We start from the raw sequence: 55,131 nt of genomic DNA, 5'->3' as shown, positions 1-55,131 counted from the left end.
CTGTACAAGTTGATCAAGCTGTGTGATTTGTGCTTTAGCCTGCTCAGGGTTGATTTGCCCTTCTTCAAGCACTTGTGGCGGCATTAATTTCTTCACGCGCTCCGCAATTTGCTTAGCATTTAAGAGTGGTGAATCTTTAATTACCAAGTCGCCAGCTGCTTGCATGATATTCGGAGCAAACTGTGCCAGCTGCATCATTAACTGGAATGACTGCTCGCGTTGAGTGTTGAAAGATGGGCCTGTGTCCATGCGAACGTCATAGCGACCAATTGACATGTCATTTAAGACACCATCAATTGCCTTAGCCATTTCATCTTCATTCTGAGGTTTAGCATTAAGCCTTGCCATCTCAGACTCGCCATCAGCCCCGATAATTCGGCGTACCATAGGTGTGTCGTAGTAAACAGGAAATAACCCCAACAGAATGCGCCCACACTGACGAATAGACTTATTGTCATTGTCTTGGAAATGGAACTGTGAAGTTTCACCTTGACGTTGTAGCAAACCAATTGCACGACCTGATTGTTGATTAACATCTTGCCCCATCTGCGGAGCGTGCATATTCAACGTATCAGCAATCAAAGCCTTTGCAGATTCAGAAGCATTTAAAATGCCTACAGGTACTTGCGCTGATCCGATTTTTGCAGGGCCTGGTCGTTGTTGGCCATTTTCATCTAAATATTTATAACGAAGGTGCTTATATCTTGATGGATTATCCCACTCTTCAATCCCTTGTACTGCCTGCTCATCTACAACAGTCAACTCATCTTGGTTCTTCTGAAGAATGTTGGCTTCAGTAGACTTCCAATAATTGAACAGACGTTGTGGATCTTTGGCAAAATGTACAAGTGAGAAGATATGACGCTTGTCGCCAATCCAGATTACTTCTCCATACACAGGCACAATCGGAATGTATTTGCCGGGGAATACGCCAGTTTCAAGAACTCTGCAGCCTGATAATTTAGCCCACTTGATTTCGGTGCGAGTGGTGTCACGCTCATTGACTGTGAATGCTTTTAAATCTTCTTCATTGAAGCTTTGAAGCAAGACCGATTTAAAATCTGCAGTGCCATCTTCAAGCATAATCAGCTTGTCTTTGACTTCATCTTTGTAGAAGTATTCAGCAATCAGAACTGTATTTTCAGTTTCATTGAACCAGTTCTCAATACCATCCATTTCAAAATCAAATACAGCATCTTTACCATACTGTTTTTCAATGGTGTCTTTACATACCCATTCACACACAAGCGCTTTGCTCATGTCTGAACCGTCCATTTCACGCGATAGCGGATCTATTAGGACTGCTTCAGGGTTATGTACTGCTTTGAACTTTGGCTCCTGATTAAAGCTCTTTTCGTGGATGTAATCAGCAGTGATGCGAATGAATCCAACTGCACTATAAACAGCATTTTCTACTGCAATATCGTTTACATCTTCAAAGTTGCTTGATTCTTCAGTGTCTTTGATGAGACCGCCAAGAACCTTAGCCATGTCTTCATCAGCGCCATCATCTACCGGCACAACTTGAATCTGTGGTCTGTTTTGCTTGTGAGTGTTCACCTGTTGGCGGCAATACGTATGCACAAGGTTAAACTCTAAGGTTGGCTTACCTTCTTGCTTGCGCTTTTCAATTGCACCAGGTTCCCACTGAGCACCTTTAACTGTCACAAATTCTTTATCTTCTCGACCTTGGCAATAAATCTCATTCCAATAGTCTTGAGCATCGTCACGAAACTTCTTTGCTTGAGCGAGAATATCACTATTGTCTTTATCGACTTTTTCGTCTTTATCCATTTTATCCCATCCAAGATGAAGCGGCTTTAGGTGGAGGTGGTGCTGATTGCTCTTGCTTTGGTAAGTCATCAATTGCAAAGCTCATCGCAAGCGAATCAGCCATGTTTGGTGAAGGAATGCCTTGTTTCTTCATTTCAGCTTTACTAACCAATTGTATTAACCTTGAGCCTGATGTTCTCTTACGTTGCTGTCTAACCAGCTCGGATTTTAATTGCTCAAAGTCCTTGATTTCTGATGAGATGCTTATCATTGTTCTTGGGTCAAAATATTCACCCTTCTCGACTGCTCTATAGGTGTTTTCCAAGCGATCTCGAAGCAACCACCAGTATTGAGCACGCTTATTTAAGAAGACATCTTCATTCTTCTTGTCATCCTTATACTTGCCTTTGGTTGGCGCATCTGCCCCACCAAATCCATGCACAATAATTGGCTTGTTTAATATGCGTTCCTTAAGTCCAACTTTTACGCCAGCACCAACACCAACAGAGTCATAAACTAAAATTTCTGAGCGCTTTTCAAAGGCTTCATCAAATGCCCAAGCAATTGCATCATCCAAATCACCGTCTTTTTTCTGCAAAACTTGCAAGATAATAGGCCCATGTCGATGAGTTAAGCCTTTTGCATCCTTGCCTGTGTCAGCAGGGTCAAAACTTGTAACGAGTTCGCCAATCGCCTTCAGATGAGGTAGTTTCTTATGAGCATCTTTTGCAGCATCCACCCATTCAGACATGATAATTGAATCATCATATTCAGCCTTAGGCTCACCACACCAGATATGAAGATATTCTTTGAAGTTAGACGCCTTACAGCGCTCCATTTCGGTTTTTAGCGGCTCCCCAAAGTAGGGGTTATGCCAATAGTTAACTTTTGCGGTGTAGATGTAATCATCTTCATAGAATCCATTCTTATTAATTTCTTCTATGTAAGGTGCGGCAAGTAATTTGTATGTTGGACTTGTAGTATCGCCTGTGTTCCAAGAAACAATAATCTCAGACCCTTCTTCACGAATTGTAGGTTTTAAGATATCCCAGCTTTTTTGAGAAACTGTTTCTGCCTCTTCAATCCACATGCCGTTGTAGCCGAACTTGGACTTGAAAGACATAATGTTGCGAGATAAACCAACGAAATCGATTTTCCCGCCATTAGTTTTGTGGATTATTTTTGTTGCCTGAATATCAAACTCATCTTGCAAGCCAGCATTGTAGATTTTTTCAACCAGCAACGAATAGCTAGAATCCTCAATTGAGTTTTGGAATTCACGAGCACAAACCCATTTATCCCCAAAAGCATTTACACGGTAAACAATGTATTGAGCAAACTCTTGTGATTTAGCACCACCACGACCACCAAAGAACGATTTGAAGCGCTTTGGGTAGTACAATGGAACAAAGGCTTCAATCACATCAAGTTTTATCTCCATTAGGCTTCACCACATTGATTGTAAGAGTTGCGTTTGTTGCAACCTTGATTTCACCACCATCACCACCAACATGTTTATGCTCGACTTTATCGCCAAACATATTCATATGCTTGCCTAGAAGTTCATTGGCTTTGTTGGCAGCAGAAAATTCACCCTCTGCCATAGCTTGTTCAGCGATGTCTCTAAGGTTTTTAATAACCAAGTACTGATCAACACGCAAGTCGGCCATTCGCTCAAGATTTAGATATGCAATCCGATCTTGAACATCCTGACGTTTATACACAGTCCACGCATTTTGACGATGCTCATAGCCAGCTGCTTCGCCTGCCTCAGAAATTCTTAACTTAGGATTTGCTATATATTCTTGGCAGAACTTCTCATGGCGTTCATCTTCAAGGGGTTCTGCGCCTTTGATTTGTTCTTCCATTTAACACCTACTCACATTTACCACTAACTACACCAATTCCATTAAAGAAATCATTTTGGTCTTGGATTGTTTTATTAATATATTCTTGTGAAGCATTTCCTTTGACATCTTCTTGAAGGACAAATGGAATGCCATTAATACTAATCTGAGTGCCTTTGGGGATAATTCCACACTCAAGTTGAGAATGTTTTGTAGTCTTCATGCGTTTTTTTCCTTTACTATTTTGGCGACCATCTCCAAAGAGACCCAATCAAACATAATTTTCACTCCAACACGTACTTAAGATCATCAGGCGTTTCCAAATAACACCCTTGTTTGTTGCAGAATGCGTGAATGTCGGTTAGGTATTCAGTGAATTGAGCTGTACTTGCATCTGTAGTGCTCATTAGCTCGCATAGGCCGTTTGCCACATCTTGGTAAAGTGGATGCTTAGAATCCTTCAGATCTCTAACAGCCTTGAATGTTTTCTTGTATTGGCCAACGTCATCACGATCATAGATTTTGGCTAGGAAGTTCTTCTTAAAGAACAGATGTTCGTAGTCTTTATCCGTTCCCTGCTTCTTAGACCATTGGTTAAGCCACATCCAGTACAAACGGTTTTGAGCCTTTGAACGATCTTTCTCTTGAGGTGCAATCAATACAACCAACGGCTTCCCTTCACTCGCTGCCTTTGCATGATTCACATTAAGAAAGTTAGTTACTGGTGCAATGTCGCAATGGTTCTTAACAACTTGTCGGAATTCCATTTTGACCTCACTCAGCACATTAGATTTGAATCTTCCTTTTCAATCTCAACGCGCAATGTATAGTTACTGCTACCATCAGGAACAAACGACCACTCTTTAATTTTGCAGTCATTTTCTAATTGGAATTGATTTAGAAAAGCCAAGAGCTCATCTTCAAATTTATCTTCTAGTATTTCTACAATAGGCTTTACCATTTCACTTTCCCGCATAACTCTGGCCAATCAGAAGGCGTACTAATTTCAATAGTGAAACCGCGATCTTTTAATTCTTGGAGATACGCATCTGTTAATTCTTTATCTTCTTTAAGGTGGTAAGGAAGATCCATTGCACAAAAGTTTTCGCCTTTCTTAGTTTGACGTTTAATTGCACCTTCAATTTGTTTCTTACACTTGGTAAATGTTCCTGGTTGAGCCATTTTAATTCTCACAAAAAAAGAGCCTATTGGCTCAGTTAAAATATTTCGTCATCTTTAAGATTAAGCATCCGCTCTGTTTTAAATCTTAGCAAACTTAAAATCACTTCTTGATGTATAAACCTTTGCTATGTGTCTCAAAGCTTCTTCTTCAGTATCAAACATCATTGAGAAGGTTTTAAATTGAATCTTCTTGCCATTAGATAAAACATGATATTGAAATTTATATTCACTAAATTTATATCCAGTTCTATCTTCAAATTGCTGTAGAAAGTAGCTTAGCTTCTCACCAAAATGCCAGATTAGATTTTCAGGAATAAATCCCAATCTATCTCTTATCAACTCTCTACAAAATGGATGTCGAACATGTTGATGGTTGGAGTTAATAATCCACTCAATATCATCAAGGCGTTGCAGATATTCAATTAAACGACCAATTTCTTTAACTTCTTGTATGTCACTAAACTCACCAATTGGCGTTCTATATAGTGTTGGAGTATCAATCCAATCAAACTCTGGCACATCAATTTCTAGGCTAATTTTCATTAGAATTTACCATTGATTTATAGAGTTAAATTATACCATAACCACATGATTTAATTAGAAAACATCGTCTGAATTTGTATCTATTTTTAACATTAATTCGGTCTTTTCTAACCAACCATCAAATAGAGCTTCCGATTCTTGTCTTGTGCCTAATTCAAACTTATCAAATGCAGCATGGCAGATATAACATAGTGGAACTGTGTATAAATCGCTTGCCTTGATACCACGACCCTTTCCGTGTTTTGAGCTATTAGAATGAGCCGCTTGTGAGTGAGGATAGCCGCATCTAACGCATGGTAGCGCTCTTATTTCGTTTAGCCTCTTTTGCGAGCGCATTTTCTAAGTTCTCTATTCTAGTTCTGAGAGTATTTACTTCACGCTGACATTCAGTCTTAAACGTATGGCTGCTGAATAAGTGGTTATAGTTTTCTAACCGGCTAAGATTACGCTTATAGATCTCTAAATTCTTCTTCGCTTCGATTGTGTCCATGTTCACCCCAAAAAAGAAAACCCCGCACTTGGCGGGGCTTTTAATTACACTTCTACAACTTCAATCTTTTTAACACCAGGTATTAGTGTTGGTCCAGATATGCCTATAATTTTGAATCGCTCAGTAAACCCATCTGAATAAGTTCTAATGAGCATGTTGCCAATATGTATGCCTTCTAGATCACCTTGAGTGTAGACTGCCTCATTTGAATCGATTCTACACTTCTCTAATTGAGACTTATCACCATTAGAGTCAATCACGTCTAAAGTTTCAATATAGCCAAACACAAGCATTTTCTCTCAAAGATTAAGACATGCTCAGTAGACTACAAAACATACATAATTGCAAATAAGTTATTGAATTCTCAATAGTAAATTAAATTACTTTAATCTTTCCACACTTTCTGCATTCTTTGATTGGGTCGTCGTTGTAATCCAACCCATATTCCCAAACATGTATGCAAAAGACCTGCTTAATTCTTCGGAGCATGTGAACCTCCAAAAAAATAGCCCTACGTTTAAGCATCGACTAGAAATCCAGTCCAGCACATCGGAATCCAATGTTCTAAGCTTGTAGGGCATAAAAGCAAAAAAGCCCACGATTAAGTGAGCTTTTGAAATAACGCTAGTGAACCTGACTACTCAAGCGCACTATACCAGAAATGTTATACCGCGCGTTTAAACGAGTCAACACCAAATGCATCAAAAATATTAAATTTCTGCCTAATTAGATCAATATTGCTGAAACACTCAGTTCGACCACAAAAGTCTTTCTTAGGTGTATATCTGTATTTTTCCAAAAGTCTTAATAGCAAAGTCTCAAATTTATAGAGCTTCTTTCTATCTCCATTTTGCAAACTTAATACATCAAACTGGTATGGAAGCCTACTATTATCAGGGAATCTAGCCTCTAGGGATTTGGTAGTAATTCCAATTTTATAGAACTCTTCTTGCTCATCATAACAGCGAATTAGATAAATCATTGCTCCTTGGTCCATTAAGCTTTCTTCATTGCAGGCTACACATCCTCTACCTGCTAATAGCTTCTTTGCCCTAGTTCTTATCCAACCATGTTTCGGGCATTTGATCTCAACTGTTGATTCAACATCCTTATCAAAGACTACTCTAGAGAAATCATAATCAAAGTCCTCATAGGTTAATTCTAAGAGTTTCATAAAATTTTGGTGACGACGTTGCATAGCTGTGGCTACGCAAGTATTATTGCGCACAGTCATTTTGGAGCCTCAATTTCAATTTGATTAGAGCCATATAGGTGTTGGTAGCACCTGTATGGCTTGCTTAAATATTATACCATAAAAACAATTAAACTCATGATATTCTTAATCTTTTATCATGTGCGTGAAGAAAAAATCTTGCACATCCAACCATGATATTTACCTGAGCTTTAGACTGGTTTGTAATGCCAGCCACCGCACTTAAAGATCGATTTTCGACCTTATGCTTAATCAAACACATCACTGCATACTTAGCTTGATAATCAACCTTCTCGGACCGCAGAATGCTTCGCAATAGTGTCTGCACTTGATCCGCTTCAAAATCATTGATCTCACAACGAATGTAAGCCTTACCCTTTGGAACCTCTTTGCCTGCTTCACGCATTAGCCAATAGATCTGATTGATATGCAATCCATCTGGTAAATCCCCTCCTTTCATGCGCACAGTTTCACACCAAGCGCCGAACTGCTCTAGCCATCCATCTATCGTGTATTTATTCCAATCCATTACTGGTGTTACTACTGCCGCATTCATACCGTCACCTAACCCTATTTAAATATTGAACAACTGTATTGAGTGCCTCTAATCCAGAACACTTCTTGTTTTTGACAAACCATTTTTGCGTTAATTAAAGTGCCCCCGATTCCAACTACAAGCAGAAGCACACCAAATAAAATCCATAGCAATCCATAATCAGTTCTTCTTCTCATCACACCACCTTCTTCCCGCTCATTCCCCAAATCAACATGCCTGCGTCACGCTGCTCTTGATTCGTACGCCCTTGCCAACCTGTAATCTTGTTAAACTGCTCTGCATTGAGCTTTGATTTAGTAGGCTTCACCAGTAAAACTGCTAAGCCTAAAGCCTGTGCTATTTCTGCTAACAAGATGCCTGTTGCATGGTTCATCCCAACGCGTCTAGCAATCTGCTCATTCACTTGTCTTGAGTGACCACCACCTACTCTGAAGTTAGCCTTCTTATTTTCCCAGCCTGCCTCAATGACAACCTTTTTGATGCTGTCCTGTTCATTTCTGAATAGCTCAACAGTTTCAGGAAACGTCATATTTTTTAGTTGAAGATCACTGCCAAGAATGGCAACTCCCGACTTTTCTAAGTCAGGATCGATGCCGATGATGATTTGAGCCTCTTTGAATGTGGTCATAGCTCAATCCTATGGTTGGTTAGGCTTGCACCTTTTGAGATGGCCTCTTCTGCTTTCTTGCGATGTTCATCGTATTGATCCCCCTTGAGCGTTTTTACTGCCAAGTCTATGTTGGGCTCTGATTGATATAACTCAGCTTCAACAAGCAACCTAATTGCCGTGTCCACCCGCTTTTGCATCTTCAACATGTTTATTCCTTGTTGGGTATATAGGGTTTGCAGCTCCTCCACTTTCGCTTGCTGTTCTTGGAATGACCACCATGCGGCTGTTAATAACTCTGCATCTCGCACTCTTAAACTGTTATTAGATGAGTAACAATTCAACTCCTCATCAAAATGCATAAGCACCGAATAGAAATATTTAAATGTTTTTGAACGCTCAAACTCTTCTCTACACTTATCCATCACACATCCCCCACTTTGCAGTTTGGCGAAATGTGGTTTTCGATTGGGAAGTCGTCGCCTAGGTCGTTTAAAAGTTCAATTGCTTTGACTTCTTCCGCTTCGCTGCGTCCGTACCAATAATCATCAAAAGCCTTGCATCCCTTGCGGAAACCCGCTTGTACTTCAGCAGGCTCCGCCAATCTCCATGAATGCATGTACCACTGACCAACATCCTCAGCTTTTACTGTTTGGATGAAATGATCATCTGGAAAGAAAGGCGCATTCTTAACAACAACCTTATCCCCGACTTTAAACTCACTCATGGCTGGCTCCTTAAGACATTTCATTAAGCGCATCGACAGCAAAGCGATGCGGATTATTGAGAGTAAGCAAGCCAACAAAGAACATAAGGATGTACATTACTGGCGCAAACAAAAACCAAATTAGAAAAGCCATCCAGATCAGTTTTAATCTTCTTTCTGGGTATTCTCTCCACTGGTGCTTAAATGACTTAAGTTGTTTTCTTATATATTTTTTCATTCGCCACCTCCGTATATTGATTCGTGGTCGCGGATGGCTTGCTTCAAACGATCTGATTTGTAACCATCTGGAACATATGCTTTTGCACCTTGTAAGCCACCAAGCTTCTTGACCAAATCCAAAGACTCTATGAGGCGATTGACCACATCACGCTCAAATACACGATCGCCATGATGAGGCTTGATTTCATCTGTAAAATCAATTTCACCTTCATGAACCACCAGATACTTAGCAGTGTTGACAAATGACATTGATATCCTAAAAGTGTTAGGCCCAAACTCACGAATAAACTGTTCTGGTTTCATACCGCCTCCTTGTAACGTTTAGTAATGGCTTGACGTTCCTTCAAACGCTTCAACCAGCCGCGTCTTTGCAGTCTCTTGTATAAGGAATGAGCTAAGCGGGTTTCTTCGTCTCGCACTCCTAATTCGTAAGCCGATCTAAGTTGCATGATCTGTGAAAAGGTCATTGCGCCGAATAAGACTGGTTCATTCTGGTTATTTACACGCATGCCATACGCTCCTTGTAACGACGGTTAGACTCATTCATACATGGAACGCACTTGTTCGAAGAAACATAGCGCTTAGTTGATTTGCACTTAATACACGCCTTCCCATCAAAATAGAGTTGGCCTTCTTGTTTTGCTTTCATACGTACTTGGAAATACGGGTCTTTAGCTTTCATCGTCTGAGCTACTGAGTTAGACATCATACGTCTCATGACATCCTGCGCAGTCTTCTTAGTCGCATTGTTGAATGCTTTGTTATGCGTACTCTCACCACGACCTAGCACAGTAATTTGATTACCTTGAGCAACCCATGCAGCAATCTCTGCGCTAAAGTCTTGCTTGATGTACATACTTGGAGTCATTGATTCGATCATATCGCCACCCAAAATAGTTGTTTTGCTTTGTCTGTAGGTTTGAGTCCCATTGGTCGAGCATTATCAGATTGCAAGTAACCGGCTTCTTTTAACTGGAAGGCGAAGCGTTTTGATTTTGAATAATTACAGCCGATCCATTCTTGAATATCCGCGATAGACGTCTTGCCACGTTTTTCAATTGAGTTCTTTAAAACCAAAGCCATTTTTTCGAATTGTTCTACTGTGCTGTGTTGTTTCACGCTGCACCTTCCTTCTTAACTTCAACCGTGCAGATCGTATCGTTATGGTTTCCACCATGAGCCACAGTCAAAATCTCTATGATTTGAAAACCTTTTGTTTTCCCTATGCCGTTTGTATTCCAGCCAAATGAAATAACTTTCCCGTTCAACCTAGTAATACGTGCAATCTCTTTCTTCAAATCACCCCAAAACTTTGATTGTGTATCCTGTGTCGATACAGTTAGACCTAATGCCTTGTAGCACTCGGATACTTGGCGAGGGCTATAAGGTGGGTCAAACAAAACAAGGTCTACCGACTCATCAGCAAAAGTCTTCAAGAAGCTCAAAGCATCAAGTGTGAAGTCAGTACCCATTGTCCAATCGATATCATTTGTGACTTTCGCTAGACGAGATGTGTTAGCAAATGGATCAATACTTAATAGTTCAGGTTGGTTATGCTTCGAGATCAGAGAAGCAATCGCTTTGATTGAAAACGTATTCTTGTTAGGCATTGCCCAAACACGATTGAATTCGATGTTCACGCTGCACCTCTCTCTTCTTCTCGAATAGTCACAAAACGGCAAATATCTAAGCGGTCCATAACTCGAACCACGCCTTTCTTGCCATGACGATTTTTAGCAACGATTAATTCAGTGACACCTGATGGCAGGTCGTCTTCACCTATGATTGGATTCGCTAGGATGATTTGGTCTGCATCCTGTTCGATCTGGCCTGATTCCTTTAGATCCGATGCTTTAGGACGCTTCCCTTTCTCAGACTCGCGGTTAAGCTGTGCTAAAGCGATAACTGGACAATCAAACTCTTTAGCCAATGCTTTTAAATCACGGCTAATTGAACTTACTTCCTGGTAACGGTCTTTCTTGCTTGGATCACGAACCAATTGAAGGTAATCAATTACGATGCAGCCAAGCTTTTTGTATTTGCGCTTAGCTTTACGTGCCCATGAATGTATTTCTGCGATAGTCGGTTTTTGCTTGTCTTCTGTATGAATTGGCAAAGTACAGAACCGTCTTTTAGCATCTGCAAATTGAGCCAACATCCCATCAAATAATTCAGCATTGTGAATATTGTCGTAAGGGATTTGAGTTAAAGCTGAGATACAACGGTTTGCGAATGTCTCTACATCCATTTCCGCAGATACAACCAATACAGGCTCGTTGTATTGCACAGCCGTTTGAATCACTAACATTTGAGCAAGAGTTGATTTACCCGAACCAGGACGACCACCCACGATGCAGAAGTGTCCTTTTTGAATTAATCCAACAAGGTTATCCAGGTGAGTTAAGTTAAACTTTACGCCTGTGTACTGCTTGTTAGCTTTAGCCTCAGCCTTTTGGATTAAACGATCTGTAGCACGATTCAAAGCCTCTTCAAATGTGAAGCTAGTCTTCTCGACATCGTTTGACGTTTTCTTCCCATCCAGGATGCTTTCTGCTGCAATGTGGACATCAGGGATTGTTAAGTCTTTTGCAATCTCTGCAATGCTTTGCCCTATATGCTCAACTTCCCGGTGTGCCTTGAACTTGTTTAGTTCTGCAACATAAGACTCCAGGTTGTAAAAGCTTGAAGGCGCTTCACTGCTCATTTGAAGTAGGTATTCAGAACCACCCATCAAATGAATTACGTTTTTCTGTTTAAGCTGTTGCTCAACCATAACGATGTCATAAGGCTTGTTTTCATTCGCAAGGTCAGCAATTGCCTGGAAGATTTGCTTATGGCGCTCTGGAAAGAAACACTCAACATCAAGATCGTTACTTACAACGTCAAATGATTTGTCCACAGTCATCAATGCTGTAAGAACCGCTTGTTCCATAGGGATGTTATGAATATTCGACATTACCAATCCCCCATGTCTGCTTTGAGTTCAGAAGGATTGATGTTTTGTGCAATACCACTTGCTTGTTGGAATAAACGCTCTACGAGCTTGTAGTCACGCTTAACCCACTTCACAAAGTTTGAATACATCTGAGTGCTTGTAACTGCACCAGTGTGTATTTTGTTTTCATAGTGAGGATTGATTTCAAGAAGGAGTTGGTCAACCTGATCTTGAGATACTTTTGGCAATCCAGATCTTTGCATCCAAGAATTCAATTGTTGTAAATCTGGTTTCCAGATATTCAGAACTTCATCAACTGGATTTTCTTGTGTGCTCTCCTCTCTATAAATATTTTTATATAATTCTATTGTGTCTTTAGTTTCTAAAGTGCTGGCGCTTTCGTTAGTAAAGTGCTCGCGCTTTACTTTCTGCAGTGCTTTACTTTCTAAAGTGGTATTGCAGTTTTTAAAGTGCTCGACTAATGACACCTCATTAATTCTGTATTCATTACCCTTTCTTGAATCAGAACTAACAACAGTTACAACGCCTAAATCGGTTAATTCTTTTAGGCCTTTACGAACTGTAGTAGTGCTTAGTTTTTTAGAACCTTCAAGCTTGCCGCCCTGCAATTGAGAGTAACTTACAAAATCAGTAGTTTTGTCTTTAAAACCATTGATGCGGTCTTCCAGTTCAGCATACACATTACGTGCTGCATCACTAAGAAATGGACGCACATCACTACGATAAAGACGACTAGACATCACATAGCCCTTTTCGAACTTGTCTGTCATCTTGTCCCTACCTTTTGAAATTGGAATAATTTCAGCCTGCTTCAATGCACCCATCAAACACCTCGCAATACAAATGCGGCTAAATCAGCTTTCGCTTTAGCCAATGTCATAGAGTTTTCGAGAGTTCGATTAAGCACATAAGCCTCAACCGCTTTTTGAAACAAACTAATCTTCCGATTTAGTTCAATGTCTGCTAATATTTGATAGTTCATTTGGTCCTTCTCCGATTGAACGTGACCGCTAACCTGTTCGCGCAGGAAGCGGTTTTTTAATATCCAAGCTCTGATAAACGCTTAGATAAATCTGTGTGTTGGTAATCGTTGATGTCCGAAGCACGCGCCATAGAAAGACGTGCTAAAAAGAAAATTGACTCAACAAACTGACGGTCATAACACTCGTAATTTTCTGGGATAACTTTTAATCCAAGTGCATCCAATAATGCACAAGCGTTCTCAATCTCACTCAAGCCATTGGATTTCTTATCATTTTTCATTCTTGATAAGGTGCTTGCATCCACTCCAAGCTTGTCGGCGATTTCGCCATTATTTTTTGATGCAAGAGCTTGCATAACGAGCGCTCTCGTGTTTCTGGCTCTTGCGGTTAAGTCATTAGATAATTTGCTCATGGTGATTCCTATGCAGCGTTATGACTTTGAATATTTGGGTTTAAAAAAATGTGTGGGTACTGCAATTTAATCCTTGCCGGTATTCCACGTTTCATCCAATTCTGGACACGTTGCTTATCTTTGAAGCCAAGCAGCTCTGCCACTTTTGTAGAGCCACCAAGCTTCAAGAGAATTTCTTTGTCAGCTTCAATTGACATGGTCGCCTCAAGTAAACATTTGTTTAGTACATAGTAAACATCATGTTTCCTATTGTCAAATCATTTGTTTAACACAAAGTGTTTACTTTTTTGGATAATGTGTTTAATGGAAACCCTGGATACTGTGATGAAACAAGAGAAGCCTACCCACCCATCGGTGGAACGACTTTTACAAGCAAGCGGAATGACTCAAGAAGAGACTGCTAAAGCTATTGATGAGTTCCCACAGACAATTACTAACTGGAAGAAACGTGGTGTATCAAAAGCAGGTGCTTTGAAGGCCGCGGCACGGTTTGGGGTTGCTGCAAACTGGATACTTACAGGCGAAGGAAAAAAAGAAGAAAGCAATATAACCAAAGTAGTAGAGTGGGATTCAGACACTCCAGTAGATAATGACGAAGTAGAAATACCTTTTTATAAAGAAGTTTTAGTATCGTGCGGTTCGGGGTCTTTAGCTGAAATGGTCGGCAATGAAACAAGAAAATTAAGATTAAGCAAAGCGACTTTAAGGCAATACGGGGTTGACGCATCTAATGCATATGCACTTACAGCATTTGGTAATTCGATGTCACCAGTAATTAACAATGGCGCAACTGTTTATGTTGATGTAGGTAGAACCAATATTGTTGATGGTAAGATTTATGCTATTAACCATGGTGGTTTATTTAAATTTAAGTATCTGTACAGAATGCCAAAAGGTGGTGTTCGTATAGTTAGCGAAAACAAGGATGAATATCCAGAAGAAATACTCACAGCTGAAGATATTTTTGAACAAGAGTTCTGTGTAGTTGCTTACGCATTTAACGTACAAAACTCACTTCCATAAACAAATAAACATAGTGTTTCAAAGAGGCCGCTTTATGTGGTCTTTTTTTATGTCTATGTTTAGAAACAAGAAAACAAAATAATAAACATTTGTTTGCTTTTCTTCTTGACTACAGTAAACACCACGTTTACTATTATCTCACCAACCAATAAAAAAGCCCCGAACAATCTTGGCGGATGCGGGGCTACTCAATGAGTGAGATAAGTATGAATCATAGAACCAGAAAGTACAAGTTTATCCAGGCTACGGTTGATAGCTTCTCAGCCTACTTAATCGGATCAGCACTATCAGTAATTCTCGGGTTATTAATCGTAGTCCCTTTCCTTCGTTCATGTGCCGACGAACAACACGTCAACGAACTCAAAGCAAAACAGAACATGTATGTGCGTGTTCAGGTTGAGGGGGTGAAGTGATGGGTATTAAAAAATTAGTAACAATCACTGTTGAAGCTCAATTTGAAATTGAACTTCCAGAGGAATTCCAAGAATTGTCTGCTGAAGATATTGAAGGAATCAATGCTTGTGGTTACGACATTACCAACACTGATGATCTTTATAAATATGCAGCCGAACTTGTCTTAAACGGTGGGCAGGATGGTACTTGGGATGTTTTTGGTCATGTAGTTCCTTGGTGGAAAAAAGGAATGACAGGAATTTCTGATAACAGCACTTTTTTTAGTAGACGTGAATTGCATATTGAAGATTGTGAAGTTGAGGGCCTCTCTCATGGATAACTACAAAATCAAAGTTAAAGATGAAGCTGAGAGCAAAGAGGCTCAGGAGTTGTTTTTTGAGCTTGGGTATGAGTGGAGAGCTGGTGGTAAACACTATTTCAAAGTTGGCAGTGGTCAAATACTTGCCTACTCAACTGGTTTTCTTTTCCAAATTGGAGATGAGTCAGGGCAAGAACTAACTCTATCTGAATTACGTGTACTTGCCTTAGCCAATCAACCAAAAGACCCAGCCTTGATTAGCGGTGCGGAGGCAGAACTTGTTGCGCAAGCTAAGAAGTTCATCACATCAGACCATTTAAATCGCTTTGAAGCAGCGGAGGCGCATTTAGAAGGTCATCCTGTGCAGTTTATGTTGGCTAACGGTGATTTCATCGATATTACATCAGATACCACTTTGGGAATCTTTGAAAAGGATGGCGGCTATTCATTTCGCCTCAAACCCCAAACCATCAAGGTTGAACTTGAGCTACCGAAGCCTTTTGAGCCGAAAGAAGATTGTCACGTTTACATCTTAGATGACGGAAAAACAGATGGCTATCGTCGTTATTCCTACGAAGTTCATGGTGATAAAGGAAATACATTTATTGGTATTTGGCGCACCGAAGATGAGATCAAGCAAGTTGTAGAGCAGTTCAGAAAGATAAGAGGTACTAACTCATGAATATGTTAGTTAACAAACCAGAGTTACTGTGCCCTTCTTTCCCAATGCTTCAAGTGTCTAGTGAGTTTGAAGTTAAAGACAATACAGTTTCATTTGAACTGGAAAGCGGTTGCGCAACTTTGAAATGCAAGATTGTTGCTGATGTTGTTAAGCAAGTTCGTGTGGTTGGTTCTCTAATGAATCCAGAGGACAGCAAAGACCAGTTTTACGACCAACTCGTAGTAGATGACCGCACACATGTTGAAGTGGTTGGCGCCGAATATGTAGAGACACCAATCGGTCTTCTATTTCAACTTACATCAACACAAGTGGCTGACTTAAACGAGCAGCTTAAATACTACGCCGAAGAATTGGCAGATGAAGAGTTGAGAGGTGGGTGATGGAAGTTAAAAGCGTACATGCACACCACATTCCAGCAAACAACGGTGTAGATCCAATTGACGTATTCGTTGTGTGGTATGGCGAACAAGCATTTCAAGTCACTATCCGTTGTTGGGATTGTGCTTGGACTGCTTACCGTGGAAGTTGTGGCTTCAAGACTATTGAAGAGTACTTCTTGGAACAATGGTACGGACAAGAATGCCATGAACATGTTGTTCAACTCTTCACTACCACATCAAGACATACAACCCAAAGAGAAGAAAAGTGGTTGTTTAAAGTTGTCAGAAGCATGTGCCAGCACTTCAAAAAGTTAGCAGATAAGAATTAGGAGAAGATTATGAATGCGCCAGTTAAAACCCACTACAGGAAAGCATTTCAAACTAAATATCTTAGTAGCGCTGACCTGACAGATAGCGTTATCTTAACTATTTCTAAAGTAGTTTTAGAGGCAGATAAAACTAAACGCTCATCAAAACCTGTAAACACTGCCTACTTCAATGAAAAAGAGATCAGACAAGGTGAAGTTCTAAAACCAATGATCTTGAATGCTACTAACTGCAAGATGTTAGCTGCTATTACTGGATCCCCTTTTCTAGATGATTGGAAAAATGTACCTGTTGTTGTTCACGTAGTTAAGGGTATCCGTTTTGGCAGTGAAACTGTTGATGGTTTGCGTATAGGACGTATCCCTCAAGAAGTTAACCAACAATACAAACAGAAGCCATTTATTAATGAGCAGGGTTTTGAAAATGCCTGCAAAGCAATTGCTGCTGGAACTCATACTATTGAACAGATCATGAATAAATATAGTTTGAGTGAGCACCAAATCAACCACCTACAAAGCTTAAGTGGTGGTTGATATGTGGATACCTAGAGCATCAAGTGTGGGAAGGCTCATGGCCTCCCCTGAAAAATCCAATCTACCCGAAGGTGCAATTACCTATCTTGAAGAAGAGCTTTCTAAGAAGTGCCTAGATTGGGATAAGGACTTGGATTTTAAAACTCTTCAAAAAGGGGTTTTAGTAGAAGAACTTTCAATTGAACTGTACAACGATGTTTTCTTCACTTCATATGAAAAAAACACTGAGCGCAAGACAACTGAATACTTAACTGGTGAATGCGATATTGATGATGAGCCTAATTGTTTAATTATTGATATTAAGTCAGCATTTTCTAAACCATCCTTCCCTTTAATTCTAAGACTTGGTGGAAAGAAAGGCTATGAATGGCAACTTAGAGCTTATATGCATTTATGGGACAGAGATAATGCTCAGCTTGCGTATTGTCTAGTTGATACACCATTTGAATTGATAGGTAGCGACCCTGAAGAGTGGCACATAGTAGGACACATTAACCCAGCTTTACGTGTTTCAACACTTTCATTAAAGCGTGATGCGCAGAAAGAAAAGCAGCTTTTAGATCGAATCAGAATTGCTCAAGACTGGATTGGTGAAGAGTTGGATAAGCGAGGTTTAGCAGCATGAACGACTGGCAAATATTACGAAGTCGGTATGGAAGCAACCGAAGTTATAAGAATCGCAAAGCCCTTAGCACTTTCGAGCTAGAAGATTTTAAAGAGTGGCTTGTAGATCAAGGTGCAGACGTTTACAGCAAGACAGAACAAAACGAACTTTTGAGATTTAGATTAAACGGCCAATTAGGTATTTGGTATGAGTCAGGTTCAGGAAACCTACTAATGCATGATTTGGCAGATAAGTATTTGGAGATAGCAGCATGACAGATTTGAATAAGGAAAGAGAGGCTTTTCTGAACACCTTCCAATATTACAAAGGAAGAAGAGACATTATTTTTAGTCATGAGCATGAACTGTTTATGACTAGATCAAATAATCCTTCTGAAATTGCTCAGAAAGAGATAAGCAACATGAATAGCCGTTGGGATGCTTGGCTCAGATGTGCAAAGCATCGTGATGCAGAGCTTGAAAAAGCCAAAGCTCAGGCGGTGCCAGAGGGTTTTTGTTTAGTACCCAAAGAGATCCCAGACAATGTTGTTAGTTGTTTAGAAAATAGTGGATATCATTGGGGCGATGGGACTCGTGATCATTACACGCCTATTTATTCTTTAATGGTTGAAGTGGCAAGCGAATCGGGAGCTGAGGGATGAGCATAACTCTTAATGGTCACCAATTAAAAAGCCTTCTCGAATTTGTAAATCCAGATGGTGAAAATGATTTAGATCAACTTGAAACTGAACTAACTATTAAATTTTTTGAAGATGGGCACAGTGGCAAAGGCTATTACTTTTGGATGACCGAATATCCAGAGGAAGGTGCAATGAAGCTGGAAAGCGAATCGGGAGCTGAGGGATGAGTTTAACACCTGATGAGTTCCGGCAGATTGTTAATCCATTGGAACGCCCCACAAGAACTTGGCACTGTAGTTTTTCTTATCTTGAAACATGGTTGCATTGTGAAAGTGAAGATATTCCGCATGGTGTAGAACTAGTACCCGATTTTCAACGTGGGCATGTATGGACTAAAAAACAGCAAACCAACTATATAGAAAATGTCTTGAGGTTAATTGTAGATGAAAGCGGATTAACAATTCGATTCAACTGCCCTTCTTGGAGAAAAGAGAGAGCAAAAGATTGTGATCTTCTTGATCAAATGGTGTGTATTGATGGTTTGCAAAGATTAACTGCCATCAGAAGGTTTATTGCAGGTGAATTAAAGGTCTTTGGTCTTAAGTTTGATCAACTACCTAAAAGGCAAATCTTTAGAGATTTACAGATTGTGGTGAAGATGTATGACTTTCAATACAAGGCAGATTTACTAAAGTTTTACTTAGATATTAATGGTGGCGGTATAGCTCACAGTAGATCTGAATTAAAGAGAGTTAAGGCAATGCTGGAAGAAGTTAAAGCGGAAAGTAAGGAGGGGTGATGGAGATTGATCGTCGTGTACGTGCTAAAGAGTTTATGGCCCTTCTTTCTATGAAAAAGGATGCTTTTTATGACCGAGTAAAAAGTGGTGATATTCAGCAACCTGTCCGAATTAATAGAAAGGATGTTTTCTGGCATGAATCATATGTAAAAAAGAAGGTTGAAGAGAAAAAACAAAATTCTGATAGTATAGCCTGCTCATAGCAGGCTTTATTATTTTTAGTGGGGTATCTTTTCAAAAACGGGTAACCTAACGGGTAATATTGAGACAACACTATAATATAAATATAAATAACAACAACTTATTTTACAAATGATCATTCGCAATTAAAATATTCACTAAAATCTTTCTCTACAAATAAACCTAAAGGTTTTCACAATTGAATTATTTGTTGAATTATATATATTTATGCCTCCATAGCATTATAAAATTGTGAAAAAATGAAAACTTTCGCTCCTTTTTTTCAGGTATTGGGGATCAGTATCACATTGTGTACGCAAGCGGTTTTTGCAGATGAGGATATCTCAACACAAGAGGCTGATAGCTTAATTAAAGATGACATTGCCGCAACGCAAGTTTTGCAGGAAATCTGCCCAGCTTTCGTCGGAACAAATAAAAAACTTGAGTCAAATGCTCAAAAAATTATTGCAATGTATCTAAGTGGTTATTCAAATAAATCAATGACCTTAAATACTCTACAAAACGATGCTGAATTTAAAACTCTACTAAATGAAGCACGTCTTGCGTCAAAACAAATGGACCATCATGAACAACATGAGCTCTGTGAAGAGATCGTTAATTATAAAGAATAGATTTTACGCTCTTGTGATATAGAGACTTATTCATTTTTGGTTTTCTGCTTGGCATTAAGCAGAAAACCAACATAACAATACATTTTTTCCATTTTTTTAAAATCTAAATTGGTTAAGCTAACCGCATATTTAAAAATTTTATTTTGAGTTATCGATGTTTATGAAGAAAAGCTTAGTTCAATCGCTCTCTTTGGTTTTACTTATGAGCATGGCAACAGTTGGTTTCGCTGCTGATAAGAAGAAAACAACTGAGAAGAAAACCGAAAATGAAAATGTTGTTGAAGTGACTCCACAACAAGGCACGACTCCTGAAGAATTAGCTGCAATTCAAGTGCTTTCTGAAATTTGTCCAAGTTTGATTGGTAAAAAAGACACCGATTTTGCTCAAGGCTATGAACGCTTAGTGAAAGACTACCTACCAAATGAAACTGATGCTGTTTCTGCATTAGAAAAACGTAGTAAAGACAAAGCTTTCAAAAAATACTTAAAAGAAGCGCGTAAAGATGCAAAAGCTGCTGGTGATGAGCAAAACACATTAGTTTGCCAAGACGTGAAAGCATATCAATCGCAAAACTAAATTAGTAAAAAACTCTTGAGTTACAATACTGTTTGAAAAAGCCGACTTCTCCCGTAGAAGTCGGCTTTGCTTTATCCTAAAATGCTAGGCTCTTCTGCTTCATACAAGATATTGGAATTACCTAGAATGACTCGAAAAAGCGCTATTGCTGCACTACTCCTCTTACCAAGTTTTTCTTATGCAGCAACTGTCTTATCAGCTCCGCCAGAATTAAATAATAAGTCTTATGTATTAATGGATTATGAGACAGGACAAATTCTCGCTTCTAAAAATGAAAACGAAAAGCTTGCACCTGCTTCAATGACAAAAATGATGACCAGTTACATCATTGAACAAAAATTATTAAAAGGTGAACTGACTGAAAATGAGCAGGTTCGTATGAACGAGTCTGCATGGTGTAAAGGAAGTAGCTCTGAATCATGTATGTATGTTCCTTTAAACGGTACAGCAACTGTTCTAGAAATGCTCCGCGGTATTATTATCCAGTCAGGTAATGATGCATCAAAAGCAATGGCTGAACATATTGCCGGAAATGAAGGCACATTTGCTCATATGATGAATCAGGAAGCAAAACGTATCGGCATGGTAAACACTCAGTTTATTAACTCAACCGGTATGCCTGCTGAAGGTCACTATTCAACTGCAAAAGATATGGCTGTCTTAGCACAACATATTATTAAAGACAGTTCAAAATACTATCCAATTTACTCTGAAAAAGAATTTACTTTTAATGGTATTAAACAAGGTAACCGTAATGCCTTGCTTTACACCGACCCAAGTGTAGATGGTTTAAAAACAGGTCATACAGATGAAGCGGGTTACTGCTTAACTACTTCAAGTAAACGCGGTCCAATGCGTTTAATTTCAGTGATATTTGGTACACCAAGCATGTCTGAACGTGCCGATCAAACGCGTACCTTGCTGGCTTGGGGCTTTGCTAATTTTGAAACTGCAAATGTACAACCAGCGAATCAAGTTCTTGCAAAAGCAAAAGTTTGGTTTGGTAAAGAAGATGAAGTTCAAGTTGGTTTGGCTGAAAACTTTAGTGTAACTATGCCTAAAGGTAAAGCTGATGGCATTAAAACTCAATTAGTGGTTCAACCTAACTTAAATGCACCACTTCAAAAAGGTCAGGTTGTGGGCAAACTTGTTGCTAGCCTAGATGGCAAAGTAATTGCAGAAAAACCTTTAGTTGCATTAAAGCCAGTTGAAGAAGCAAGCTTCTTTGCTCGTTTAATCGACCATATCAAACAATTCTTCAGCAACTTATTCTAATTTTTGAATAGGTGAATTAAGCACTCATGCTATTTAGCCTGAGTGCTTTTTTATTTTATAATTCGACTAAATTTTATTTTGATACTCATCATGGCAAAGAACATTCGTCCTTATCTTGAACACCACCCTCAAGTAGATACAACCTGTTATATCGATGACATGGCTGTTGTGGTTGGTGACGTTAGCTTAGCTGAAAATGTTTCTGTTTGGCCTTTTGCAGTCATCCGTGGTGACGTAAATAGTATTCAAATTGGCAAAAACAGTAACGTACAAGACCATTGTATGTTGCATGTAAGCCATAAAAATGATGCCAAACCGAATGGCTCACCTCTGATTATTGGTGAAGATGTAACGGTTGGACACCATGTGACTTTGCATGGCTGTACCATCGGTAACCGTGTTTTAGTCGGAATCAACACCGTTATTCTAGATGATGTGATTATTGAAGATGATGTGATGATTGGTGCAGGAAGTTTAGTTCCGCCTCGCAAAGTCTTAAAAAGCGGTTATCTCTATGTAGGAAGTCCCGTACAACAAGTGCGCCCACTGACTGAAAAAGAACTCGCATTTCTTCCTTATTCAGCAAGACATTATGTAAAAGTGCAAAATAATCATAAAGCTGCACAAGCAAATCAAGATTAATTATCTATCTTGATCGTAAGTAATAAAAATTCTGATTTTTAAACGATATGGTTTTGTAGTATTGCTCATATCGTTTAGCAGATCACCGTAGCCAAAAACCCCTAAATTTCGTATTATACGTCTTTTAAATCATGGTGCTTTTTTATGGCCGCATGGACTCCTCATGTCACTGTTGCTACAGTCGTAGAAAAAGACGGACGCTATCTGTTTGTAGAAGAGCATAGCGAAGGTTTTGTACACACAGTATTTAACCAACCTGCAGGTCATGTGGAATGTGGTGAGTCATTAACAGAAGCTGCCATTCGAGAAACACTTGAAGAAACAGGCCATCATGTTGAAATTGATGCCTTGCTTGGTATTTATACTTATACCCCGCCAATGTTTCCCGATCGCACTTATTACCGTTTCTGTTTTTTAGCACATGTAACTCAGGTTGAAAGTGATCCTCAACTCGACACAGGTATTATCGCTGCTGTGTGGATGACACCAGATGAACTTAAAGAATCTGCCCGTGCCCGTAGTCCTCTTGTGCTAAAAGCAGTTGAAGATGCTATGAAAGGCCATCATTATCCTTTATCGCTTATTTATGAGCACCCCTTCTCTCCCTCATTAACTTCTCATTTGGATGCCTAGTCCTATGCAACAACGTGTCATCGTCGGTATGTCTGGTGGTGTAGACTCTTCTGTTTCTGCAGCACTTTTACTTCAACAGGGTTATCAAGTTGAAGGTCTTTTCATGAAGAACTGGGAGGAAGACGACGGCACGGAATACTGTACGGCAATGGAAGACTTAGCCGATGCCCAAGCAGTAGCTGATAAAATCGGTATTAAGCTGCATACAGCAAACTTTGCGATGGAATATTGGGATCGAGTGTTTGAACTTTTCCTAGCTGAATATGCGGCTGGTCGCACACCAAACCCAGATATTTTATGTAATAAAGAAATTAAGTTCCGTGCATTTTTAGATCATGCTATGACTTTAGGTGCAGACTTTATTGCGACTGGTCATTATGCACGTCGTGGTGAAACTGCCTATAACTCTAAAGGCGAAGCATATGCACCATTATTACGTGGTGTAGATAACAATAAAGACCAAACCTATTTCTTGCACGCTGTTCATGGTAGAGAAATTAATAAAACTTTATTCCCTGTAGGCGAAATCGAAAAACCTGAAGTTCGCCGAATTGCTGAAGAACTTGATCTTGCTACAGCTAAGAAAAAGGACTCAACAGGAATCTGTTTTATTGGGGAACGTCGTTTTAATGACTTCCTTAAACAATATTTACCCGCTCAGCCTGGGAAAATTGTACTTGATACAGGTAAAGAAGTTGGTGAACACCACGGTCTGATGTACTATACGCTCGGTCAGCGTGGTGGAATTGGTCTAGGTGGTTTGAAAGGTGCAGCTGAGGGTGCATGGTTCGTACTACATAAAGATCTTGATAATAATCGCCTCGTTGTTGGTCAGGGACATGAACATCCACTCATGCAAAGCACTCAGCTTTGGAGTGAGTCAATTGACTGGGTAGCGGGTGAACAGAATATTCCTGTGGAAGGATTACGCTGCACAGCGAAAACACGCTATCGTCAACCTGATCAGGCATGTACAATTTTTATTGATGAAAACACTGAACACGGTGTTCGCGTTGAGTTTGATGAACCTCAGCGTGCTGTTACACCGGGTCAAAGCGTTGTATTTTATTCAGATGAAGTTTGCTTAGGCGGGGGTGTCATTCACCATACAAATGCCCCTACACCAAATTTTATTTAAGGGAATGAATGGCATGGTGGAGTTACCATTTCAACAATCACAAGCCTTGAATGTTCGACAAAACCGTGCCCTTGCCTTGGCTGGGGTATTTCAGGCCACCCAGCTTACCCATATGACAGCGATGACGGGTCAGCAAAGTATTGGTGAAAGTGGTAACTTCTATTTTGAGCTGTTAATTAAAGCAAGTTTAAATATTCGTCCTACAGCCAATAATGGTGTTCAAACCTTAGATTTTTTTAATCAGTTGGCTGATATTTCTTTAGGGCTTAAAACGCTCGAAAATTGTATTACTCAACCTTTTTCAAACATACCTAAATCTCGACTTCCAAAAATGGGCACAGCCAAACTTCCAATGTCCTACGCGATGTCGCTTTTACAGCTAGAGAAAAAGGTTTATAGCAACCCTGAATATGTAGCAATTATTGAGAAAGCTCAGCAAAAAATTTTAAAACAGCTTTCTTTTTTTGATAATAACTATTTACACCCAAGCATTTTAGCCAATTTGGCACAAACTTATGTTGATACTGCTGGGCAGATTAACCCACGTATTTTAGTTCGTGGTAATGCAGAAGCATTTAAAGATACCAACCATACTAACCGCATCCGTGCTTGTTTATTTACTGGCTTGCAAATGGCCCATTTGTGGCGACAACTCGGCGGTAGTTCATGGAACATGATTTTTAGCAAACGTAAATTGCTACAGGATATTCAAGCACTTGCTCGTTTACAGTACCAAGTCATTTAAGACTATAAACGAGATTTTTTAGTTTTATGTTTATTCCAACATTAAGGAATCGTTATGAACGCTTTAACCGCTCTATCACCATTAGATGGACGTTATGCCAGCAAATGTGATGCGCTACGCCCTTTTCTTTCTGAGTTTGGTTTAATCCATGCTCGTGTCACTGTAGAAGTGCGTTGGTTACAAGCACTTTCTAACCGTCCGGAAATTGTTGAAGTTGCTCCTTTCTCAAACGAAACAAACGCAGCTTTAGATGCAATTGTTAGCAACTTCTCTGAAGAAGATGCAAACCGCATTAAAGAAATTGAACGTACAACTAACCATGATGTAAAAGCAGTTGAGTATTTCTTAAAAGAGAAGATTGCGGGTATTACTGAATTACAAAATGCGGGCGAGTTCATTCACTTCGCATGTACATCAGAAGACATCAACAACTTGTCTCACGCGCTTATGCTTAAAAACGGCCGTGAAGTTTTAGTATCAAGCATGAAGCAAATCCTTAATGCGATCTCTGCTTTGGCAACGACTCACGCTGAACAACCAATGTTGTCTCGTACACACGGTCAAACTGCTAGCCCAACAACTTTGGGTAAAGAAATGGCGAACGTGGCATACCGTTTAGCTCGTCAAATCAAACAATTTGAAAACGTTGAGTTACTTGGCAAAATCAATGGTGCTGTAGGTAACTACAATGCTCACCTTTCTGCTTATCCAGATGTTGATTGGGCTGCTCACGCACAAGCTTTTGTTGAATCTTTAGGTTTAACATTCAACCCTTATACAACTCAAATCGAACCACATGACTACATGGCAGAGTTGTTTGATGCGTTACGTCGTTTCAATACGATTTTGATCGACTTTAACCGTGACGTATGGGGCTATATCTCTTTAGGTTACTTCAAACAAAAATTGAAAGAAGGCGAAGTTGGTTCATCAACAATGCCACACAAAGTTAACCCAATTGACTTTGAAAACTCTGAAGGTAACTTAGGTATTGCAAATGCAGTATTGGCTCACTTAGGCGAAAAATTACCAATTTCTCGCTGGCAGCGTGACTTAACTGACTCAACTGTATTACGTAATATGGGTGTTGGTTTTGCGCAAAGCTTAATTGCTTTCGATGCATGCTTAAAAGGTGTTGGTAAACTTGAGTTAAATGCAAACCGTTTAAATGAAGATTTAGACCAAGCTCAAGAAGTACTAGCTGAACCGATTCAAACTGTAATGCGTCGCTACAACATTGAAAAACCATACGAAAAATTAAAAGCATTAACTCGTGGTCAAGCAATGACGCGTGACATGATGGTTAATTTTGTAAATGGTGATGAACTTTCTCAAGTACCAAGCGAAGAACGTGCGCGTTTAGCTGAACTTACGCCTGCAACTTACACAGGTAATGCAGCTGAACAAGCAAAACAAATTAACGATTTAATTAGCAAAATCTAATTAAAAATTTTACAAAAAGCGGAGCTTAGGCTTCGCTTTTTTATTACACTGATATAAATCACAATAAAGACTTCATAAAATGATCGAAAAACAATTCAAACTTAAACACTATATTGCTCTTAGCCTGCTTTTGATTGCAATTGTCATTTCAGCTATTCAGCCTCTTGAATTTGAAGCCTATTTACTTCATCAAGCTGGCACTGTGTTTATGTTGATTTTGCTCTTTGTTATTTTTAAGAAGATTGGGCTCGATTTTTTAAGTTTTACTTTTTATTTGCTGTTTTTGCTCATCCATATTGTTGGCGCACATTACCTGTATTCATACGTTCCATACAATGATTGGATACAACAGGTATTCAATTTTAATTTAGATCAATACATGGGTTGGTCCCGTAATATGTATGATCGTTTAGTTCATCTGGCCTATGGGGTTTTACTCTACCCGCTTATTTATCGAGTTTTTCAGGTTTGGTTACCTACAGCGCGGCCTTTCACTCTGTTTTTATTAGTAGTTCAATTTGTAATGGCATCAAGTGTTTTATATGAACTTATTGAATGGGCAATTGCTATTGGACTATCTCCCGAAGAAGCCGAAAATTATAATGGGCAACAAGGCGATATGTGGGATGCCCATAAAGATATGCTGTTAGCGACTATTGGGGCAATTTTCTATGGACTTCTTGCACTGATGCTTCCATCTAAAACAAATAACTCATAAATAAAAAAGCGCTCAATGAGCGCTTTTTTTAAGATCACTTTAGACAACAGGATAGGTTTGTTCTAAAAGGCTTTGTAAAACCGAAGAAGTCGTATCAGGTAAAACATGCTCAAGATTGGGAGTAATATTACTAGCGTTCGTAGTTATGTCACTCTGATCATTTACCTGAGTAGGCTTTAATGCCGCTGAAGATAAAAGAGTTTCAATTGGGTCTGGTTCACTAGACGTAGAGCTTTTTAACAAATCATCTAATGGCACAGATTTCTGCTGCTGGCTATCCGTTTCATTTGTTGTGCTTTGTACTAACTTTAATGTATTTAACCCAACACTATCCGCAACAGATACAGTTTCTGCATGAGCAGTATCAACAGCTACCTCACTTAAACTGGCAGCCTTGGGAGCGACCACATAAAACGTAAATGGTGAACTCACTTCACTTGTAAGGCCTGCTGCATCTTTTTGCATTAGGGTAATCGTATGTTTACCAAGAGATAATTCTTTATCAAGTGTAAATGACCAAGTCGTACTCTTACCTAAATCACCTATTTCAATCATTGAAATTGCTACACCGTTATCATAAATAGTCAAAGTTGCATGTGATTCAACTTTAACCGTAAATTTTGGAGTTGCATCATCTGTTTCTGAGTTAGGAGCAATTTGTTTTAAAGTAGTCCCATTATCATTATACACACTATTAAATGTAGGTTTATCAGGAGGTGTTGTATCCTTTGTACCTGTTACCTCAAATGCTCCAGAACTATTACCTGCACCATCTATTGCAATAACATCCGCAGTTTTATTATCAGTTAAAGCAGGAGAAATCGTAATTGTAAATTTTCCATTTGCATCTGCCGTTCCAGTACCAATGATCTTACCTGCTGAGTTTTTGATTTCTATTTTTGCATTGGCTTCAGCTGTACCAGTTACTGTTGTTCCTTCAGCATTAATTTGAGCTATAGGTTTATCTGGTGCAATAGTGTCATAGCCAGCTTTAATTTCTAAAGGCTTAGAAGTATTACCTGCTGCATCTTCCACAATGATTGTTGCCTTTTGTGAATCTTTTAACGCAGAAGAAAGCGTAATTTGGAATTCACCTTGAGCATTGGCTGTACCCGTACCAATCACTTTACCATCAGCATCTTTCACATAAACCTTTGTATTAGCTTCTGCCGTTCCTTCTATTAATGTTCCCTCTTTATTCACTTCGAGTAAGGGGACTTTTGGAGGGATTGTATCTTTGCCAGCAAAAATGAGCGTTGCTTCGGATTCATTTCCAGCAGTATCTACAACAACTACTTTACCGCCCGTCAAAGGCGGAGTAAATTTGTAAGAAAACTTCCCTTCTTTACTTGCAGTTACAGTATCTATCAATTTGTCATTAGCATCATAAATGAAAACCTTTGCATCGGGTTCAGTCTTACCATCCAAGATTGAACCATCTTCATTTAATTGAGCTTCTGGTGCATCTGGAGCAATTGTATCTTTCTTTCCAATAAACTCACTTTCTTTAGAGATATTGCCAGCAGCATCCTCAGCAACAACCTTTAGTTTATTTCCATCTGTCAAAGGTTTATCGAGCTTAATCGTAAAATTACCACTTGCATCTGCGTTACCTGAAGCAATCACATTTCCACTTAAATCTTTAATATAAATTTTTGCATTCGCTTCGGATTTTCCTGTCACAGTAACAGTATCATCACCCACAGTAGCAGTCGGTGCAGCAGGAGCTAAGATATCTACAGGTCCTGAAGAATCATCTTTGTCATCATTATCAAAAGCCCAAAGATATAAGCCTTCAGCAGCTAAAACCGCTAAACCTGCTTTTAGCACGTTACCCATCGAAAAAGTTGGGGAATCATCAACCGCCATTGTCGAAGCTGGTTGACTCGTACTTGTATAGGCTAAATCTGTGACATGGTTTAAACCTGTATAGTCGATTACCTTACCTTGAGCATCAAATTGTGCCTCAACAAATTTTCCATGTTCAGTCGGAAGAACAAGTGAATGTTCTGTTGTATTCGTTGCTTCATTAAAGAAATTTTCTAAGACAATAGTCTCTCCATTTTTTAAATGGACGACTAGACTTCCACCTTGTTTTTCCACCGATGCTATATCTTTTTGACTTACGCCAATTTGAATAATAGAAGGTTTACTTAACACTACCTTATTGAGCTGACCATCTTGCAGAACGTCCAAACCCTCTTTGGATGCTACAATTATTCTTGTCATTATTTCCTGTCCTAAATTTCAGTTATATTTTTAAATGTCTAACTTTTTAAATATTTCATTTAAAAGCTATTTTATTGCTGTTTAAAATATCAAAACCATGTGTTTATCACAATTCAAAAATTATATTTATCAACATTTATTTTTTACTTTCCATTAAAAATCTAATCATATTTAATAAGACAATTTTGAATATTAACTTTATAAAAAAACCAGCATTTAAGCTGGTCTTTTATAACATTTGAATTAGATAAACTTATAGTTTTGGATCACGTACCTGAACAAGCGTCGTGTTCGCTTTTGCTAGGCTTTCCATGACTTTACTCATTACAGTAGGAATCAAACTATCTGCCATTTGCGCTGCTTGTAAACCTAACTTTTCACCTAAGGTCGCTTTCTTACGTGTATTAATGACATACACATCATGTTGCGGTAATAAAGCTAATAAATACTCATCAGATGTTTGTAATTTATCAACAAGGTTCAGATCTAGGGCATCTTCACCATACCAATGCTCACCTGTCGCTACCTTATCAACATTAAGCTGTGGGCGATACTTTTCTACAAAGTGCTTAAATAAAACATGAGTTTGTTGCAGTTCTTCTTCGAACTTCGCTTTACCTTCAGGCGTATTTTCACCAAACATCGTGACAGTACGCTTATATTGCCCTGCTGTGTAAAGCTCAAAATCCACATTGTGTTCTTTTAAAAGACGATTAAAGTTTGGAACTTGAGCAACCACACCAATTGATCCAACAATAGCAAACGGTGCTGCAATAATTTCATTTGCAATACATGCCATCATATAGCCACCACTTGCAGCGACTTTATCAACACAAATTGTTAAATGAAAACCTGCATCGCGTAAACGTACCAACTGAGCTGCTGCTAGACCATAACCATGCACCATACCACCTGGGCTTTCAAGACGAACTACAATACGGTCACGTCCTGCTTTAGCAGTTGCTAAAATCAGAGTAATTTCTTCACGTAAGTTTTCAACTGCTGAAGCTTGAATATCGCCTTTGAAATCTAAAACAAAAATTTTCTGATTATTTTTACGGCGAATTTTAGCTTCTTTAGCAAGTTGTTGAGCTAATTGTAAAAGTTCTAAACGGCTTGCCGTAGTTTGTGCAATTTTTTTTCTCTGTTCATTTACACGTGCATTTAAATGACTAACACGTATTTCCGCAGGGAGTTTAGGCAAATGGAATAACATAAAATTCTAAGCTCATAAGTTTATCTTTATAGCCTTAAGATGTGGTCCTTTTGATTAAAATTCAATAGCGATTTTGCAAAATAGAGTCATTTTCATTTATAAAAATAAAAAAAGAGCACGTGGCTCTTTTTCTTTTATTGTTTATTAATCAACCGAAGCGACCAGTAATATACGCTTCCGTTAACTGATGGTCAGGTTGAGTAAAGACTTTTTCAGTTGAATTGACTTCAATTAAATCACCTAAATGGAAATAAGCAGTACGATCAGAAACACGTGCCGCTTGTTGCATTGAGTGAGTCACAATCACAATTGTGTATTGATTCGACAATTCAGAAATCAGTTCTTCTACTTTTGCTGTTGCAATTGGATCGAGTGCAGAACACGGCTCATCCATTAAAATCACTTCAGGACTAACGGCAATGGTACGTGCAATACATAAACGTTGTTGCTGACCACCTGATAAACCTGTACCTGGTTGGTTCAAACGGTCTTTAACCTCTTCCCACAAACCAGCTTTACGTAAACTATTTTCAACGATTTCTTCTAGGTCGTATTTATCACGTGCTAAACCATGAAGTTTAGGACCATAAGCCACGTTGTCAAAAATAGATTTAGGGAATGGGTTTGGCTTTTGGAACACCATACCCACCTGAGCACGCAATAATACAACGTCTAGATTTGGGTCATAAATATTGTGGTTATCGAGGGTAATTTTACCTGTTACACGGCAACCATCAATCGTATCGTTCATACGGTTTAATGTACGAAGAAACGTTGATTTACCACAACCTGACGGACCAATAAATGCGATCACTTCATTTTGGTAAATATCTAGATCAATACCTTTAATGGCTTCAAAATCACCATAATAAACATGGGCATCTTGTGCACTAATCTTGATTTCGGTTGAATTCTGCTTTTTTGAAGCATGTGGTTCAAAATGCGAAACATACGAAGTGCCATGATTCAGCGGTTTATCTGTAAATTGCGATTGTTCAGTATTCACTAACTTATCCTTTTCTAAGGAATTCGTAATATCAATAGTATTCATGATTTATCCTCTATTACCAACGCACTTCGAACTTTTTACGTAACCAAATTGCAAGACTGTTTAAACCAATCATTAATGCAAGTAGTACGATAATCGCAGCGGCAGTACGGCCTTCGAAGAAGTTACGCAACTCATTACCTTGCCATAAGTAAACTTGGACAGGTAAAGCAGTTGCTTGATCAAATGGTGTTGTTGGAATACTTGCAACGAATGCACTCATCCCGATTAAAAGTAAAGGTGCGGTTTCACCAAGTGCATGGGCAACCCCAATAATTGCACCTGTCATAATGCCTGGTAACGCCAACGGTAAAACATGATGGAAAATCGTTTGGAACTTAGAAGCTCCTAAACCAAGTGCCGCTTGTCGAATAGAAGGTGGCACTGCTTTTAATGAAGCACGCGTGGTAATAATCACTGTTGGTAGTGTCATTAAGCTTAAAACCAAACCACCCACCAACGGAGCTGATAAAGGCAAATGCATCCAGCCAATGAAAATTGCAGCACCAAGTAAACCAAATACGATAGAAGGAACAGCAGCAAGGTTATTAATATTTACTTCAATAATGTCGGTAAGAACATTTTTTGGAGCAAACTCTTCGAGATAGATTGCGCTGGCAACACCGATTGGAATCGCAATGATGATCACGATTAGCATCATGAATAATGAACCCATGAATGCACCTGCAAGACCACTAATTGCTGGTGAACTACGTGAGTCAGGGTTCTTAAATAAGTTCAAGTTAAAAGTACTTTCAAGAACGCCTTTTGCTTTTAAGTCATCGGCAAGCTTACGCACTTCTGGATCGAGTTGTTGCTGATCATCTGGTAATGAACGGTCAATATTACCTTTTAACCAAACATCGACGTTCGCATCACCTAAGAAGGTAATATTTTCTTTTTTACCAATGAGTGATGGATCTGCAAAAACCATATCACGTAGGCGATAAGCTTCCGAGCTTGCATATAAACTACTCAAGTAGTCACGTTGTGATGCAAGTGCAGGATCTTTAGCAATCATTCCATTTACAATGATGCCATCCCAATCGACCATACCCATTTTAGTTTGCCAATCAACATAACGTTCTTGGTAATGAGCCGGTGTTTCACCTTGAGTACGTACAGGTACTGGACCCGCATCAATCACTTTAGGGTCAAAATAAATTGGAACATTCATACTGGTTTGCCAAAAAGCAGGTAAACCTTTTGCCAAAATACTACCGAACAAGAGAGCAACGAATGCAAGACCAATAATGACTGCCGAGAAACCCGCAAAACGGAAAGCTTTTTCTTTGCGATGACGTTTAGCCAAAGATTTTTCAATAACCTGTTTACGTCGTTCACGTGTTTCGGCAGCAGTTTTCGGATCAAATACGTTCTGATCCATAGGAGACGATGTATTTGATGTACTCATTCGTATTGCTCACGGTATTTACGCACAATGTAAAGTGCTACGATATTTAATCCCAAGGTAATAACAAATAGTGTTAAACCTAGCGCGAATGCAACCAATGCTTGTGGACTTGAGAAGTCTGTATCTCCAGTCAACTGTTTTACAATAGTTACTGTCACTGTCGAAACAGCTTCAAATGGATTTGCGTGTAAAAGTGGACTGTTCCCTGCTGCTAAAACCACAATCATGGTTTCCCCAACAGCGCGAGAGACTGCCAACAAGAAAGCACCTGTAATACCAGGTAAAGCTGCCGGTAATACAACTTGACGGATTGTTTCAGACTTAGTCGCACCAAGTCCTAAAGAGCCATCACGCAGTGCACGCGGGACTTGAGTAATAATGTCATCAGACAAAGATGAAACAAACGGGATAATCATAATCCCCATGACAAAGCCAGCAGTTAAAGCACTCGTCGCATTAATCTCTAAACCAACATATGCACCCGCTGCTTTAAAGAATGGTCCAATAATCATCATGGCAAACACACCATAAACAATTGTTGGAATACCAGCTAAGACTTCAATTGTCGGTTTCGCCCATGAGCGGAACCATGGTGAAGCATATTCAGCTAAATAAATTGCAATCATTAACCCAACTGGTACAGCAACAAGGAGAGCGATACCACTAACCATGAGCGTACCCCATAGCAATGGTAACAAACCATAACTGCCTTCAGCATTACCGGAAGTACTAAAGCCCGGATTCCATTCTGTACCAAAGAAAAAGTCTACTGGACTAACAAAACGGAAGAAGTGCATTGCTTCGCCAAACATCGACATTACGATACCGATGGTGGTTAAAATCGCAACACCAGAACATAAAATCAAACCAACATTAATGGCACGTTCAACTTGGTTACGAGCACGATATTGTTGGCTGATTTTTTTCTTTGCCCAAACCAACCCCAATAAAGCAGCACAAATTACAACAGCAAATTTGGCAAAAGAGCCAATGGTTTGAAATTTTGCAAACTGTTGAGCAGCAGCTAATTCATAAGCAGCTGGTTTATCACTTACACCAAAACCTGAAGCAATTGATTGAACACGATCAATCAGTACACTTCTGCCCGCTTCATCAAGAGATGCACTTACAGAGGCCGGAATATTATTAAAAATAATATGATTTAAAATACTTGGTTCAACCAAGTTCCAAATGATCAAAATTAAAAAAGCAGGGATACCGCACCAAAGACCAACCAGTGCACCATAATAACCAGGACGAGAATGTAACGTCGCCGAGTTGCTTCCCTTACCTGCTATGTTACGGCTCTTTCTCAGCCCAAGTTGATATGCGATGGCCACAAGGGCTAACAACACACCGATAAGTAGCAGATTCATGTACTCTCCACTGTTTTCTCAATTGTCATAATTTGGAAAAACAAGTTAGACAAAAAGGCTGATGAACCCTTGAGATCACCAGCCTTCATTCAAACTAACTTATTTAACAGTTTTACCTGCTTTAAAGTCAGCCAAAACTTTTGCACGTTCAGCATCAGACATCGCGATTAAACCATCACGCTCAGCTTTAGAACCTTTACCAGTCGCTTTTTTGCTTACGAAATATTCTACATATTGCGGTAAGCCTTTAACTGATTTTAAGTGTTCACCTTTCACGTAGAAGTACAATGGACGAGATACAGGGTATGTACCATTCAATACTGTCTTCTCAGATGGAACAACGTTGTTTACTGTTGCCACACGTAACTTGTCACGGTTCATGTCATAGAAACTTAAACCAAACACGCCTACTGCGCTTGGAGAAGTCTTTAAGCGAGCCAATGTTTCTGTATAGTCGCCAGCGATTTCAATTACACGGCCATCTTTACGGAAAGTAGAACATGCTTTCTTCTGAGCATCTTTATCTAAGCTCTTGAAGTATTCATATGCTTCACAACCAGCTTCAACCATTTTCTCTTGGAAAACTTCACGAGTACCATGGTTAGATGCAGGGATTACAAGAGTAATCGGCTCATTTGGAAGCGTTTTATCAATTTGGTTCCAGTTTGTATATGGGTTTGGAACTAATTTACCTTTTGAAGGTAACTGTGCAGCTAAAGCAGCGAACACATGATAAGGTTTTAATTTATAAGCTGCTTTGTTTGAGTTAGACGCAAATACGATACCGTCGTAACCAATTTTGATTTCTTGGATTTGTTTTACACCAGCTTTGTTACAAGCTTCAATTTCAGTGCTTTTAATTTTACGAGAAGCATTTGCAACGTCGATTGTGTTATCGCCAACACCTTGACAGAATTGCTTCAAACCAGCAGAAGAACCGCCAGAACCCACTACAGGAGTTTTAAATTGAGGGAAAGTATTACCGAACTCTTCAGCTACAACGCTGGCAAATGGTAATACAGTTGAAGAACCAGCAATTTGAATCGTATCACGAGCTGCATTTGCAGTCGTTGTTACAGCTGCCCCAGTTACTGCTAACGCAATTGCGATTTGACGTGGATTTAAGCGCATTCTGTTCTCTCTCATTAATGCAATAGGTTGTACGTCACTTTTTGTTGAGTGCTTGTACGCTCTTCGATAGCTGCATTGTGAATAGAAAATATGACAATTAAGTTACAGTATGATGACGCTTTAATGATTTTTATAATGTTAGCTGTCACATTATTATTTTTATTTATTATCAGTTATTTAATTCAAACTTCTCGCCTATTTTACAGAAGGTCATCGTATTTATTATGACAATTATTAAAAATATAAAATTTAGTTATTTATAAATTATAAAAATCAAATTTATTATAAATATATTAAAATCCGATAATTTACGATGTTTTTGATTTTATGATTTAAATATTTTCTATGTTTAAAAATATGATTAAAAATTTCTAAAAATAATTATTTTCTTTGTAACATTAAAATAATATGACAAAAGATAAAGGGTTACCAATCTTAAGGTTGATAACCGCAATATCATTGTCAATTTAGACGATCAATTCGATTGTACTTCTGGCATCACTACCATTTTTTTGCGATATTTTAAGAAATACATCACCGCTAAAACAGCAAGCCAGATTGGCCCTAAAATAACAGCCAACCTCATATCTGGTGTAAACGCCATAATAATAAGAATAAAGCATACAAAGCTAATGGTTAAATAGTTACTCCATGGGCTAAGAATACTTTGAAATTTAGTCTGACGTTTTTGCAATTTCATCGCTTTAGTAAATTTCAAATGTGTGACTGAAATCATAAGCCAGTTAATGACAAGCGCTGCGACAACCAACATCATAAAGAGCTGAAAAGCTTGACCAGGAATCAGATAATTTACGACCACACATATTGCTGTAATAGATGCAGAAACAACTGCTGCTGGAACTGGAATACCGCGGCTGTTTACTTTTTTCAAAATTGCCGGAGCATTACCCTGCTCTGCCAAACCATGCAACATACGACTATTACAATAGATACAACTGTTATAAACCGAAATAGCAGCAATCAAGACCACAAAGTTTAGAACGTTCGCAACACCATTACTATTGAGGGACTGGAAAATCATGACAAATGGACTACCGCCTTCTGCCACCATATTCCATGGATAAAGACATAAAAGAATACCGATCGCACCGATATAAAAAATCAGGATGCGGTAAACAATCTGATTTACTGCTTTAGGAATAGTCGTTTCAGGTTTCTTCGTTTCAGCTGCAGCAATACCAATTAATTCCAAACCACCAAATGCAAACATAATAACAGCCAAAGCCATGACAAAACCGTGAATCCCATGCGGGAAGAAACCACCGTGTTGCCATAAATTTGCAATACCTGCTTGCGGACCTGCTGAACCTGAAAATAATAGATAAGCACCAAAGCCAATCATGCTTAAAATCGCAACAATTTTAATGCATGAAAATAAGAACTCCGATTCCCCAAAAAAGCGGACATTTACCAAGTTAATGCCGTTAATTAAAATAAAGAAAAATAAAGCAGTCAGCCATGTCGGAATTTCAGGCCACCAAAACTGTATAAAAGTCCCAATTGCGCTCAGTTCGGCCATACTCACTAGCACGTACAAAACCCAGTAGTTCCAGCCAGACATAAAGCCAGCCATTTTGCCCCAATATTTGTTCGCAAAATAACTAAAAGAACCACTGACCGGCTCTTCAACAACCATTTCACCTAAATGGCGCATAATTAAAAAGGCAATAATTCCTGCAATTGCATATCCTAATAAGATTGAAGGACCTGCCAGTTTAATTGTTTGTGATAGACCTAAGAATAACCCTGTTCCGATCGCCCCTCCGAGTGCGATGAGTTGAATATGCCGATTGGATAAGCCTTGTTTTAACTCGTGCTTATTGTTTGCATCCATAACATTATCTCCAATGTTGGTGTCACTTCCTGTACACCTTTATTCAGCACTATATCCGAAGGCCAAAAACCGACCTTCGGACATAAATAGCTTTAATATGAGTCCATTTAATTTTTGAGAAGACGTGTCCTATCTTCTATTTAAAAAGAGATTGCATCCTTACATTTAACGGGTTGGGAACGCTCCTTTAAAATTTCGTAGCCGCGATCACCGTAGTCAAAACGCGCAATCACAGAGGCAAATTTTTTCAAACTCACCGGCGCATCCATTGCTGGTAGTTTTAATTCAATGAAAGTTAACTGATCATTTTGCTGAACATTGTCTAAAACGCTCTTCAGTTGGCCAGCAGTCTCAACCACGTAAGTGGTATGGCCTTTTTTACCGTTAAATACCGCTGGAATTTCAGTGTATTTCCAGTTTTGCACGTCGTTATAAGCAGCGTTTTCACCCATAATTAGGCGCTCAATGGTGTAGCCGCCATTGTTCAGCAAGAAAATGATTGGTTTTAAACCGTGACGGATAATCGTAGAGAGTTCTTGTACCGTAAGTTGGAATGAACCATCACCAATAAATAAAATTTGACGACGTTCAGGTGCTGCTAACAAACTACCAAGTAAAGCCGGTAAAGTGTAACCAATAGAACCCCAAAGCGGCTGAGCAATATATTTAGCTGTAGCAGGAAGTTTGATACCTGACAAAGCAGAGTTTGATGTTCCTACTTCACCAATAATCACATCATCTTCTTTTAAAAAACCTGAAATGTAGTTCCAAAGCACATCTTGGCTTAACTTTTGTTGAGCTGGAGCTTCAATTACTTTCTGAGGTTGTTTTTCAAGAAGAGGTGTTGTTGATTTACGTGGAGCAACTTTTTTATTTAACTCAACGAGTAACTGACCAATTTCAATACCCGGAAAATCCTGACCAAAAATGTTCAGACCATAAGATTTAATTTCGATGTAGTTTTTGGTCTCAATTTGATGAGTAAATACAGCTGAGCCTACATCGGTAAAGCGTGCGCCAACACCAATTAAGCAGTCGGATTGTTCAATAATATTTTTCACATGCGGTTGGCTTGCCCCACCCACATAAGTGCCAATGTAGCGAGGTGAACCTTCATCCATAATATTTTTTGCAGTATTCATACCTGCAAATGGAATTGAGCATTTTTGAGACAAATCATTTAAAAGTGACGTTACCCCGAAAACCGAAGCTTCATTATCAATTAAAAGCGCTGGACTTTGAGCATTCTCAATAATGTCACAGAGTTTGCTCACCACAGTTTGTAATAATTCAGGTTCAACAGCTGGGTAGCTTAAGTCGAGCGGACGCTCAGATACTTCAATCTTAACGTGAGTAATATCGCCTGGTAGTTGAATGTGTACAGGACGGCGTTCAAGGAAACACTGACGTAATACACGGTCAATTTCAAAAGCTGCATTTGCAGGAGTTAAACGTGTTTGGGCAACTGTGAACTCTTTCATACAGTTCATAATATTGTCATAGTTACCATCGACAAGCGTATGATGTATTAGTGTGCCCTTTTGAACTGCATGTAAAGGCGGAATACCTGAGATATGAATAAGAGGTACATTTTCTGCATAGGCACCTGCAATACCATTAATCGCACTTAAGTCACCTACACCATAAGTGGTTGCCAAGGCAGAAAAACCGTTAATTCGTGCATAACCGTCTGCTGCATAGGCAGCATTTAATTCATTACAATTTCCAATAAATTCGAGTTGTGGGTCTGCTTCGACTTGTTCTAGATATGAGAGGTTAAAATCACCAGGTACACCAAAGAGATGTTGGATACCCATTTGTTTTAAACGAAGATTTAAAAAGTCACCGATTTCTATGAACATTGCTCTATATCCTTTGAGACCAATTTTTATTCCATAGAAAAATAATATTTCATCTATCTTTTAGATTTCGTGCATAATGAAAACGCATTTTAATAAAAATACATGATTTGTGTATCATAAAAGGATTTTATGCAATGGATAAGTTCGACTGGCAAATCATTCAGGCACTACAAAAGAATGGACGGCTCACCAATCAGGAAATAGGAGATTTAATCGGTTTATCAGCTTCTCAATGTTCAAGACGACGACAGTTACTTGAGCAAAAAGGCATAATTTTAGGTTACTCCGCACGCATCCAGCAACAAGCGCTAGGACTGGAAGTCACAGCGATGATTCATATTAATTTAAGGACACATGAAGCAAAATCACAGCAGGCTTTTCAAGAGCTCATTGAAGCTGAAGATAACATTCAAGATGCATTTTCAATTAGTGGTGACGCAGATTTTATTTTAAAAGTCGTTGCTGAAAATTTAGAACAGCTCTCTCAATTTGTGACTGAAAGATTACTTTCTTATAATTTTATTGGTCATATAAAGTCTTACATTGTTCTGAAAAAAATTAAAGAACAGAATCATTTTTTAATCAAACCTAAAAGCATGAGCTATCATCACTCCCAATAAACAGCTCAGCTTTTCACTCATAAAAGTGAAAATAAAAAGGCGGATACTAGATCCGCCTTAAAATTAATATTTAGACTTTACTAATATGAACTGTTTGCCCAATTGTATTTTCAAGCAAGCCTTCCAGACCAAACTCAGCACCTAGACCAGACATTTTCCAGCCACCAAAAGGTGCATGTGGCAGTACTTCTGCATGGGTATTAATCCAGACCGTTCCGCATTGAAGCTGACTAGCATAAGTCTGAGCGGCTTTAATATCAGAAGACCAAATTGAGCCACCTAAACCAAACTCACTATCATTGGCACGAGCAATTGCATCGTTAATATCTGTATATTTTAAAACAGGTAACACAGGGCCAAATTGCTCTTCTTGCACCACGCGGCAAGACTCAGAAACTTCAGTCAAAATAGTTGGTGCAATAAAGTAGCCTTGCTCTGGTACTGGTTGCTGCCCCGAAAGTGCTTTTGCACCTTGTTCAATCGCTTCAGCAATAAGAGCTTTCACTTTGTTATATTGCATCTCGTTTTGTACTGGACCAAATGTTGTAGAAGACGCCATTCCATCACCCACCACTTGGGCGTTGGCAATATCAGCTAACTTTTGAGATAAAGCCTCATATTGGCTTTCATGCACATATAGACGTTTTAACGCCGCGCATGTTTGGCCTGCATTTAAGAAAGCCATATTAAAAATCTTAGCTGCAATTTCATCGATATTTGCATCTGGCAATACAATACCTGCATCATTACCACCCAACTCTAAAGTTAAGTGTTTTAGCTGCTGAGCTGCACCAGCCATAATGTGTTGACCAGTTCGAGTTGATCCCGTAAACACGACTTTTTGCACATCTGGATGAGAAGATAATGCTTCGCCAATTTCACCCGCACCAACCACAATTGAAATTACGCCAGCAGGAACTTCTTGCTGAATGATTTCACATAAACGCAAAGTTGAGAGTGGCGTGTATTCAGAAGGTTTACTAATGACCACGTTGCCCGCACGTAATGCAGGCATGATATGCCAAACCGCAATCATCAGTGGCCAGTTCCAAGGAGTAATTGAAGCTACTACTCCTAATGGTTGGCGATGGCGTTCAATGCGCTTGGTTTCACTGTCTTCAATTACTTCTACAGGCAAATCCATAGCAGCCGCATAGCGAGTCCAGCCAATTGCACCCTGCACTTCCATTTGTGCAAGTGCGAGTGGCTTACCTTGTTCAAGCACAACCAACTCTGCAAGCATTTCAGCATGCTTTTCAATACCGTCAGCAATTTTATTTAAAATTGATTTACGTTCATCGTGCGAGACTTGTTGCCAAGCTTTAGATACCTGTTTAGCTGCACTCACTGCTTGATTTACCTGCGCAACCGAAGCTTTTGCACAACGTGCAGCAGTTAAGCCAGTAGCAGGGTTAAGAATTTCCAGTTCGCCTTGCTCACCTGAACAAAGTTGACCGCCAATAATAAGTTTAAACTCATTGAGCATATTCGCTTGTTGCATTTCTTCTTCCTTGTCTTAATTGTAATTACAGCCACTTACTTTTTTCAGTTAACGCGGGATTATTTAAAGTAAGTACGATATTGATATAACAATGTGACCAAAATATTGGGGACATACCAATACAATAAGAAATTTGCTTCCCATAAATCATGTATAATTATTTTTGTTTTGTGAAAATATGCATGATTTGTGCATGTATTCTTTTCTTCATACACAATTCAAATAAAAACAATCTGCAATAAAAAAGCCCGGTAATAAACCGAGCTTTTTTTTGTTATCAACTCAATTAGTCGATTGGTGGTACATAGTTACCAGAAGCAATTGCGTCTTTAATGCGTTCAGCTTCAGCCAATACTTGACCTAAAAGGTTTTTAACGTTTTCGAATGTCACAACAGGGCTTAATGTTGTCATTTTCAATGACTGTACATTACCAACTTTTGTTACACCGATATTTGCCTCACCACGTGCAAACAATTCGTCCGCTACGTTTTGGTTCAAGCTATCGATAAACTCAACTGGGTAGCCTTGTGGTACAACGCGGAATAATACCGAAGCAAACTGTGGTTCAACTAAAAGTTCTAAACCATCAGTTGCCTTGATGTAATCTGCAACTTCACGAGTAAGTTTTACACCATGGTCAATCATTGAACCATAAAGGTCTTCACCTAGTGATTCGATTGTCATCCACAATTTCAATGCATCAAAACGACGAGTCGTTTGTAATGACTTAGATACAAGGTTTGGTACACCGTGCTCTTCGTCATAAGCAGAGTTCAAGTATTCAGCTTCATAGTGCATGAAACGATAGTTCGCCTCATCTTTCAACAAGAACGCGCCACAGCTAATGCTTTGGAAATAATGCTTATGGAAGTCGAGAGTAATTGAGTCAGACAACTCAATACCATCAAGCATTGCACGATAGTCATTTGACAGAATTAATGCACCGCCCCATGCCGCATCGATATGCATCCATGAACCATATTTATTGGTAATTTCACGGATTTTCTTCAATGGGTCAATTGCACCAGCATCAGTCGTACCTGCTGTCGCAACGACACAAGCAACAACTTTACCTTCAGACTGAAGATGCGCCATCGTTTTTTCGAGAGCATCTACATCCATTTGTGCATTTTCATTCACAGGAACAGTTACAACCGACTGGAAGCCCATGCCCATCATTGCCATGTTCTTTTGCACAGAGAAATGCGCATTTTCAGAACAAATGACTTTAACGTTTTTCATTGCATCGGCAGGAATACCATCACGCTGTACAGACCATGGATTACCATTTTCGTCTTTCCAGTTTTTCGAGATGCACCAGTCACGAGCAAGTAACACACCCATCAAGTTAGATTGAGTACCGCCAGAAGTGAAAACACCAGCCTGACCAGAACCATAACCCACTTTTTGACGCAACCAATCAATGAGCTGAACTTCCATTAATGAACCTGCAGGGCTTTGATCCCATGAGTCCATAGACTGGTTAGTTGCATTGATTAACACTTCCGCGATCTGGCTCATCACCATGGTTGGGCAGTGTAAATGTGCTAATGAATGTGGATGGTGTACTTTCAAGCTTTTATTTAAGAAAAGCTCAATCATACGTTGAAGAGATTCTTGTACACCCATACCTTCTTTTGAAGGTTGGAAAGAAATTGCTGAACGCAATTCTTTAATGCTACCACCAGTGTACATCTTTTCATTTTGCAACCATGCTGAAACGGCTTTTACCGCTTCGCCCATTGCTGACTCATAGTCAGCAATGGATTGTGCATCATTGCAGAGTAACGCTTTACGATGTTCTGCAAAATCCACCATACTTATGCGCCTCGTACTGCAACCAATGCTTCTGCAATTGCTTTCTTAAAGCGAGCAACTACTTCAACACACTCGTCTTGAGTGATGATAAGCGGGCAAAGTAAACGAATTACTGTACCGTTACGACCACCTTTTTCAAGCAATAATTTATTGTTGAAACAAGCAGTTTGAATTGCAGCAGCTAATTGTGAATCAGCAGGATGCGAACCAATACGATCAGCTGGTTTACGCTCGTCAACAATCTCAACACCGATCATTAAACCGCGACCACGTACGTTACCGATACATGGGAATTCTTGAGCTAATTTTTTGAATTCAGCTTGTAAGAAGTCACCACGCTCTTGCGCATTTTGAGCAAGATTTTGTTCGCTAATCGTTTTTAATACGACAAGACCAGTACCCATAGCAAGTTGGTTACCACGGAAAGTACCCGTGTGACCAGCAGGTTGCCAAGCATCAAATTTACGTTTAATACCTAATACTGCAAGTGGTAAACCACCACCTACTGCTTTAGACATTACAACAACATCAGGTTCAATACCTGCATGTTCAAATGCAAACATTTTGCCTGAACGTGCAAAGCCAGCTTGAACTTCGTCTAAAATTAAAACGATGTTGTGCTTTTCAGTCACTTCACGGATTTTTTGCAACCATTTTACTGGAGCTGTAACGACACCGCCTTCACCTTGAATCGCTTCAAGAATAACAGCAGCCGGTTTTGTTACACCGCTTTCTACATCTTCAATAAAGTTTTCAAAGTAGTAAGTTAAAGCGTCAACACCAGCTTCACCACCTAAACCAAGTGGGCAGCGGTATTCATGCGGATATGGCATGAATTGTACGCCTGGCATTAAACCGTTAACTGCATTTTTTGCACTTAAGTTACCAGTCATAGCAAGCGCACCATGGGTCATACCATGATAACCGCCAGAGAAACTGATCACTGAACTACGGCCAGTGTAAGTCTTAGCAAGTTTAATTGCTGCTTCAGTTGCGTCTGCACCAGCAGGACCACAGAACTGCAAGCAATATTCTTCTTTACCACCAGGTAAATATGCTAACAATGCTTCAGTGAATGCATCTTTTAAAGGTGTGGTTAAGTCTAAAGTATGCAATGGCAAACCACTTGCCAATGTATCTTGAATACTTTGAATCACCGCAGGATGATTATGACCTAAAGCCAATGTACCTGCCCCAGCTAAACAATCAAGGTACTGTGTACCTTCAACATCAGTAACCCAGCATCCTTGTGCTTTCGCTATCGCTAACGGTAATTTACGTGGATAGCTACGAACATTTGATTCCATTTGACTTTGGCGAGTCAAATAATATTCGTTAGTAGCATTAGTGGCAGGGTTAACGGAAGTAACGCTCATATCGGATTACCATCTCTGATAGGGGTAGAAAGAAATAAGTCTGGTGACGATTGGTCCTTTGACTCGGTGCTTTATAGAACTAGCAAAGACACTTATTTTATATCTTGTAACTAGGAGCGCGATGATACCTAATTTTACAAGAAAAAAAACGTCTTTTATGTACTTTACTCATCTAATCTTATTGAAAAAATGTATCATCCCAATAGTTATGATGAATTATCATCATACTATGTGACAACCTAAAGAAAATATTCTTTTTTTATATTACTTTGATTTTTTAAGTTACATTGAAACACTTTAATTTTAAGTTTTTAATTTTTAAAGACTTTATATTTACCAAAATTTAAAAAAACCTGATTTTAATATTACAAATACGCCACAAAATCTGCAAAAGTTATGCATAAGTTATGTTTAACATTTCTTAATGAAAAAAATTAAATTTATATTAATTTTTAAAGGAAAAATTTATGCGTACTTTAGCCGTCTCTACCCTTCTTTTAGGTTCCCTCCTTAGCCCTTTAGTTTTTGCTCAGGATGATAATGCTTTGAACTACAATATTGTGAATGTACAAGCTGAAGCTTCTCGCCAAGTTTCAAACGATGAAATGCATGCAACTTTATATATTGAAAAAAGTAACAAACAACCAGCCGAACTTTCAAATCAAATTAATCAATTGATGAATCAAGCGCTTAATATTTCTCGTAAATATCCTCAAGTAAAAGTGGAAACTGGCGCTCAGAGCACTTATCCAATTTACGATAATGATAGCAATAAGTTAAAAGAATGGCGTGGCCGCGCTGAAATCCGTCTTGAAAGTAAAGACTTTAAAGCTGCTAGCCAGTTAGTAAACGAATTACAGCAAAACTTCCAAACTCAATCGATTAATTTTACAGTTTCTGATGAACAACGTAAAAAAGTTGAAAATGAGTTGATGGTAGAAGCATCTAAAAACTTTCAACAACGCGCTCAAATGTTAACTCAAGCATGGAATAAAAACCAATATACATTGGTTAATCTGAACTTGAATACCAACAACTATTTCCCACAACCTGTAATGCGTGCCAGCATGGCTAAATTCGCTGCTGCTGAAGCGGCTCCAGCTCAAGACATGGCAGCTGGTGAGTCTAAAATTACTGTAAATGCAAACGGTTCAATTCAATTTAAATAATTTTTTCATCAAAAAAGCCGCATGAAAGATGCGGCTTTTTTATGGGTAGAACAAAATATTTAACTCAAATTTTGCAAAGAATCCCACGCGGCTTTTGCCAAAATATCTTTATAAACTTTAGGATTTGAGGTAACTCGTTGTGATAACCATGCACGGCAATAATTTTCTGTTGATCCAATGACTAATGAGAGTAATAACTCATGAGGTATAGTTTTTAAAAATCCGGCCTCAGCATACTTTGAAATTTCACTAAAGATTTTCTGATTTCTTAATTTATTTTTTTGAACAAGACGCTCTTGATCCTCACCCTGCATCACACTAAAACGAGCAGATATTAAAAATTTAGCAAACTCAGGTTGTTCACTTACCCAATCAATATAACTATGAATAAAAGCATATAAAACGTCTTGAAGGGATTTTGCGCCTTCCAGATAGTCATCTCTTAACGCCGCTTGGTCATCTAAAGCAGCAAAGAATAAAGTCGCAACGATTCCTTCTTTATTTTTAAAGTGGTGATAAATAGCCCCTACACTACTGTCAGATTTTGAACGAATCATCTCAATACTTGTGGTTTCAATTCCATTTTCCAAGAAACAAGACAAAGCATCTAACAAAATCTGTCTCTTTAAAGCAGCTCTTCTGCCTGGATATAACCGTTCTAATAACTCTTGTGCAGATTGCATTCTTTGTTCCCCAACCAGTTATCGGAGATATTCTGAATGACTTGACTCGCTTTTGTAAACAGAATTATATTCTTTAACAGAACATAATTCTGTTTTTTATTATATGGAGCCTTAAATCATGGCAACCACTTTAGAACTTTGGAACAAAGTGTCTGCTTTTCCGAAAGGAAAATGGACTTTCTCACGCATGCTATGTTTAAAAGCACCGTATTTCGGTAGTATTTCCCCGCTCTTTATCGACTTAAAACCCAACTATTGCGAAATCGCCATTAAGAAAAAACGTTCAGTTCTCAATCATATTGGAACAGTTCATGCGATTGCGATGTGTAATATGGCAGAGCTAGCAGGTGGCACAATGACAGAAGTTACTGTGCCTTCTACACATCGCTGGATTCCTAAAGGTATGACGGTCGAATATTTAAAAAAGGCAGAAACAGACCTCATTGCAGTTGCAACGCCTGTAGAAAAAAATTATGACTGGGAGAAAGCTGGAGAATATTTAGTGAATGTAGAGGTCTATGATTCGCAAAAAGATAAAGTTTTTCAGGCTACGATTACCATGTGGATTTCTAAAAAGAAATAATAAAAAAGCCCTGAACTCATCAGGGCTTTTTTTGACTTATTTTTTAAAAGGTAAAGCATATTTAAAGATACGGCCTACCACCTGTCCAAACTGTTTAGCCAGACTTGCGTTGTTATAATTTAGGCCATATTTTTTACATACAGCTTCCACTTTTGGAGCCATTTGGCGATAACGACGCGCTGGAATATCTGGGAATAAATGGTGCTCAATCTGATGGCTCAAATGTCCACTTAAAATATGTAATGCTTCTGAACCTTTCAAGTTTGAAGAACCACGAATCTGGCGCATATACCAGTGACCACGGCTCTCTTCTTGTAAAACCGACTTTGGAAATACTTCTGCATCTTTTGTAAAATGACCACAGAAAATAATTGTAAATGTCCAGATATTACGAAGACCATTAGCAACTAAGTTACCAGTAAATACAGGTAACGCTGCTGGACCTGCAATTAAAGGGAAGAAAACGTAATCTTTGAAAAGCTGGGTACCAATCTTTTTATTAACTGGTTTTAACTCTTCCAAGAATTTTGCCATGCTTTTACGTTTATAAAGGACACGTCCAATTTCAAGATTCTGAATAGCTACGCCCCATTGGAACAATAAACAAAATGGGATGCTATAAACAGGTTGAAGTAAGAAACCTGGCTTCCAGCGTTGCTCTGGGAATAAACGAAGTAAACCGTAACCAATATCATCATCAATACCTTTAATGTTGGTATAGGTGTGATGTTTATAGTTATGAGTTTGGCGCCAGTTATCAGAAGTACCGACAGTATCCCACTCGTAAGTTTGACCATTAAATTTAGGATCGTTCATCCAGTCATATTGACCGTGCATCACATTATGACCAAGTTCCATGTTTTCCATAATTTTAGAGAAGCCTAATAGGCCTGTTCCTAAAATCCACGCTGGTGGGAACCAACCTGCAAACAAACATGCACGGCCTAAAAAGCTACTATAACGAATTGCAGCATAAACACGGCGGATATATTTAGCGTCTTTCTCGCCCAAATCATCCAATACTTCTTGCTTGATCTGATCGAGCTCTTTTGCAAATGCATCAAGTTCTGCTGGAGTCAAATCACGATTTTTAGGATTTTTAAAATATTCGACTTTCACTGGCATATTCATAAGAGGTCTCTCTTAAAGATCAATAACTAGATCGGATTGTGCTGAGTTCACACAAATTTTGAGTAATTGGCTTGGTTCAGTATTTTCACTACCGTTGAGTAAATTACGTGTTGAACCTTGTGTTTTACTACAAACACATTTATTACAAATTCCCATACGGCAACCATGAGTCGGTTTAACACCTTCATGTTCAAGGCTGACCAAAATTGATTGGCCTTTAGGAATTGCAATCACCTTATTAGACTGGGTTAATGTGACATTCACATAACCAATATCATCAGCAGAGCTTTCATTTGTTAAGCTAAAGGCTTCTGTTAAAACGGCTGGAGCGTTTTCAAATAACTGCTCAACAGTCGCTACAAAGCCAGAAGGTCCACACGCATAAATTGTGCTGTTTTCGATATCATCAACTAATGCTAAATGCTCTGCATTTAAACGTTCATCATTTGGGGTTTCTTGTGTATAGAAAACCTGATAATTAAAGTTCGGATATTGCTGTGCAACTTTTTCAAAGTACTCAACGAAAGCGGCATCTGAACGTTGTTTCACCCAATATAAAAGTTGTACCTGAACTTTATCTAACTGCTGGCTTTGTTTAATCGCAGTAATTAGGCTCAACATTGGGGTAATACCACTACCCGCAGCCAACATAATTAAATTCGGTGTTTTGATGTTTTGTTGCATGTCACCATAAGGTTGACCAAGCTCAAAAACATCACCGATTTTGCTTTCAGAAATAAACCAGTTACTAACAATACCGTCTGCAACTTTTTTTACGGTTAAACGTAAGTGCTGCGCATCAATTTGCGTCAAACTATAAGTACGTTCATAGCGACGACCGGCAATTTCTACAATTACAGGATGATGCTGGCCTGCAACGCCCATTTTCACTAAGCGGTTACATTTTAGCGTCAAGCTCACCATGTCGTGAGCGACAAATTCTTTTTTTACAATTTGAACAAGGCCATGTTTTACAGACCATAAAGGATTAACTTTTTGTAGCCAGAAATTAGCCATTTCTTTATCAAAGATGGCTTGTGTCAATGAATTGAATAGAGAATTTCTCTTTTCGATTGCTTGCATAACTGAGGCTCTGTCGCTCTTTTTTAATTATTATACACATGTATATATATTTGTATATACACCCGTACTTTTAATTACAATTTCACAAGTTCAGCTTCTAAGGCTATAATCCTGAGAGTTTACAAATATATTGAACAGCATGACCCAATCTTCACTTTCTCAGAACCTGAATGACACACCTCAACAACAAGATGTCATTGAAATTAAAACAGCTACGCGTTCTGTGGGAAGAAAAGCGACAATTACTAAAGAAGAACTTTTTCAGGCCGCTTTAAATCTGATTGGCCCACAAAAAAGTATTGCTTCATTGAGTTTACGTGAAGTAGCTCGAGAAGCAGGAATTGCGCCAAATAGCTTCTATCGTCATTTTAAAGATATTGATGAATTAGCTATTTCTTTAATTGACCGTGCAGGTATCGTTTTACGTAAAATTATCCGTCAGGCTCGCCTACGCGCTTCCTTGCAAGAAAGTATTATTCGTAGTTCGGTCGATATTTTTCTTCAACAGCTTGATGCCGACGAAGGCAATTTAAGTTTACTGCTCCGTGAAAGTTTTACAGGTTCAGCTTCTTATAAAGCTGCCGTAGACCGTCAACTCAATTTTTTTCAGCAAGAGTTGCAAGAAGATTTAATCCGTCTTGAGCGCTTAAATAACAATCACCTCTACCATCCAGACCTTGTCGCAAAAGCAATTACTCAACTTGTGTTTCACATGGGTGCAAAAGTCATTGATTTACCAATGAATCAACGTGCAGAAGTGGCTGAACAAACCATGATTATGATTCGGATGATTTTAGAAGGCGCACGTCATTTAGATGAAGCAAAAATTCGCTAAAATTATCTTATGGATGGCTTGTTAATTAACGGGCCATTTTTAAATCTAACTCCTCTATTTTCCAATAAAAATATAATTCACCAATTGAAGCTAATAGCTTGCCAGAGTATAAATAATCTTTCCGTTTGCGCTTTCTCCTATATTCCCAACGATCTCAGGGATCCACATGCAAAATTTGAATAATCGTCAAAGTCTGATTGCAAGCTACATTCTTATGGGCATCTTTTTGCTTTCGGTTATCCCCTTACATTTATTAGCAAGTTTTTTTGCAGGCTTTCTCATTTATGAAATTATTATTAGTTTAAGTTCAGTTGTAGAACGTTATATTGACGGCCAAAGAGCCCGTATTTTTATTAGTATTTTACTTAGTATTGTTACCATTTCGCTTATTGGTTTTTTTATTACCAGCCTGATTAGTTTTGTTGTACACGATCTAAAAGGTGTAGGTTTACATAGCATTAATGGCAAAGTTGACCAAACCCTACTCCATTTGCAGGCAGAGATCGGGAAATATCTTCCAGGCTATATTCCCGATAGCGTGACAGATCTAAAAGACGAAATCTTTGCTTTTATGAAAGATAACGTCACCACACTAAAAAATACCAGTTCCGATATTTTGCATAACTTCGTGACTATGGTCATGGGATTAATTATTGGTATTTTGGTGGCGATACATGGTTTTCATCGCCGTACACCTCAGCCTGTTTTTAAGTCACTGCTTATCCAACGTATTCAAAAACTATCAATTTCATTTAAAAATGTTGTTTTCGCACAAATAAAAATTTCAGCAATTAACACCCTGCTCTTTATCTTATTTGCCTTTATTTTATTGCCGCTTTGGGGAGTTCACCTCCCTTTTGCAAAAACCTTAACCATTTTGACCTTCATGTTTGGACTCATTCCAATTTTAGGTAATCTTATTTCCAATACTTTAACGTTCATTGCTGCTCTTACAATTTCCCTAGGACTAGCAGGTGCAGCATTACTTTATCTGGTTCTGGTTCATAAGCTTGAATATTTTATTAATGCTAAAATTATTGGGCATAAAATTAATGCCAATGCATGGGAAATTTTATTGGCAATGTTAGTGTTTGAGTCGATTTTTGGTTTAGGCGGTTTAATCGCAGCTCCAATTTTTTATGCTTATTTAAAGCTAGAATTAAAAGACGCTGGTCTTATCTAACTCAAAATCGATGTATAAAAAAAGCGCCCTCTCGGCGCTTTTTTTATTTTGGGTAAGTTACGGCTTAACCACAACTAACACTTGAATTGCTTCTGGTGTAACAGTTAAACCATCAAGTAAGCTCAAGCCTTCTTTTTGCAGTTTCTGTAAACGTTCAATTTCGTCTTGACGAATACTTGGGTTGAACTGTTTGAGATAAGTTAAACGGTCAATTTCATATTGCCATTTATTGCCATAATGTTCTTTTGCTTGTTGCTGAAGCTGCGGTAAATCAACTTTCGCAATTTCTAACGCTTGTTTATAGCGCTGCTCAATGATATCACGGCGAGCTTTAACTACTTGGCGGCAGCTATTGCCATCTAAATGATGTAAATATGGTTTTAAAATTGTCGGATCAATTTTTTCAGACAAATCCTGTCCATTTTCACTTAACAATACGCGAATAAGCTGCTTAGGTAAGCTCGATGGTAAGTTCAGTGATTTCGGGGCAACAACATCTACTTTAAACCAGACTTCAATTAAGACTGAACCCTGCTTTAAAGCATTAGATTTGAGTACAGCAACATTGGTACTACCAAATGATTGCGTACGGATCATTTCCATAACACTTTCAATGAATGGATGCTCTAAAGTTAAATATTGAGCATCTTCACGAAGCTGAGCTTGATCGCGATAGAACGTTGCGGTCATACCTTCTTCGTCTAAAGCCAAACCTTGCACTTGCATTTGGTCGGTTGGTTTAATAATCACCGTACCATTACTTTGCTCATCAAAGTCGATATTGGTTGATGACATGAAACGCTTCACAAACATTGGTAGCGTAGTATTGTCATCATAGTCTTCAAGGGCCTGAACAATTTCTTGTGCCACGATAGGGCGACATGAATTATATTCAAGTAAACGATCTCGACCAGCTTGAAGTTCAGCTTCTAAGGCTTGACGTTGAACGTTCACCTCTTCAAGCAAATCTTCAAATGTTTGACCTTGGTCTGCAAGTAAGCAGTCTTTTAATTCAACAATAAAATTCTCTTGCAGCGTTTGCGCTGTCGGAGAAATATTGCTGAAAATATTAAGTGCTTCGTTATACCAACGGAACATACGCTCTTGAGCTGTTCCCACAAGATATGGCACATGAATTTGGATACGGTTTTCTTGACCAATACGGTCTAGACGTCCGATACGTTGCTCTAAAACATCTGGGTTAGCTGGTAGATCAAATAAAATTAGATCACTGGCGAATTGGAAATTACGGCCTTCCGAACCAATTTCCGAACACAATAGAATCTGAGCGCCATAGCTTTCTTCGGCAAAATAAGCAGCTGCTTGGTCACGCTCTAGTAAGCTCATGCCCTCATGGAACATTGCGGTACGAATACCTGCATGCAAACGCAATACATTTTCTAAAGACTCAACCACTGGTCCACTACGCGCAATTAAAAGCACTTTTTTATGCTTAAGATCTTTGCGTAAAATTTCCATTAACCATGGTACACGCGGATCATTTTGCATCCATGAACCATCAATCTGTGCTTCTTCAGGCCACATTTGCTCACGCAGTTTGCCATCTTTTGACCAATCTTCTGGTGCTGGTAATGGTGCTGGCTGACAATCACGACCTGGGAAGCCCTGAATTGCTTCACGTGTATTACGGAATAAAATACGTCCAGTACCGTGACGGTCTAATAACTCGTGAATAGCTCTAAAGCGTTGATCAGGCTGGTCTTCAATGCTGTGACCTAACAAACCTTCTAAAGCAGATAAATGCTCTGGTGTTAGAGCTTGATCCGACATGAGCACTTCAGCAATTTTTGCAGTCTGCTGATATTGAGTCTCTTCATCTAAAAAGCGTTCTAAACTACTAAAACGCTGTGGATCAAGTAAACGTAAGCGAGCGAAATGGCTTTCTACGCCTAATTGTTCAGGTGTTGCAGTGAGTAATAACACCCCTGCTGTATTTTCAGCTAATTCTTCAATTAAATCGTAGCGATCATTACCGCCTTCTTCTTCGCTCCACATCAAATGATGTGCTTCATCGACTACGAGCAAATCAAAACCAGCTTCTATGGCTTGCTCACGCAAATCATCATGGTCAACCATTAAGTCAACGCTGGCAATAATGCATTGCTCAGTCAAGAACGGGTTAAGCTCTGGATCATGTTCTTTAATAGATGCAGTACGCGTTAAATCAAACAGAGAGAATTGCAAGTTAAAACGGCGACGCATTTCAATCATCCACTGATACTGAAGAGAATCAGGGACTAAAATCAGAATTCGTTCTGAACGACCAGTTTTAAGCTGTTGGTGGATAATTAAACCAGCTTCAATTGTTTTACCTAAACCAACTTCATCGGCAAGTAAAACACGAGGAGCAAAACGTTTACCAACTTCATGTGCGATATAAAGCTGATGAGGGATCAGGCCAACACGTGCACCGACCATTCCACGGAGAGGACTGGTCTGCATTTGTGCTTGCATGAGCATCGCTTCAATACGCAGGTCATACCACTCTTTATAGTCAACTTGACTTGCAAGCAAACGATCTAAAGGTTTAGATAATTGAATTTGCGCACCAATACGTGTTTCATTGAGTGCTTTACGCTCTTGCTCGCCATTTTCTAAAGTACGAACAACGTTGTAACGCAAAACGCCATGACGGTCTTCAACAGACTCAACGATCCACTTCTGGCCTTCTTGATCTTGAACTTCATCATTCGTATTGAAGATGATACGAGATAGTGGAGCATTATTACGTGCATATACACGTGTCTCATCACTTTTGGGGAATAAAATGCTGACAGATCTTTCATCTACATCAATAAGAACACCTAAACCGAGCTCAGTTTCTGTGTCTGATAGCCAACGTTGACCAATAGCATACTGCTGCAATTTTTCCACCTTTCTCTCAAGTTCGCACTACATATTGTACGATGCAAATTAGCTTATTTTTGCATCTTTTTATGTAGTCTTTAAAGCAAAATTTTGAAGCAAAAACCAATTAAATCGCTTTGCTACAAAAAATCACGCATTAAAATTTTTACATTAAAACGGTACAGGACAGTCAAAAGTTAATGTTTCTGCTGTGACAGGATGATTAAAACTTAACTGTTTGGCATGCAAACATAAACGCGGAACAAGTTGCTGCTCCGGTGTTGCATACAGCGTGTCACCTACAATTGGATGCCCAAGATATTGCATGTGTACACGGAGTTGATGAGATCGGCCCGTAATTGGTGTTAATTTGACACGAGTTACAGGCTGTCCCTGAATCTGAAAATGTTCTATGGCCTGCCAATGTGTTAAAGCAGGCTTGTTGTGAGAAGCGTCGACAATATGTAAAGGTGGTCGGCTTGGGTCATAGATGACAGGAATATCTACAGTCCCTTCACCCTCTAAATGACCTGCGACAAGCGCTTCATATATTTTTGAAGTCTGACGATCTTGAAATTGACGTGCAATCGCACTTTGACCACGTTTGGATAAACCAAATACTAAAATACCTGAAGTATCTCGGTCTAGACGGTGAATGAGCAAAGTTTTAGGTTCAATCGCAACCAACCTTGTCAAAACGCTATCATGTAAATCACCCTTACCAGGAACACTCAAGATGTCCGAAGGTTTATGAATCACCATAAAATCATCATCACGATAGATCAGATGTTCACTTAGAAAATCACTCAAAGTTGTATTCCCAAGGTAAGATGAAAAACAAGCGGGCAATAATAAAAAGCTTACGTCCGAATTACAATGCCGTTCGGGTAAATTAACAGCAGAATTTGCAAATATTATGGATCACTTGAGATCTATAGTCAGTCAAGGCTTCAATAAC

The 55,131-nt window shown here is 38.9% G+C and carries 70 protein-coding genes (2 of these 70 running past the window's edge); 27 read left to right on the top strand and 43 right to left on the bottom strand.

What is annotated here, in order from left to right:
* The 26 genes from SOI76_RS05245 to SOI76_RS05120 all read right to left on the bottom strand — a co-directional run.
* Positions 1–1,794, bottom strand: the 5' portion of a protein-coding gene (locus tag SOI76_RS05245) for a portal protein (protein ID WP_104079084.1). The gene continues 474 nt to the left of window position 1, outside the view; 1,794 of the gene's 2,268 nt are visible here — the first part of the coding sequence; it begins with the start codon at positions 1,792–1,794; the stop codon falls past the left edge of the window.
* Position 1,795: 1 nt separating this feature from the next.
* The gene (locus SOI76_RS05240) at positions 1,796–3,214 is read right to left on the bottom strand and encodes a phage terminase large subunit (RefSeq protein WP_104079085.1); all 1,419 of its coding nucleotides are present in this window, start codon (positions 3,212–3,214) and stop codon (positions 1,796–1,798) included.
* Positions 3,198–3,641: a hypothetical protein gene (locus SOI76_RS05235; protein WP_104079086.1), complete on the bottom strand. Its 444-nt coding sequence runs from the start codon at positions 3,639–3,641 to the stop codon at positions 3,198–3,200. Before SOI76_RS05235 ends, SOI76_RS05240 begins: the two co-directional genes overlap by 17 nt.
* 7 nt (positions 3,642–3,648) lie before the next feature.
* Complete coding sequence (locus tag SOI76_RS05230) at positions 3,649–3,843, bottom strand: hypothetical protein (protein ID WP_104079087.1); 195 nt, start codon at positions 3,841–3,843, stop codon at positions 3,649–3,651.
* Between the two features lie 61 nt (positions 3,844–3,904).
* Entirely contained in the window at positions 3,905–4,387 is a 483-nt protein-coding gene (locus SOI76_RS05225) for a hypothetical protein (protein WP_104079088.1), read from the bottom strand.
* A gap of 11 nt (positions 4,388–4,398) precedes the next feature.
* Positions 4,399–4,581 (bottom strand): hypothetical protein, encoded by a 183-nt coding sequence (locus tag SOI76_RS05220; RefSeq protein ID WP_025467328.1) that lies wholly within the window; start codon positions 4,579–4,581, stop codon positions 4,399–4,401.
* Positions 4,575–4,802 (bottom strand): hypothetical protein, encoded by a 228-nt coding sequence (locus tag SOI76_RS05215; protein WP_104079089.1) that lies wholly within the window; start codon positions 4,800–4,802, stop codon positions 4,575–4,577. The genes SOI76_RS05220 and SOI76_RS05215 overlap by 7 nt, the downstream gene beginning before the upstream one ends.
* Positions 4,803–4,880: 78 nt before the next feature.
* A complete protein-coding gene (locus tag SOI76_RS05210) occupies positions 4,881–5,345 on the bottom strand; it encodes a hypothetical protein (RefSeq protein WP_104079090.1) in 465 nt (154 codons plus the stop codon).
* Between the two features lie 54 nt (positions 5,346–5,399).
* The gene (locus SOI76_RS05205; protein ID WP_104079091.1) at positions 5,400–5,681 is read right to left on the bottom strand and encodes a DUF968 domain-containing protein; all 282 of its coding nucleotides are present in this window, start codon (positions 5,679–5,681) and stop codon (positions 5,400–5,402) included.
* A gap of 198 nt (positions 5,682–5,879) precedes the next feature.
* Positions 5,880–6,128 (bottom strand): hypothetical protein, encoded by a 249-nt coding sequence (locus SOI76_RS05200; protein ID WP_023060466.1) that lies wholly within the window; start codon positions 6,126–6,128, stop codon positions 5,880–5,882.
* Between the two features lie 371 nt (positions 6,129–6,499).
* Positions 6,500–7,069, bottom strand: a complete 570-nt coding sequence (locus SOI76_RS05195; protein WP_104079093.1) for a GIY-YIG nuclease family protein — start codon at positions 7,067–7,069, stop codon at positions 6,500–6,502.
* Between the two features lie 94 nt (positions 7,070–7,163).
* Positions 7,164–7,604, bottom strand: coding sequence for a hypothetical protein (locus tag SOI76_RS05190; protein ID WP_104079094.1), 441 nt, complete (start codon positions 7,602–7,604; stop codon positions 7,164–7,166).
* Between the two features lie 175 nt (positions 7,605–7,779).
* On the bottom strand, positions 7,780–8,232 hold the full coding sequence (locus tag SOI76_RS05185; RefSeq protein ID WP_104079095.1) for a hypothetical protein: 453 nt from the start codon (positions 8,230–8,232) through the stop codon (positions 7,780–7,782).
* Positions 8,229–8,636 carry a hypothetical protein gene (locus SOI76_RS05180; RefSeq protein ID WP_104079096.1) on the bottom strand — a complete coding sequence of 136 codons (408 nt, stop codon included), beginning with the start codon at positions 8,634–8,636 and terminating at the stop codon, positions 8,229–8,231. The genes SOI76_RS05185 and SOI76_RS05180 overlap by 4 nt, the downstream gene beginning before the upstream one ends.
* Positions 8,636–8,938 carry a hypothetical protein gene (locus SOI76_RS05175; protein ID WP_104079097.1) on the bottom strand — a complete coding sequence of 101 codons (303 nt, stop codon included), beginning with the start codon at positions 8,936–8,938 and terminating at the stop codon, positions 8,636–8,638. Before SOI76_RS05175 ends, SOI76_RS05180 begins: the two co-directional genes overlap by 1 nt.
* Positions 8,939–8,948: 10 nt before the next feature.
* Positions 8,949–9,155, bottom strand: coding sequence for a hypothetical protein (locus tag SOI76_RS05170; RefSeq protein ID WP_032053189.1), 207 nt, complete (start codon positions 9,153–9,155; stop codon positions 8,949–8,951).
* A complete protein-coding gene (locus tag SOI76_RS05165) occupies positions 9,152–9,460 on the bottom strand; it encodes a hypothetical protein (protein WP_032053187.1) in 309 nt (102 codons plus the stop codon). Before SOI76_RS05165 ends, SOI76_RS05170 begins: the two co-directional genes overlap by 4 nt.
* Positions 9,457–9,666 carry a hypothetical protein gene (locus tag SOI76_RS05160; protein ID WP_104079098.1) on the bottom strand — a complete coding sequence of 70 codons (210 nt, stop codon included), beginning with the start codon at positions 9,664–9,666 and terminating at the stop codon, positions 9,457–9,459. Before SOI76_RS05160 ends, SOI76_RS05165 begins: the two co-directional genes overlap by 4 nt.
* A complete protein-coding gene (locus SOI76_RS05155; protein WP_104079099.1) occupies positions 9,657–10,037 on the bottom strand; it encodes a hypothetical protein in 381 nt (126 codons plus the stop codon). Before SOI76_RS05155 ends, SOI76_RS05160 begins: the two co-directional genes overlap by 10 nt.
* Positions 10,034–10,276, bottom strand: a complete 243-nt coding sequence (locus SOI76_RS05150; protein WP_104079100.1) for a hypothetical protein — start codon at positions 10,274–10,276, stop codon at positions 10,034–10,036. Before SOI76_RS05150 ends, SOI76_RS05155 begins: the two co-directional genes overlap by 4 nt.
* Complete coding sequence (locus tag SOI76_RS05145; RefSeq protein ID WP_205668370.1) at positions 10,273–10,797, bottom strand: hypothetical protein; 525 nt, start codon at positions 10,795–10,797, stop codon at positions 10,273–10,275. The genes SOI76_RS05150 and SOI76_RS05145 overlap by 4 nt, the downstream gene beginning before the upstream one ends.
* On the bottom strand, positions 10,794–12,113 hold the full coding sequence (locus tag SOI76_RS05140) for a replicative DNA helicase (RefSeq protein ID WP_104079101.1): 1,320 nt from the start codon (positions 12,111–12,113) through the stop codon (positions 10,794–10,796). The genes SOI76_RS05145 and SOI76_RS05140 overlap by 4 nt, the downstream gene beginning before the upstream one ends.
* Positions 12,113–12,937, bottom strand: a complete 825-nt coding sequence (locus SOI76_RS05135; RefSeq protein ID WP_104079102.1) for a hypothetical protein — start codon at positions 12,935–12,937, stop codon at positions 12,113–12,115. The genes SOI76_RS05140 and SOI76_RS05135 overlap by 1 nt, the downstream gene beginning before the upstream one ends.
* A complete protein-coding gene (locus SOI76_RS05130) occupies positions 12,937–13,095 on the bottom strand; it encodes a hypothetical protein (RefSeq protein WP_171293212.1) in 159 nt (52 codons plus the stop codon). Before SOI76_RS05130 ends, SOI76_RS05135 begins: the two co-directional genes overlap by 1 nt.
* Before the next feature lie 56 nt (positions 13,096–13,151).
* Positions 13,152–13,508, bottom strand: coding sequence for a hypothetical protein (locus SOI76_RS05125; RefSeq protein WP_104079103.1), 357 nt, complete (start codon positions 13,506–13,508; stop codon positions 13,152–13,154).
* Between the two features lie 8 nt (positions 13,509–13,516).
* Positions 13,517–13,705, bottom strand: coding sequence for a hypothetical protein (locus SOI76_RS05120; protein ID WP_031948672.1), 189 nt, complete (start codon positions 13,703–13,705; stop codon positions 13,517–13,519).
* A 106-nt stretch (positions 13,706–13,811) separates the two neighbouring features.
* On the opposite strand from SOI76_RS05120, the gene SOI76_RS05115 reads away from it, so the two are divergent.
* From SOI76_RS05115 to yjdF, 22 genes are all read left to right on the top strand, one after another.
* Positions 13,812–14,531: a S24 family peptidase gene (locus tag SOI76_RS05115; protein ID WP_104079104.1), complete on the top strand. Its 720-nt coding sequence runs from the start codon at positions 13,812–13,814 to the stop codon at positions 14,529–14,531.
* 206 nt (positions 14,532–14,737) lie between these two features.
* Positions 14,738–14,944 carry a hypothetical protein gene (locus SOI76_RS05110; RefSeq protein WP_104079105.1) on the top strand — a complete coding sequence of 69 codons (207 nt, stop codon included), beginning with the start codon at positions 14,738–14,740 and terminating at the stop codon, positions 14,942–14,944.
* Positions 14,944–15,264: a hypothetical protein gene (locus SOI76_RS05105; RefSeq protein ID WP_104079106.1), complete on the top strand. Its 321-nt coding sequence runs from the start codon at positions 14,944–14,946 to the stop codon at positions 15,262–15,264. Before SOI76_RS05110 ends, SOI76_RS05105 begins: the two co-directional genes overlap by 1 nt.
* The gene (locus SOI76_RS05100) at positions 15,257–15,925 is read left to right on the top strand and encodes a hypothetical protein (RefSeq protein ID WP_104079107.1); all 669 of its coding nucleotides are present in this window, start codon (positions 15,257–15,259) and stop codon (positions 15,923–15,925) included. The genes SOI76_RS05105 and SOI76_RS05100 overlap by 8 nt, the downstream gene beginning before the upstream one ends.
* The gene (locus SOI76_RS05095; protein ID WP_104079108.1) at positions 15,922–16,305 is read left to right on the top strand and encodes a hypothetical protein; all 384 of its coding nucleotides are present in this window, start codon (positions 15,922–15,924) and stop codon (positions 16,303–16,305) included. The genes SOI76_RS05100 and SOI76_RS05095 overlap by 4 nt, the downstream gene beginning before the upstream one ends.
* The gene (locus SOI76_RS05090; RefSeq protein ID WP_000453277.1) at positions 16,305–16,634 is read left to right on the top strand and encodes a hypothetical protein; all 330 of its coding nucleotides are present in this window, start codon (positions 16,305–16,307) and stop codon (positions 16,632–16,634) included. Before SOI76_RS05095 ends, SOI76_RS05090 begins: the two co-directional genes overlap by 1 nt.
* Positions 16,635–16,643: 9 nt before the next feature.
* The gene (locus SOI76_RS05085; protein ID WP_104079109.1) at positions 16,644–17,165 is read left to right on the top strand and encodes a hypothetical protein; all 522 of its coding nucleotides are present in this window, start codon (positions 16,644–16,646) and stop codon (positions 17,163–17,165) included.
* A 37-nt stretch (positions 17,166–17,202) separates the two neighbouring features.
* Positions 17,203–17,790, top strand: a complete 588-nt coding sequence (locus SOI76_RS05080; protein ID WP_250621796.1) for a hypothetical protein — start codon at positions 17,203–17,205, stop codon at positions 17,788–17,790.
* Positions 17,787–18,044 carry a hypothetical protein gene (locus SOI76_RS05075; protein WP_104079111.1) on the top strand — a complete coding sequence of 86 codons (258 nt, stop codon included), beginning with the start codon at positions 17,787–17,789 and terminating at the stop codon, positions 18,042–18,044. Before SOI76_RS05080 ends, SOI76_RS05075 begins: the two co-directional genes overlap by 4 nt.
* Positions 18,041–18,430: a hypothetical protein gene (locus SOI76_RS05070; RefSeq protein ID WP_104079112.1), complete on the top strand. Its 390-nt coding sequence runs from the start codon at positions 18,041–18,043 to the stop codon at positions 18,428–18,430. Before SOI76_RS05075 ends, SOI76_RS05070 begins: the two co-directional genes overlap by 4 nt.
* Entirely contained in the window at positions 18,427–18,636 is a 210-nt protein-coding gene (locus SOI76_RS05065; protein WP_020753294.1) for a hypothetical protein, read from the top strand. The genes SOI76_RS05070 and SOI76_RS05065 overlap by 4 nt, the downstream gene beginning before the upstream one ends.
* A complete protein-coding gene (locus tag SOI76_RS05060; protein ID WP_000060039.1) occupies positions 18,633–19,208 on the top strand; it encodes a DUF262 domain-containing protein in 576 nt (191 codons plus the stop codon). Before SOI76_RS05065 ends, SOI76_RS05060 begins: the two co-directional genes overlap by 4 nt.
* On the top strand, positions 19,208–19,411 hold the full coding sequence (locus SOI76_RS05055; RefSeq protein WP_104079113.1) for a helix-turn-helix transcriptional regulator: 204 nt from the start codon (positions 19,208–19,210) through the stop codon (positions 19,409–19,411). Before SOI76_RS05060 ends, SOI76_RS05055 begins: the two co-directional genes overlap by 1 nt.
* Positions 19,412–19,648: 237 nt before the next feature.
* Positions 19,649–20,020 (top strand): MCR_0457 family protein, encoded by a 372-nt coding sequence (locus tag SOI76_RS05050; protein ID WP_104079114.1) that lies wholly within the window; start codon positions 19,649–19,651, stop codon positions 20,018–20,020.
* A 154-nt stretch (positions 20,021–20,174) separates the two neighbouring features.
* On the top strand, positions 20,175–20,597 hold the full coding sequence (locus SOI76_RS05045; protein WP_079284099.1) for an MCR_0457 family protein: 423 nt from the start codon (positions 20,175–20,177) through the stop codon (positions 20,595–20,597).
* Between the two features lie 126 nt (positions 20,598–20,723).
* A complete protein-coding gene (gene dacC, locus SOI76_RS05040; RefSeq protein WP_016140365.1) occupies positions 20,724–21,872 on the top strand; it encodes a D-alanyl-D-alanine carboxypeptidase PBP5/6 in 1,149 nt (382 codons plus the stop codon).
* 90 nt (positions 21,873–21,962) lie between these two features.
* The gene (yrdA, locus tag SOI76_RS05035; RefSeq protein ID WP_017402781.1) at positions 21,963–22,514 is read left to right on the top strand and encodes a gamma carbonic anhydrase family protein; all 552 of its coding nucleotides are present in this window, start codon (positions 21,963–21,965) and stop codon (positions 22,512–22,514) included.
* A 144-nt stretch (positions 22,515–22,658) separates the two neighbouring features.
* A complete protein-coding gene (gene nudJ, locus SOI76_RS05030) occupies positions 22,659–23,147 on the top strand; it encodes an NUDIX hydrolase (RefSeq protein WP_032063058.1) in 489 nt (162 codons plus the stop codon).
* A 4-nt stretch (positions 23,148–23,151) separates the two neighbouring features.
* Positions 23,152–24,285 carry a tRNA 2-thiouridine(34) synthase MnmA gene (gene mnmA, locus SOI76_RS05025; RefSeq protein ID WP_005067972.1) on the top strand — a complete coding sequence of 378 codons (1,134 nt, stop codon included), beginning with the start codon at positions 23,152–23,154 and terminating at the stop codon, positions 24,283–24,285.
* 13 nt (positions 24,286–24,298) lie between these two features.
* Positions 24,299–25,030, top strand: coding sequence for a high frequency lysogenization protein HflD (hflD, locus tag SOI76_RS05020; protein ID WP_205668371.1), 732 nt, complete (start codon positions 24,299–24,301; stop codon positions 25,028–25,030).
* Between the two features lie 54 nt (positions 25,031–25,084).
* The gene (purB, locus tag SOI76_RS05015; protein WP_031949001.1) at positions 25,085–26,473 is read left to right on the top strand and encodes an adenylosuccinate lyase; all 1,389 of its coding nucleotides are present in this window, start codon (positions 25,085–25,087) and stop codon (positions 26,471–26,473) included.
* Positions 26,474–26,552: 79 nt separating this feature from the next.
* Complete coding sequence (yjdF, locus tag SOI76_RS05010; RefSeq protein WP_104079115.1) at positions 26,553–27,191, top strand: DUF2238 domain-containing protein; 639 nt, start codon at positions 26,553–26,555, stop codon at positions 27,189–27,191.
* 39 nt (positions 27,192–27,230) lie between these two features.
* On the opposite strand, the gene blp2 is transcribed toward yjdF, so the two are convergent.
* The 8 genes from blp2 to SOI76_RS04970 form a co-directional block, all read right to left on the bottom strand.
* The gene (gene blp2, locus SOI76_RS05005) at positions 27,231–29,420 is read right to left on the bottom strand and encodes an Ig-like repeat protein Blp2 (RefSeq protein ID WP_146065063.1); all 2,190 of its coding nucleotides are present in this window, start codon (positions 29,418–29,420) and stop codon (positions 27,231–27,233) included.
* A gap of 253 nt (positions 29,421–29,673) precedes the next feature.
* A complete protein-coding gene (sohB, locus tag SOI76_RS05000; protein WP_002118820.1) occupies positions 29,674–30,636 on the bottom strand; it encodes a protease SohB in 963 nt (320 codons plus the stop codon).
* Positions 30,637–30,784: 148 nt separating this feature from the next.
* Positions 30,785–31,687, bottom strand: a complete 903-nt coding sequence (gene pstB / locus SOI76_RS04995) for a phosphate ABC transporter ATP-binding protein PstB (RefSeq protein ID WP_031949005.1) — start codon at positions 31,685–31,687, stop codon at positions 30,785–30,787.
* A gap of 13 nt (positions 31,688–31,700) precedes the next feature.
* On the bottom strand, positions 31,701–33,098 hold the full coding sequence (pstA, locus tag SOI76_RS04990; protein ID WP_005067953.1) for a phosphate ABC transporter permease PstA: 1,398 nt from the start codon (positions 33,096–33,098) through the stop codon (positions 31,701–31,703).
* Positions 33,095–34,474, bottom strand: a complete 1,380-nt coding sequence (gene pstC, locus SOI76_RS04985) for a phosphate ABC transporter permease subunit PstC (RefSeq protein WP_104079116.1) — start codon at positions 34,472–34,474, stop codon at positions 33,095–33,097. The genes pstA and pstC overlap by 4 nt, the downstream gene beginning before the upstream one ends.
* A gap of 99 nt (positions 34,475–34,573) precedes the next feature.
* On the bottom strand, positions 34,574–35,605 hold the full coding sequence (gene sphX, locus SOI76_RS04980) for a substrate-binding domain-containing protein (protein ID WP_057074368.1): 1,032 nt from the start codon (positions 35,603–35,605) through the stop codon (positions 34,574–34,576).
* A 475-nt stretch (positions 35,606–36,080) separates the two neighbouring features.
* Positions 36,081–37,460 carry an amino acid permease gene (locus SOI76_RS04975; protein ID WP_104079117.1) on the bottom strand — a complete coding sequence of 460 codons (1,380 nt, stop codon included), beginning with the start codon at positions 37,458–37,460 and terminating at the stop codon, positions 36,081–36,083.
* A 140-nt stretch (positions 37,461–37,600) separates the two neighbouring features.
* Complete coding sequence (locus SOI76_RS04970; RefSeq protein WP_057074366.1) at positions 37,601–39,322, bottom strand: alpha-keto acid decarboxylase family protein; 1,722 nt, start codon at positions 39,320–39,322, stop codon at positions 37,601–37,603.
* Between the two features lie 134 nt (positions 39,323–39,456).
* Between SOI76_RS04970 and SOI76_RS04965 the strand changes: the two genes are divergently transcribed.
* Positions 39,457–39,942 (top strand): Lrp/AsnC family transcriptional regulator, encoded by a 486-nt coding sequence (locus SOI76_RS04965; protein WP_016140351.1) that lies wholly within the window; start codon positions 39,457–39,459, stop codon positions 39,940–39,942.
* Between the two features lie 70 nt (positions 39,943–40,012).
* Here the strand turns inward: SOI76_RS04965 and SOI76_RS04960 are convergent, their stop codons facing one another.
* From SOI76_RS04960 to dat, 3 genes are all read right to left on the bottom strand, one after another.
* Positions 40,013–41,443 (bottom strand): aldehyde dehydrogenase family protein, encoded by a 1,431-nt coding sequence (locus tag SOI76_RS04960; protein ID WP_104079118.1) that lies wholly within the window; start codon positions 41,441–41,443, stop codon positions 40,013–40,015.
* 286 nt (positions 41,444–41,729) lie between these two features.
* Complete coding sequence (ddc, locus tag SOI76_RS04955; protein WP_057062827.1) at positions 41,730–43,262, bottom strand: pyridoxal phosphate-dependent decarboxylase family protein; 1,533 nt, start codon at positions 43,260–43,262, stop codon at positions 41,730–41,732.
* Positions 43,263–43,264: 2 nt separating this feature from the next.
* Positions 43,265–44,638, bottom strand: coding sequence for a diaminobutyrate--2-oxoglutarate transaminase (gene dat, locus SOI76_RS04950; protein WP_002118718.1), 1,374 nt, complete (start codon positions 44,636–44,638; stop codon positions 43,265–43,267).
* A 467-nt stretch (positions 44,639–45,105) separates the two neighbouring features.
* On the opposite strand from dat, the gene SOI76_RS04945 reads away from it, so the two are divergent.
* On the top strand, positions 45,106–45,807 hold the full coding sequence (locus tag SOI76_RS04945; protein WP_104079119.1) for an SIMPL domain-containing protein: 702 nt from the start codon (positions 45,106–45,108) through the stop codon (positions 45,805–45,807).
* Positions 45,808–45,866: 59 nt separating this feature from the next.
* On the opposite strand, the gene SOI76_RS04940 is transcribed toward SOI76_RS04945, so the two are convergent.
* Positions 45,867–46,490, bottom strand: a complete 624-nt coding sequence (locus SOI76_RS04940; RefSeq protein WP_069123805.1) for a TetR/AcrR family transcriptional regulator — start codon at positions 46,488–46,490, stop codon at positions 45,867–45,869.
* 118 nt (positions 46,491–46,608) lie between these two features.
* Here SOI76_RS04940 and SOI76_RS04935 point away from each other — a divergent pair, with 118 nt between their 5' ends.
* Positions 46,609–47,073 carry a hotdog fold domain-containing protein gene (locus SOI76_RS04935; RefSeq protein ID WP_104079120.1) on the top strand — a complete coding sequence of 155 codons (465 nt, stop codon included), beginning with the start codon at positions 46,609–46,611 and terminating at the stop codon, positions 47,071–47,073.
* 36 nt (positions 47,074–47,109) lie between these two features.
* On the opposite strand, the gene SOI76_RS04930 is transcribed toward SOI76_RS04935, so the two are convergent.
* Together SOI76_RS04930 and SOI76_RS04925 are read right to left on the bottom strand one after the other, a co-directional pair.
* Positions 47,110–48,204, bottom strand: coding sequence for a fatty acid desaturase family protein (locus SOI76_RS04930; protein ID WP_016140345.1), 1,095 nt, complete (start codon positions 48,202–48,204; stop codon positions 47,110–47,112).
* Positions 48,205–48,216: 12 nt separating this feature from the next.
* On the bottom strand, positions 48,217–49,287 hold the full coding sequence (locus SOI76_RS04925) for a ferredoxin reductase (RefSeq protein WP_104079121.1): 1,071 nt from the start codon (positions 49,285–49,287) through the stop codon (positions 48,217–48,219).
* Positions 49,288–49,426: 139 nt separating this feature from the next.
* On the opposite strand from SOI76_RS04925, the gene fabR reads away from it, so the two are divergent.
* Both fabR and SOI76_RS04915 read left to right on the top strand, forming a co-directional pair.
* Positions 49,427–50,122: an HTH-type transcriptional repressor FabR gene (gene fabR, locus SOI76_RS04920; RefSeq protein ID WP_032053128.1), complete on the top strand. Its 696-nt coding sequence runs from the start codon at positions 49,427–49,429 to the stop codon at positions 50,120–50,122.
* 166 nt (positions 50,123–50,288) lie between these two features.
* Positions 50,289–51,305: an AI-2E family transporter gene (locus tag SOI76_RS04915; RefSeq protein WP_104079122.1), complete on the top strand. Its 1,017-nt coding sequence runs from the start codon at positions 50,289–50,291 to the stop codon at positions 51,303–51,305.
* A 57-nt stretch (positions 51,306–51,362) separates the two neighbouring features.
* On the opposite strand, the gene rapA is transcribed toward SOI76_RS04915, so the two are convergent.
* The 3 genes from rapA to SOI76_RS04900 all read right to left on the bottom strand — a co-directional run.
* Positions 51,363–54,200 (bottom strand): RNA polymerase-associated protein RapA, encoded by a 2,838-nt coding sequence (rapA, locus tag SOI76_RS04910; protein WP_005073250.1) that lies wholly within the window; start codon positions 54,198–54,200, stop codon positions 51,363–51,365.
* 144 nt (positions 54,201–54,344) lie between these two features.
* Positions 54,345–54,983 carry an RluA family pseudouridine synthase gene (gene rluA / locus SOI76_RS04905; RefSeq protein WP_005307342.1) on the bottom strand — a complete coding sequence of 213 codons (639 nt, stop codon included), beginning with the start codon at positions 54,981–54,983 and terminating at the stop codon, positions 54,345–54,347.
* 132 nt (positions 54,984–55,115) lie between these two features.
* On the bottom strand, positions 55,116–55,131 hold the final stretch of the coding sequence (locus SOI76_RS04900; RefSeq protein WP_104079123.1) for a phosphopantetheine-binding protein. Its footprint extends 689 nt past the window's final position; the window shows 16 of its 705 coding nt (coding positions 690–705); the start codon falls outside the window, past its right edge — the gene reads right to left on this strand; it ends in the stop codon at positions 55,116–55,118.

The sequence above is a fragment of the Acinetobacter pittii genome, from assembly GCF_034064985.1.
Lineage (GTDB): Bacteria > Pseudomonadota > Gammaproteobacteria > Pseudomonadales > Moraxellaceae > Acinetobacter > Acinetobacter pittii_H.
The sequence above is the reverse complement of the archived record's forward strand: the minus strand, read 5'-3'. Positions and strand labels throughout refer to the sequence as shown.

Excerpts from the sequence above, each read along its gene's own strand:
- yrdA (WP_017402781.1), top strand. The coding sequence starts at position 21,963 with ATGGCAAAGAACATTCGTCCTTATCTTGAACACCACCCTCAAGTAGAT.
- SOI76_RS04975 (WP_104079117.1), bottom strand. The coding sequence starts at position 37,460 with ATGGATGCAAACAATAAGCACGAGTTAAAACAAGGCTTATCCAATCGG.
- SOI76_RS05165 (WP_032053187.1), bottom strand. The coding sequence starts at position 9,460 with ATGAAACCAGAACAGTTTATTCGTGAGTTTGGGCCTAACACTTTTAGG.
- SOI76_RS05170 (WP_032053189.1), bottom strand. The coding sequence starts at position 9,155 with ATGAAAAAATATATAAGAAAACAACTTAAGTCATTTAAGCACCAGTGG.
- SOI76_RS05105 (WP_104079106.1), top strand. The coding sequence starts at position 14,944 with ATGGGTATTAAAAAATTAGTAACAATCACTGTTGAAGCTCAATTTGAA.
- ddc (WP_057062827.1), bottom strand. The coding sequence starts at position 43,262 with ATGGTGGATTTTGCAGAACATCGTAAAGCGTTACTCTGCAATGATGCA.
- SOI76_RS05180 (WP_104079096.1), bottom strand. The coding sequence starts at position 8,636 with ATGGATAAGTGTAGAGAAGAGTTTGAGCGTTCAAAAACATTTAAATAT.
- SOI76_RS04935 (WP_104079120.1), top strand. The coding sequence starts at position 46,609 with ATGGCAACCACTTTAGAACTTTGGAACAAAGTGTCTGCTTTTCCGAAA.
- fabR (WP_032053128.1), top strand. The coding sequence starts at position 49,427 with ATGACCCAATCTTCACTTTCTCAGAACCTGAATGACACACCTCAACAA.
- SOI76_RS05060 (WP_000060039.1), top strand. The coding sequence starts at position 18,633 with ATGAGTTTAACACCTGATGAGTTCCGGCAGATTGTTAATCCATTGGAA.
- SOI76_RS05225 (WP_104079088.1), bottom strand. The coding sequence starts at position 4,387 with ATGGAATTCCGACAAGTTGTTAAGAACCATTGCGACATTGCACCAGTA.
- SOI76_RS05100 (WP_104079107.1), top strand. The coding sequence starts at position 15,257 with ATGGATAACTACAAAATCAAAGTTAAAGATGAAGCTGAGAGCAAAGAG.
- SOI76_RS05080 (WP_250621796.1), top strand. The coding sequence starts at position 17,203 with ATGGCCTCCCCTGAAAAATCCAATCTACCCGAAGGTGCAATTACCTAT.
- hflD (WP_205668371.1), top strand. The coding sequence starts at position 24,299 with ATGGTGGAGTTACCATTTCAACAATCACAAGCCTTGAATGTTCGACAA.
- SOI76_RS05065 (WP_020753294.1), top strand. The coding sequence starts at position 18,427 with ATGAGCATAACTCTTAATGGTCACCAATTAAAAAGCCTTCTCGAATTT.
- nudJ (WP_032063058.1), top strand. The coding sequence starts at position 22,659 with ATGGCCGCATGGACTCCTCATGTCACTGTTGCTACAGTCGTAGAAAAA.
- SOI76_RS05210 (WP_104079090.1), bottom strand. The coding sequence starts at position 5,345 with ATGAAAATTAGCCTAGAAATTGATGTGCCAGAGTTTGATTGGATTGAT.
- SOI76_RS05155 (WP_104079099.1), bottom strand. The coding sequence starts at position 10,037 with ATGATCGAATCAATGACTCCAAGTATGTACATCAAGCAAGACTTTAGC.
- SOI76_RS04960 (WP_104079118.1), bottom strand. The coding sequence starts at position 41,443 with ATGCAACAAGCGAATATGCTCAATGAGTTTAAACTTATTATTGGCGGT.
- SOI76_RS05140 (WP_104079101.1), bottom strand. The coding sequence starts at position 12,113 with ATGTCGAATATTCATAACATCCCTATGGAACAAGCGGTTCTTACAGCA.
- SOI76_RS05160 (WP_104079098.1), bottom strand. The coding sequence starts at position 9,666 with ATGCGTGTAAATAACCAGAATGAACCAGTCTTATTCGGCGCAATGACC.
- blp2 (WP_146065063.1), bottom strand. The coding sequence starts at position 29,420 with ATGACAAGAATAATTGTAGCATCCAAAGAGGGTTTGGACGTTCTGCAA.
- SOI76_RS05075 (WP_104079111.1), top strand. The coding sequence starts at position 17,787 with ATGAACGACTGGCAAATATTACGAAGTCGGTATGGAAGCAACCGAAGT.
- SOI76_RS05130 (WP_171293212.1), bottom strand. The coding sequence starts at position 13,095 with ATGAACTATCAAATATTAGCAGACATTGAACTAAATCGGAAGATTAGT.
- SOI76_RS05120 (WP_031948672.1), bottom strand. The coding sequence starts at position 13,705 with ATGTCAATTGAAGCTGACAAAGAAATTCTCTTGAAGCTTGGTGGCTCT.
- purB (WP_031949001.1), top strand. The coding sequence starts at position 25,085 with ATGAACGCTTTAACCGCTCTATCACCATTAGATGGACGTTATGCCAGC.
- SOI76_RS05135 (WP_104079102.1), bottom strand. The coding sequence starts at position 12,937 with ATGGGTGCATTGAAGCAGGCTGAAATTATTCCAATTTCAAAAGGTAGG.
- SOI76_RS04930 (WP_016140345.1), bottom strand. The coding sequence starts at position 48,204 with ATGAATATGCCAGTGAAAGTCGAATATTTTAAAAATCCTAAAAATCGT.
- SOI76_RS05050 (WP_104079114.1), top strand. The coding sequence starts at position 19,649 with ATGAAAACTTTCGCTCCTTTTTTTCAGGTATTGGGGATCAGTATCACA.
- SOI76_RS04915 (WP_104079122.1), top strand. The coding sequence starts at position 50,289 with ATGCAAAATTTGAATAATCGTCAAAGTCTGATTGCAAGCTACATTCTT.
- SOI76_RS05235 (WP_104079086.1), bottom strand. The coding sequence starts at position 3,641 with ATGGAAGAACAAATCAAAGGCGCAGAACCCCTTGAAGATGAACGCCAT.
- SOI76_RS05215 (WP_104079089.1), bottom strand. The coding sequence starts at position 4,802 with ATGGCTCAACCAGGAACATTTACCAAGTGTAAGAAACAAATTGAAGGT.
- yjdF (WP_104079115.1), top strand. The coding sequence starts at position 26,553 with ATGATCGAAAAACAATTCAAACTTAAACACTATATTGCTCTTAGCCTG.
- SOI76_RS05240 (WP_104079085.1), bottom strand. The coding sequence starts at position 3,214 with ATGGAGATAAAACTTGATGTGATTGAAGCCTTTGTTCCATTGTACTAC.
- SOI76_RS05115 (WP_104079104.1), top strand. The coding sequence starts at position 13,812 with ATGGAAACCCTGGATACTGTGATGAAACAAGAGAAGCCTACCCACCCA.
- SOI76_RS05185 (WP_104079095.1), bottom strand. The coding sequence starts at position 8,232 with ATGACCACATTCAAAGAGGCTCAAATCATCATCGGCATCGATCCTGAC.
- pstA (WP_005067953.1), bottom strand. The coding sequence starts at position 33,098 with ATGAGTACATCAAATACATCGTCTCCTATGGATCAGAACGTATTTGAT.
- SOI76_RS04925 (WP_104079121.1), bottom strand. The coding sequence starts at position 49,287 with ATGCAAGCAATCGAAAAGAGAAATTCTCTATTCAATTCATTGACACAA.
- SOI76_RS05190 (WP_104079094.1), bottom strand. The coding sequence starts at position 7,604 with ATGAATGCGGCAGTAGTAACACCAGTAATGGATTGGAATAAATACACG.
- SOI76_RS05175 (WP_104079097.1), bottom strand. The coding sequence starts at position 8,938 with ATGAGTGAGTTTAAAGTCGGGGATAAGGTTGTTGTTAAGAATGCGCCT.
- SOI76_RS05125 (WP_104079103.1), bottom strand. The coding sequence starts at position 13,508 with ATGAGCAAATTATCTAATGACTTAACCGCAAGAGCCAGAAACACGAGA.
- SOI76_RS04970 (WP_057074366.1), bottom strand. The coding sequence starts at position 39,322 with ATGTTCATAGAAATCGGTGACTTTTTAAATCTTCGTTTAAAACAAATG.
- pstC (WP_104079116.1), bottom strand. The coding sequence starts at position 34,474 with ATGAATCTGCTACTTATCGGTGTGTTGTTAGCCCTTGTGGCCATCGCA.
- SOI76_RS04945 (WP_104079119.1), top strand. The coding sequence starts at position 45,106 with ATGCGTACTTTAGCCGTCTCTACCCTTCTTTTAGGTTCCCTCCTTAGC.
- mnmA (WP_005067972.1), top strand. The coding sequence starts at position 23,152 with ATGCAACAACGTGTCATCGTCGGTATGTCTGGTGGTGTAGACTCTTCT.
- SOI76_RS05055 (WP_104079113.1), top strand. The coding sequence starts at position 19,208 with ATGGAGATTGATCGTCGTGTACGTGCTAAAGAGTTTATGGCCCTTCTT.
- SOI76_RS05070 (WP_104079112.1), top strand. The coding sequence starts at position 18,041 with ATGACAGATTTGAATAAGGAAAGAGAGGCTTTTCTGAACACCTTCCAA.
- sohB (WP_002118820.1), bottom strand. The coding sequence starts at position 30,636 with ATGTTATTCCATTTGCCTAAACTCCCTGCGGAAATACGTGTTAGTCAT.
- SOI76_RS05110 (WP_104079105.1), top strand. The coding sequence starts at position 14,738 with ATGAATCATAGAACCAGAAAGTACAAGTTTATCCAGGCTACGGTTGAT.
- SOI76_RS05205 (WP_104079091.1), bottom strand. The coding sequence starts at position 5,681 with ATGCGCTCGCAAAAGAGGCTAAACGAAATAAGAGCGCTACCATGCGTT.
- SOI76_RS05220 (WP_025467328.1), bottom strand. The coding sequence starts at position 4,581 with ATGGTAAAGCCTATTGTAGAAATACTAGAAGATAAATTTGAAGATGAG.
- SOI76_RS05195 (WP_104079093.1), bottom strand. The coding sequence starts at position 7,069 with ATGACTGTGCGCAATAATACTTGCGTAGCCACAGCTATGCAACGTCGT.
- sphX (WP_057074368.1), bottom strand. The coding sequence starts at position 35,605 with ATGCGCTTAAATCCACGTCAAATCGCAATTGCGTTAGCAGTAACTGGG.
- SOI76_RS05090 (WP_000453277.1), top strand. The coding sequence starts at position 16,305 with ATGGAAGTTAAAAGCGTACATGCACACCACATTCCAGCAAACAACGGT.
- SOI76_RS05230 (WP_104079087.1), bottom strand. The coding sequence starts at position 3,843 with ATGAAGACTACAAAACATTCTCAACTTGAGTGTGGAATTATCCCCAAA.
- dat (WP_002118718.1), bottom strand. The coding sequence starts at position 44,638 with ATGAGCGTTACTTCCGTTAACCCTGCCACTAATGCTACTAACGAATAT.
- SOI76_RS05200 (WP_023060466.1), bottom strand. The coding sequence starts at position 6,128 with ATGCTTGTGTTTGGCTATATTGAAACTTTAGACGTGATTGACTCTAAT.
- pstB (WP_031949005.1), bottom strand. The coding sequence starts at position 31,687 with ATGAATACTATTGATATTACGAATTCCTTAGAAAAGGATAAGTTAGTG.
- dacC (WP_016140365.1), top strand. The coding sequence starts at position 20,724 with ATGACTCGAAAAAGCGCTATTGCTGCACTACTCCTCTTACCAAGTTTT.
- SOI76_RS04940 (WP_069123805.1), bottom strand. The coding sequence starts at position 46,490 with ATGCAATCTGCACAAGAGTTATTAGAACGGTTATATCCAGGCAGAAGA.
- SOI76_RS05045 (WP_079284099.1), top strand. The coding sequence starts at position 20,175 with ATGTTTATGAAGAAAAGCTTAGTTCAATCGCTCTCTTTGGTTTTACTT.
- SOI76_RS04965 (WP_016140351.1), top strand. The coding sequence starts at position 39,457 with ATGGATAAGTTCGACTGGCAAATCATTCAGGCACTACAAAAGAATGGA.
- SOI76_RS05085 (WP_104079109.1), top strand. The coding sequence starts at position 16,644 with ATGAATGCGCCAGTTAAAACCCACTACAGGAAAGCATTTCAAACTAAA.
- SOI76_RS05095 (WP_104079108.1), top strand. The coding sequence starts at position 15,922 with ATGAATATGTTAGTTAACAAACCAGAGTTACTGTGCCCTTCTTTCCCA.